The organism is Citrobacter amalonaticus Y19 (assembly GCF_000981805.1).
GTDB lineage: Bacteria > Pseudomonadota > Gammaproteobacteria > Enterobacterales > Enterobacteriaceae > Citrobacter_A > Citrobacter_A amalonaticus_C.
The window spans coordinates 115343-173013 of record NZ_CP011132.1; the positions used below are offsets into that span (position 1 = coordinate 115343).

A 57671-nucleotide genomic window follows, 5' to 3' on the forward strand; every position below is an offset into this window, starting at 1 on the left:
ATGCTGGAAACACTGAAATACGAAGTGATCAGTACGCTGAGCAAAGTTCAGGTACGCATGCCGGAAGAAGTCGAAGCGATGGAGCAACAGCGTCGTGAAGAAGCGGAGCGCTTAGCCCAGATGCAGCAACTGAGCCATCAGGACGACGACAGCGCCGCCGCGGCCGATCTGGCGGCGCAAACGGGCGAACGTAAAGTGGGTCGTAACGATCCGTGTCCGTGTGGTTCCGGTAAAAAATACAAACAATGCCACGGCCGTCTGAGCTAAGATCTAAATAATCACGACGAGGCGCAGGAAACTGCGCCTTTTTTATGGATACGACAATATGAAAAAACTCAATATCGCCGTCGGGATTATCCGTAATCCGTATAACGAAATTTTTATCACCCAGCGTGCGGCCGATGCGCACATGGCGAACAAACTGGAATTTCCTGGCGGCAAGATTGAAGCCGGAGAGACACCGGAGCAGGCGCTGAGTCGCGAGCTACAGGAAGAGGTGGGGATCACGCCGGTAGACGCCACGCTTTTCGAGAAACTGGAATATCAGTTTCCGGACAGGCATATCACGCTGTGGTTCTGGCTGGTCGAAAGCTGGAAAGGCGAGCCGTGGGGAAAAGAGGGGCAGCCTGGAAAATGGATTGCCGCCGGGGCGTTGCAGGCGGAGGATTTCCCTCCGGCGAATGAACCAGTCATCATGAAATTGGTTCAAACCGCTCAGGCCTGATAAGCCGACGCCGGGATCCGGCAAATCACGGTGGGGGCGCCGTTGTCCCCCACACCGTCTGTGCTTACTCTTTCGTTTCGCTCCAGTCGTCGCTATCGGACAAATCACTACTGCTGGCAATGCGTTTTTCTTCAGCGGCCCATTCGCCTAAATCGATCAACTGGCAACGTTTGCAACAAAATGGGCGGAATGGACTGACTTCACCCCATACAACCGTTTTGCCGCAGGTGGGGCAGTTTACGGTGAACGTCTCTGACATTTTAACTCCTTAACAGCAGGCCAGTTCGAAATCGAGGCGCTCTGGTACCACGCCATTGTCGCTATCGAGCGGCATAAAACGGATCGCAAAACGGCTTTTGTGGCCGGAAATTTGCGGATAAAGCTGTAAACCCAGCGGCAACTGCAGGCGCAGTAAATCCGCGTCCTCCCCGTTATCCTGATAAAACCCGTTCAGGCTGGTTTGTTTACGAAACGGTGCCGAGTTGCGAATGAGATCAAGGATCAGGGTCAGCGCCTGGTTCAGCGGGTTCAGACTGGCAAGCCAGCTATCAACCTGTGCATCGCGCTGCGCCTGCGGCATATGCAGCCAGATATGCAGCGTCGGTAAATCAAAGCTACAGCATCCGCCAGGAATGCTCAGACGCTGGCGAACCAGGGCAATCAGCCGGTCCTCACGCAAAAATTGCCCCATGCGTGGCGCGGAAATCAAAATACTGCCAGCCGTTTTTAACTGCTGGCGCAGTGCATCAATACGGCTCTGGTCGACGCCCGGCACTTCCATCCATGCCTGAAGTTTACGCTGCTGGCGCTCAAGCTCTTTCAGTAATTCTGTACGCACTTCACCACGTTCGAATACGTCCAACAAATCTCCGGCATTACGAAAGAAGTGCAGGGCATCTGAATGATCTGCGATCGGTAAGCGGGAAGAGAGCTGTTGAATCAGAAACTCAATGCGCAACCACGTGCGCATCTTCTCATTGAGTGGGTGTTCAAAAAGGACCTGGGTGTGCATTACGGTTTTTCCTGTGAGACAAACTGCGACGCAAGCTGGAGATAACGTGCGTGCAGGCGGGCGACATCCGACATGATGGAATCTGGTGCGCCATTATTATCAATAACATCGTCTGCCACGGCAAGGCGCGCTTCACGCGACGCCTGGGCAGCGAGAATCTGTTCAACGTGCGCGCGCGTAACGTCGTCGCGCTGCATGGTCCGGGAAAGCTGTGTCTCGACGGTAACATCGACCACGAGCACGCGATTTGCCTGACGATAAAGGCCATTTTCAACCAGTAATGGCACTACCCACAGCACATACGCAGACGTCGCCTGCTGAAACTGACGTCGGGTCTCCTGCTGGATGAGCGGATGAAGCAAGGCATTGAGCCAGGCTTTCTCTTGCGGACGGGCAAAAATCCGTTCGCGAAGCAGACGGCGATGCAGCGTACCGTCTGCGGTAATGAGCTCCGGGCCAAAATGTTCTGCAATCGCATCCAGCGCAGGCTTGCCCGGTTCAACGACCTGACGGGCAATAATATCTGCATCAATTATCTGAATTCCGAGGTCAGCAAAGGCATTCGCAACAGTGCTTTTACCACTGCCAATGCCGCCAGTTAAGGCTACTGTATACCTCATAAGCTCGCTTCCCGGGAATTCACTTTGATAATCAATTGGTTAAAGTTTGAACGTGCACTGGCGATGATGATTTCGGACATGCCTGTCATTCGCCAGGTAAATTTATGGGATTGTAGCGTAAAAAAAGAGAATTTCGCAGTCTTGCGCGGCATTGATTAGTGCGTATGATAACGTCACTGGAGTTGCGCTCTCATACTAATAGCCCTTAACCCCAGGAATCCGCACATGCGTATTGAAGAAGATCTGAAGTTAGGTTTTAAAGACGTTCTAATCCGCCCTAAGCGTTCTACCCTTAAAAGTCGTTCCGATGTTGAGCTGGAACGTCAATTCACCTTTAAACATTCAGGTCAGACCTGGTCCGGCGTTCCTGTTATTGCGGCAAACATGGATACCGTCGGAACATTCGCGATGGCAACGGCTCTCGCCTCTTTCGACGTTCTGACCGCCGTTCATAAGCATTATACCGTTGAAGACTGGGCGGCCTTTGTTGGCGCGGCGTCAGCTGATGTGCTCAAGCACGTCATGGTCTCTACCGGTACGTCTGATGCGGATTTCGAAAAGACCCAACAGATTCTGGCGCTGAATCCGGCACTGAATTTTGTCTGCATCGATGTCGCAAACGGCTACTCTGAACACTTCGTTCAGTTCGTGTCGAAAGCACGTGAAGCCTGGCCGACCAAGACCATTTGCGCCGGTAACGTGGTGACGGGCGAAATGTGTGAAGAACTGGTTCTGTCTGGCGCGGATATCGTTAAAGTCGGGATTGGTCCGGGTTCCGTCTGCACCACCCGTGTGAAAACCGGTGTCGGTTATCCGCAACTGTCTGCGGTGATTGAATGTGCTGATGCGGCGCATGGCCTGGGCGGGATGATTGTCAGTGATGGTGGTTGCACCATGCCTGGCGATGTGGCGAAAGCGTTCGGCGGCGGCGCAGATTTCGTGATGCTCGGCGGTATGCTGGCCGGTCACGAAGAGAGCGGCGGTAAAGTCGTTGAAGAAAACGGCGAAAAATTCATGCTGTTCTACGGCATGAGTTCCGAATCCGCTATGACCCGTCATGTCGGCGGCGTTGCGCAGTATCGTGCGGCGGAAGGGAAAACCGTCAAGCTGCCGCTGCGTGGTCCGGTGGAAAACACCGCGCGTGATATTCTTGGCGGCCTGCGTTCTGCCTGCACCTACGTCGGTGCCTCTCGTCTGAAAGAACTGACCAAACGTACGACGTTTATCCGGGTTCAGGAACAAGAAAACCGCGTTTTCAATAGCCTGTAACCTCCTGTACTGGCGCTGTATTCAGCGCCAGTTCTGCTTTCGACGTCCCTTCGTTATCCCACTCCACTCATCGCATCGCCCAGATGAAAAATTGGCAAATACATCGCCACGACCAGCGTGCCGATGATAAGCCCGGTAATTACCAGCAGCGCCGGTTCCAGTAACGCCGCCAGATTATCAGCCATTGCCTGAGTATGTTCATCATGATGTCGGGCGAGATTGCGCAGCATGGTATCCAGCGAGCCAGAGGCTTCGCCTGTTCTGACCAGTTGCAGACACAGCGGGCTAAATTCTTCCGCGTTTTTGAGTGCCTGCCAGACGGGAACGCCGGTACTGATATCGTGCTGTACCTGTGCCAGACGTCGTGCCCAGTAGGGACATTGAATGGTCTCTTTCACGCTCTCAAGCGCGGGTAAAAATGCGATCCCCGCCGTCTGCGTCAACGCGAGGATGGTAAAGATTTGCGTGAGCTTCTGGCCTCTGATCAGCTCTCCCATCACGGGCATGCGAAGTAAGCCGCGCTGGCGCAGAATTTGCCAGCCGGGCTTTCGGCTCAGCAGACTGTTGGCCGCAATCAGAATGATGGTCATCAGGACAATCAGCCCGCCCCAGCGTTGACTCCAGTCGGCAAACGTGATGATCCCCTGGGTGAGCGCAGGCAGCGGCGTGTTAAAGGTTCGGTAAATGGCGGCAAATTCTGGCAGAACAAAATGGAGCATTGCCAGCACCACCATCACCGCCATCGTTAAAATAATGATGGGGTAACGCAGCGCTTTTTTGACCTTATCGGTTAGCTGCTTTTGCGCCTTTTGCTGTCGGGCGAGTTCAAAGCAGCACTCATCCAGTTTCCCGGTCAGTTCACCGGTGCGTATCATCGCCTGGTACAGCGGCGGAAAAACGTCAGGCCACTGCGCCAGCGCGCTGGAAAGCGGCATACCGTGTTCCAGTTCGTGCGCAAGGCTCCCTAACAGTGCTTGCCACTGTTTACTGGGTTGCTGTCCGGCAAGCAGTTCCAGCGCTTCGGAGAGCGTTAGCCCCGCTTTTAGCAGCGTCGCGAGTTGGTGAATGACTTCCGTACATTGGTTACTGCGCCAGAGCGCACGCTTTACGCGTAGAGATTTCACGCGCAGAGGCGTTACCTGACGCTGTTCCAGTTCCCGCATCAGCAGGAGCCGATTTTCTGCCCAGCAGGTTCCTTCCCCGGCCAGTCCATCACGATGCATTCCCTGCCAGTACCACAGCTTTTTAGTGATCATCTGGCATACCCAGAATGCGCACCAGTTCTTCAAAGGTCGTCAGTCCTTGATCGACGGCGCGACACCCGCTTTCAAAGAGGGTGCTCATTCCTGCCCGTTTCGCATGGGTTTCTAAGGTTGCTGCTGAGGTGTCGTTGGCAATCTGATGACGCAGTTCGGCGGTGATCGCGAGCAGTTCAAACAGCGCTGCGCGACCGTAAAATCCGTGATAGCAGTGTTCGCAGCCAACCGCCTGCCAGCGGGGCAGTGGCGTTGGATACCATGCGGGCGGTAAGCGGATGGGATCGTCGCCAAGTCGGCGGCAGTGTGGACACAGTTTTCTGACCAGTCGCTGCGCGACCACTAAGGTCAACGCGGAAGAGAGCATCCAGCGCGCCACGCCCATCTGCTGCAAGCGCACCAGCGCTTCGCAGGTTGAGTTGGTATGCAGCGTGGAAAGCACCAGATGCCCGGTCTGTGCGGCTTTAATGGCAATTTCTGCGGTTTCGCCGTCGCGGATCTCGCCCACCATGATGACATCGGGATCCTGACGTAGCAGTGCCCGCAATACGCCCTGAAAGGTGAGCCCGGCACGCGGATGGATCTGCGTCTGATTGATACCGTCGAGGGGAATTTCCACGGGATCTTCAACGCTACACAGGTTCACCTCCGGCGCATTCCGTGTTTGTAATGCGCTATAAAGGGTTACGGTTTTACCGCTGCCCGTGGGACCGGTGACAAGGATCAGCCCTTGTGGCTGTTGCAGGGCGTTGATAAAGGCAGAGAGCTGCGTGTCGTGCATACCCAGCATGGAGACATCCAGTGCCTGATTCACCTGATGCAGCAACCGCAGCACTACTTTTTCGCCATAACGGCAGGGAAGCGTGGCGATACGAAACGAGACGGCAGCGCCGTTCAGCTCAACGGCGAATTGCCCATCCTGTGGTAGGCGATGCTCCGCAATATCCAGATGGCTTAACACTTTCAGGCGTGCTGTCAGGGCAATGCCGGTCTCTTTGGCGATATCGGGTAAGCTATGCAGCACGCCGTCCACCCGTAAGCGGAGGCGAACGTGATGCTCTGCGGGTTCTATGTGGATGTCTGAGGCCCGTTTCGCCAGCGCGCTCTGTAATGTTTTATCCAGCAAAACTGCGGCGCTGACGCTGCTTTCAGGAACCACGGACGGCAGCGTGGGTGAGGACTGATGCTGGTGTTGCTCCATTTGCTGACGCGTCCAGCAGGCAATCTCAATGCGGCGAGTCGTGGCGAAATGCAGGGCGTCCAGCAGTTCATGAGAAGGGGCATCTTCGACGGCAATGTGTACCGCATCGTTGTTGGCATCCAGTAATATCCCCTGGTAGCGCTGACATAGCGCGCTGAGTTGCGTCGTGTTCATGGCGCTTCCTTAGTGGCTATCAAAGCGAAAGACGTCTTCGCAGGCCTGTTTTAACGCGCTGTCATTTTGGGTATTGCAGTTACGCGTCCAGCCCGTAATGCCATCTGCTTTGTCCCACCCTGGCGTCATGATGACGCTAAGCCCGTTCAGACTTTCCTGGCCGGTAAGCGAAACTACCCCATTCTCAATGCTCATTTCCGAGACATAGCGTGTCGTCGTTGCCGAGGGAATGCCGTTGACGCCTGCGTCGCAGGTATCCGTACCGCCATGCTCCAGGGCGCAGAGTTCGACGGCGGTGCGGTAGGGGACAAAAGTTTGCAGCATGTCGGTCAGCGCCGCCTTGCGCAGATAGTTCTGATAGGCCGGAATGCCGATGGCGCTGAGGATAGCGATAATGCCGATTACGACCATCAGTTCAATAAGAGTAAATCCGCGTTGTTTATCCATTGTTCGCTCCTTGAGTGAGTGGATGTCACTTTGGCAAACGCGGGGGCGGCGGGCGAGCGGCAAAAAATGAATCGGGAAGGCGGGTTCAGAGGAATGTTATCGGTTTGCAGTGGTAAGCAATGAGATTGCGAGGCACGACGAGGATTTTAGCGATTGAAAAGGACAGGCTGGCCCGATAAACAGCTCATTATCGGGCCGTATAAAGATTACGCGTTAGCGAAGCGCATGGACAGGTCGAGCGCCCGGAGATGCTTGGTGAGTGCGCCAACTGAGATAAAGTCGACGCCGGTTTCAGCAAATTCACGCAGCGTTTCGTTGGTCACGTTGCCAGACACTTCCAGCCGCGCCTGGCCGTTGGTCCGTTTGACGGCTTCACGCATTTGCTCCGTTTCAAAGTTGTCCAGCATGATGATGTCGGCACCGGCTTTCAGCGCGTCATCCAGTTCATCCAGATTTTCAACTTCGACTTCCACAGGCACATCCGGATGCAGCCAGAAAGCTTTCTCAACAGCCTGACGCACTGAGCCGGAAGCAATAATGTGGTTCTCTTTGATCAGGAACGCATCGGAAAGACCCAGACGATGATTCGCGCCGCCGCCGCAGAGCACGGCATATTTCAGCGCGGTACGCAGCCCCGGCAGGGTTTTACGCGTGTCCAGCAGTTGGGTCTTTGTGCCCGCCAGGATATCAACGTACTTACGCACTTCGCTGGCGACACCTGACAGGGTCTGCACGAAGTTCAGCGCGGTGCGCTCGCCGGTCAGTAACACGCGAGAGGGACCGTCCAGCTCAAACAGTGGTTGATTCGCCTTGATGCTGTCGCCGTCTTCCACATGCCAGTGGATACTGACATCGTCGCCAGCCAGTTGAATAAAGACCTCTTCGACCCAGCGTTTGCCACAAAAAATGCCGTCTTCACGGGTGATGACGGTGGCATGAGAACGGGCGTTCTCCGGTAACAGTTGAGCCGTAATATCGTTGCTGGCATCCACTTCACCGCCTAAATCTTCACGCAGCGCCTGGGCGACAACGTTTGGGATATCCAGGTTAATACGTTCCAACAGCGCGTCACGTCGGTAGTCAGGGTTATAGCGGCGAGGCGGCATGAGAAAACTCCAAATTGCTAACGAATCATAAGGTAGAAACATGCTACTCTGAAGCGGCTATAAGCACCACTCAAAAGGAGATTCAGCATGTTGTTAGACAAGGGCTGGCTGGCAGAAGCGCGTCGCGTTCCTTCTCCGCATTACGATTGCCGCCCGGATGATGAAGTCCCTTCTTTGCTGGTGGTGCACAATATCAGCCTGCCGCCCGGCGAATTTGGCGGTCCGTGGATTGACGCACTATTCACCGGAACGATTGATCCCAACGCCCATCCTTTTTTTGCCGACATTGCGCACCTTCGCGTTTCCGCCCATTGTCTGATTCGCCGCGATGGCGAAATCGTTCAGTATGTTCCTTTCGATAAGCGTGCGTGGCATGCCGGTGTGTCGAGCTATCATGGGCGTGAACGCTGCAATGATTTTTCGATTGGCATTGAGCTGGAAGGGACCGATACGCTGGCCTACACCGATGCTCAGTACCAACAACTGGCAGCCGTCACGCGTGTTTTGATAAAGATTTACCCGGCCGTTGCCGACAACATAACCGGGCACTGCGATATTGCGCCTGAGCGTAAGACCGATCCCGGTCCGGCTTTTGACTGGGCAAGGTTTCGCGCACTGGTCACCGCCTCGTCAGATAAGGAGATGACATGACGCTATTTACGACATTACTGGTGCTGCTCGTCGAGCGCCTGTTTAAGCTGGGCGAACACTGGCAGTTCGATCACCGTTTAGACGCTTTTTTCCGCCGGGTCAAACGCTTCTCGGTGACGCGAACGCTGGGGATGATGATCATCGCGATGGTGGTCACGTTCCTGTTGCTACGCGCGCTGGAAGGTCTGTTATTTAATGTACCGACGGTCGTGGCGTGGATTCTGATCGGGCTACTGTGTATCGGCGCGGGTAAAGTGCGGATGCACTATCATGCCTATCTTAACGCGGCGGCGCGCGATGATGCGCATGCCCGAACGGCGATGGCCAGCGAACTGACGATGATTCATGGCGTCCCACCGGATTGCAATGAGCGTGAGTTTTTGCGTGAACTGCAAAACGCGCTGCTGTGGATCAACTTCCGTTTCTATATCGCACCGTTGTTCTGGCTGATCGTCGGCGGTCCGTGGGGGCCGGTACTGCTGGTGGGCTACGCCTTCCTGCGTTCGTGGCAGTCCTGGCTGGCGCGTTATCAGACGCCGCATGAGCGTTTACAGTCCGGTATCGATGCCATTCTTCATGTTCTGGACTGGATCCCGGTACGTCTGGCGGGCGTGGTGTATGCCCTGATCGGCCATGGCGAAAAAGCGTTGCCCGCGTGGTTTGCTTCGCTGGCGGATTTGCACACCTCGCAGTATCAGGTATTAACGCGCCTGGCGCAGTTCTCACTGGCGCGTGAGCCGCATACCGATAAGGTTGAAACGCCGAAAGCGGCGGTTTCTATGGCGAAGAAAACGTCGTTTGCCTTAGTGGTGGTGATTGCCGTGCTGACCATTTACGGCACGTTGATTTAACGTATCGGCAGGACGCCCGGTAAACAACAGGCTACCGGGCAATCTCTTAAAGCGTATCCGCGGGCGGGATGCCGAAGTCTGGCATCCCGTTTTCATCCCAACGAATCAGTTTAAGACGGGTATGGCGATTAGGATCGTAGAGCGGATCGCCTTCAATTTCAGTATAGTTGCGTGCGTGATACACCAGCACGTCATCGCCCTCCGGTGTTTGGGTAAAGCTGTTGTGCCCGGGCCCATACTGACGATTTTCCCTGCTGGTAGTAAACACTGGCTGTGGGGATTTGTGCCAGTTTGCCGGATTCAGCGGATCGGCGTGGATATCTATCCATAACAATCCCATGCAGTAGTTTTCGTCCGTGGCGCTTGCGGAGTAGCTGATGAACAGCCTGTCACCGTGAGTTAACACAGCTGGCCCCTCATTGACCCAAAAACCCCGACACTCCCAGTCGTACTCCGGTTTGCTGAGCATCACCGGCTGGCCTTTAATCGTCCAGGGATTGTCCAGTTCCGCCAGATAAATGTTGGAGTTACCGGTGATATCGGGCGATTTTTGCGCCCACAGATACCATTGCTTTCCCTGATGGCGGAACGTTGTGGCATCGAGCGCAAAGGTATCAAACGGTGTTTTCACCTGACCTTTTTCGACCCAGTGTCCGGTGAGTGGATCGGTATTCGTGCACTCCAGCGCGTACATCCGGTGCTGAAACATACCCAGTTTATCGAGCGCCTGAGTAGGGGCGGCGGCAAAGTAGATTATCCACCTGCCGTCGAGGTGATGAATTTCCGGTGCCCAGATCAGTTCGCTCATCGGACCCTGTTCGGGTTTGCGCCAGACAACAACGGGCGTTGCCGTGCGCAATCCTTCCAGTGAATCCGCCCGGCGGATTTCCAGCCGGTCATATTCCGGCACTGAGGCAATAAAATAGTAGTCACTGCCGTCGCGCAGGATAAACGGATCGGCGCGTTGTTCAATAAACGGGTTGGGCCAGTTTTGCATCAGGCTTTCCTTACGGTTTCAGTGGCTTTCAGATCCTGATAATCATTGAGTTCGCGGTAGTTGGTGCGGCGTTTTTCCAGATCGTCCTGAATCTGTTTCATCAGTTCGCGGTCAACTTTCAGCAGACGCACCACGCCGGCGGTAATCAGGTAGCCGACACCCGGAATCACGGTAAAGAGCAACACGATGCCGTTGATGGCGGAATCGCTTTGTGCTTTTGCCCCTGCATCGTAGCCGTACCACGAGAGCAGGAAACCGACCATCGCGCCGGCAATCGCCAGACCGAGCTTCAGGAAGAACAGGTTGCCCGAGAAGCTGATACCGGTAATACGCTTGCCCGTTTTCCATTCGCCGTAGTCGTCAACATCCGCCATCAGCGACCAGTGCAGCGGCGACGGGATCTGATGCAGAATATTGAGCAGGAAGTAGAGCGCCACAATCATCATCGTGGCTTTGGGATCGAAGAAGTAAAACGCGCTTGAGAAAAGGGCCAGCGCGATGTTGGTCCAGAAGAACACCTTCAGCTTACACCAGCGGTCAGTCAGCACTTTCGCCAGCACGCTGCCGATCATCATGCCAACAACGCCGAGGCTGATAAAAAGCGTGGCGAAGTGGGTGCTTTGCCCCATAACCCAGGTGACGTAGTACATGGTTGCCGCCATACGGATGAAGCCTGGACAGACGTTGCACAGCGTCAGCAGCAGAATGCGTACCCACTGATCGTTTTTCCACACGTCTTTGAAGTCATTCCTCATGTCGTCGTGGGTGGGAACGGCAGGGCGCACACGCTCGCGAACGGTGGCAAAACAAAACAGGAACATGCACATGCCGATAATGGCCAGCACGGTCATCGCCAGTTGATAGCCCTTCGCTTTGTTATCACCGCCAAACCAGTCAACCATGGGCAGCAGGGTGAGCGACAGCAGCAATGTTGCGATGCCGACCAACACAAAGCGGTAAGACTGACAGGCCACGCGCTCTTTCGGGTCGTTGGTGATCACGCCGCCCAGCGAGCAGTAAGGAATATTGATTGCCGTGTAGGTAATCGATAACAGGAAGTAAGTGACAAACGCATAGATAACCTTGCTGTTATAAGTCCACTCCGGGGTGGTGAACATCAGAATGCTGAACAGCGCGTAGGGGAAGGCAATCCACAATAGCCACGGACGAAAACGGCCATATTTACTTTGCGTCCGATCGGCAATGGCGCCCATGATGGGGTCGGTAACGGCATCAATAACGCGTACTGACAGTAATAATACGCCTACTAGCGCCGGGGCGAGACCAAAAATATCTGTGTAAAAATAGTTCACAAACAGCATGATAGCGCCAAAGATGATGTTGCATCCGGCATCGCCCATGCCATACCCAATCTTTTCTCTTACCGACAGTTTACCTGTATCCATTGCGATGTCTCTCCATCAAGGTGATGGAAATAATTATTCGTCTGCTATTGATTATTTGCGTTGCAGGATAGCGCCGCGAACATGGACGAAATGGCTACAGGGGGAAAAGTGTGAGGCAGGTAACAACCCTCACCCTGGACGGGTGAGGGTCAGAGGGATTAATGCGCTTTCGCCGTCTTTGCGGTTTTCTGTTTGCACAGGTAACCGATACCTAAAACAACCAGCCATACCGGGATCAGGTAGACCGAAATCGCCATACCCGGCGTTATCAGCATAATCACCAGTACGGCCGCCATGAAGAGCAGGCAGACCCAGTTACCCAACGGGTAGAACAGCGCCGGGAAGCGAGTCTTCACACCTTGTTGCTGTTTGGCGCGGCGGAACTTGATGTGCGCAAGACTGATCATCGCCCAGTTTATCACCAGTGCGGAGACCACCAGCGCCATCAGCAGACCGAAGGCGGATTCCGGCGCCATGTAGTTGATCAACACGCACAGTGCCGTCACCAGCGCCGAGACGATGATGGTATTCACCGGTACGCCGCGTTTGTCGATAGTGAGCAGGATTTTTGGGGCGTTACCCTGTTGCGCCAGACCAAACAGCATGCGGCTGTTACAGTAAACGCAGCTGTTGTACACCGACAGCGCCGCCGTCAGTACCACAACGTTCAGCGCGTTTGCCACAAAGGTATCGCCCAGTTCGTGGAAGATCAGGACAAACGGGCTGACGTCAGCGGTAACACGCGTCCATGGCATCAGAGAGAGCAGGACGGCCAGCGAACCCACATAGAAGATCAGAATACGGTAGATAACCTGGTTAGTGGCTTTGGGGATGCTTTGCTCCGGGTTATCCGCTTCGGCGGCGGTGATCCCGACTAATTCAAGGCCACCAAACGAGAACATGATGATGGCCATCATCATCACCAGACCGGTGAAGCCATGTGGCAGGAAGCCACCTTGAGTCCACAAGTTGCTGACGCTGGCCTGCGGGCCACCGTTGCCGCTAAACAGCAGCCAGCCGCCGAACAGGATCATCGCTACCACGGCGATAACTTTGATGATGGCAAACCAGAACTCCATCTCACCAAACACTTTTACGTTGGTCAGGTTGATGGCGTTGATAGCGATAAAGAAGACGGCTGCCGAAACCCAGGTGGGGATCTCCGGCCACCAGAACTGAATGTACTTACCGACGGCGGTCAGTTCCGCCATCGCGACCAGCACGTACAGCACCCAATAGTTCCAGCCCGACGCAAAGCCTGCAAAACTCCCCCAGTACTTATAGGCAAAGTGACTGAACGAACCGGCAACCGGCTCTTCAACCACCATCTCACCCAACTGACGCATAATAAGGAAGGCAATAAAACCCGCTATCGCATAACCCAGAATAATACCGGGGCCTGCGGACTGGATAACGGAGGCGCTTCCCAGGAACAGGCCTGTTCCTATCGCGCCGCCCAGCGCGATAAGCTGGATATGGCGGTTCTTAAGGCCGCGCTTTAGCTGCTCGCCGTGCTGCTGACTGTCCATCATGAAACCTCGTGTGTGGTTTTACTCTTCAGATTTCAGGTTGCCGCCAAAGACGACCCGAACTATTTGAGTAATTATTATTTGTACTACGCAGTGATGCGTGTGTAAGTTTGCAATTCCGTCTGTTGTATTATTATGTTTACAGTAATGATTTTTAAAATGTCGCCGAAACTCTTTTGTCCGGAACAGAATAATGGTATGCGGCAGGGAATGCACCTGCTTTGTGAATGGATGATGACGAGTTGAATAAAAAGAGAGCAGTTGTGTGTTCCTCCTCTTACCTCCTGATAACACTTCCGCCAAATAATAAATGACTATTTATGATGTATGCATGCATAAAAATGCATCTGAATCGGTTCAACCAGGATTTTTCTTCGTTTCAATAAGGTTAAAACTACCTCTCGGGTGGTAAATTTAACATTTGTGCATAGTTACATGTTTGAAACGTTATTTCTGTGATGTTGTTAAAATGTGCCTGGTTTACTGATTTCAATCAAAACCTGTATGGACATAAGGTGAATACTTTGTTACTTTAGCGTCACAGATATGAAATTGGTAAGACCAATTGACTTCGGGCAAATGGCTTAAGACAGGACATCATGGCCTACAGCAAAATCCGCCAACCAAAATTATCCGATGTGATTGAGCAACAGCTGGAGTTTTTGATCCTCGAGGGCACACTGCGCCCGGGCGAAAAGCTCCCACCGGAACGCGAACTGGCGAAACAGTTCGACGTCTCCCGTCCCTCCTTGCGTGAGGCGATTCAACGTCTCGAAGCGAAGGGATTGCTGCTTCGTCGCCAGGGCGGCGGCACTTTTGTTCAGAGCAGCCTGTGGCAGAGCTTTAGCGATCCACTGGTAGAACTGCTCTCCGACCATCCTGAATCCCAGTTTGACCTGCTTGAGACGCGCCATGCGCTGGAAGGCATTGCTGCATACTACGCAGCGCTGCGCAGCACGGATGAAGACAAAACACGCATTCGCGAACTGCACCATGCCATTGAACTGGCGCAAGAGTCCGGTGACCGCGATGCCGAGTCCGATGCCGTCCTCCAGTATCAAATTGCTGTCACCGAAGCGGCACACAATGTGGTTTTACTTCATCTGCTACGGTGTATGGAACCCATGCTGGCCCAGAACGTTCGTCAGAACTTCGAATTGCTCTATTCGCGTCGCGAGATGCTTCCGTTGGTGAGTAGTCACCGCACCCGTATTTTCGAAGCGATTATTGCCGGTAAGCCAGAAGAGGCGCGTGAAGCATCACATCGCCATCTGGCGTTTATCGAAGAAATTCTGCTCGACCGAAGCCGTGAGGAGAGCCGTCGTGAACGCGCCTTACGTCGTCTGGAACAGCGAAAGAATTAGTGATTTTTCTGGTGGCTCGTTAGCCAGAAGATGTTGTAAATCAAGCGCTAATCTAAAGCGCGGCAACTAAACGCAGAACCTGTCTTATTGCGTTCTCCGGCGAGAACTCAATGGGACAGGTTCCAGATAACTCAACGTATTAGATAGATAAGGAATACCCCCATGTCAGAACGTTTCCCAAATGACGTGGATCCGATCGAAACTCGCGACTGGCTACAGGCGATCGAATCGGTCATCCGTGAAGAAGGTGTTGAGCGCGCTCAGTATCTGATCGACCAGCTTCTTTCTGAAGCCCGCAAAGGCGGCGTGAAAGTAGCGGCAGGTACTGGGGCAAGCAATTACATCAACACTATTGCCGTTGAAGATGAGCCGGAATACCCGGGCAATCTGGAGCTGGAGCGTCGTATTCGTTCTGCTATCCGTTGGAACGCCATCATGACCGTGCTGCGTGCGTCTAAAAAAGACCTCGAGCTGGGCGGCCACATGGCATCCTTCCAGTCTTCTGCGACGGTGTATGACGTTTGCTTCAACCATTTCTTCCGCGCCCGCAATGAGCAGGATGGCGGCGACCTGGTTTACTTCCAGGGTCACATCTCTCCGGGCATTTACGCCCGTGCTTTCCTGGAAGGCCGTCTGACTGAAGAGCAGATGGACAATTTCCGTCAGGAAGTTCATGGCAATGGCCTGTCTTCCTACCCGCACCCGAAACTGATGCCTGAATTCTGGCAGTTCCCGACCGTTTCTATGGGGCTGGGCCCAATTGGCGCTATCTATCAGGCTAAATTCCTGAAATATCTGGAACACCGTGGCCTGAAAGACACCTCCAAACAGACCGTTTACGCTTTCCTGGGCGACGGTGAAATGGACGAGCCGGAATCCAAAGGGGCGATCACCATCGCGACCCGTGAAAAACTGGACAACCTGGTCTTCGTCATCAACTGTAACCTGCAGCGTCTGGACGGCCCGGTCACCGGTAACGGCAAAATCGTTAACGAACTGGAAGGCATCTTCGAGGGCGCTGGCTGGAACGTAATTAAAGTGATGTGGGGCGGTCGTTGGGATGAGCTGCTGCGTAAAGATACCAGCGGTAAACTGATCCAACTGATGAACGAAACCGTTGACGGCGACTACCAGACCTTCAAATCCAAAGATGGCGCGTACGTTCGTGAGCACTTCTTCGGTAAATACCCGGAAACCGCAGCACTGGTTGCAGACTGGACTGATGAGCAGATCTGGGCGCTGAACCGTGGCGGTCACGATCCGAAGAAAGTTTACGCGGCACTGAAAAAAGCGCAGGAAACCAAAGGCAAAGCAACAGTCATCCTGGCCCATACCATTAAAGGTTACGGCATGGGTGACACCGCCGAAGGTAAAAACATCGCGCACCAGGTGAAGAAAATGAACATGGACGGCGTGCGTCATATCCGCGACCGTTTCAATGTTCCTGTTACTGACGAGCAGGTTGAAAAACTGTCCTACATTACCTTCCCGGAAGGTTCTGAAGAACACAAGTATCTGCACGAACGTCGCCAGGCGCTGCACGGCTACCTGCCGAGCCGCCAGCCGAACTTCACTGAGAAGCTGGAACTGCCGACCCTGGAAGACTTCGGCGCGCTGCTGGAAGAGCAGAACAAAGAAATCTCTACCACTATCGCTTTCGTTCGTGCCCTGAACGTGATGCTGAAGAACAAATCGATCAAAGATCGTCTGGTTCCGATCATCGCCGACGAAGCGCGTACTTTCGGTATGGAAGGTCTGTTCCGTCAGATTGGTATTTACAGCCCGAACGGCCAGCAGTACACCCCGCAGGACCGTGAGCAGGTTGCGTACTACAAAGAAGACGAGAAAGGTCAGATTTTGCAGGAAGGGATCAACGAGCTGGGCGCAGGGTCTTCCTGGCTGGCTGCGGCGACCTCTTACAGCACCAATAACCTGCCGATGATTCCGTTCTACATCTACTACTCCATGTTCGGGTTCCAGCGTATCGGCGACCTGTGCTGGGCAGCAGGTGACCAGCAGGCGCGTGGCTTCCTGATTGGCGGGACGTCCGGTCGTACAACGCTGAACGGCGAAGGTTTGCAGCACGAAGATGGTCACAGCCATATTCAGTCTCTGACTATCCCGAACTGTATCTCTTACGATCCGTCTTACGCGTACGAAGTTGCGGTCATCATGCACGATGGTCTGGAGCGTATGTACGGTGAGAAACAAGAGAACGTTTACTACTACATCACCACGCTGAACGAAAACTACCACATGCCAGCCATGCCGGAAGGTGCTGAGGAAGGTATCCGTAAAGGTATCTACAAACTCGAAACCCTGGAAGGTAGCAAAGGTAAAGTTCAGCTGTTGGGCTCCGGTTCTATCCTGCGTCACGTTCGTGAAGCGGCACAGATCCTGGCGAAAGACTACGGCGTGGGCTCTGATGTGTACAGCGTCACTTCCTTTACTGAACTGGCCCGTGATGGTCAGGACTGTGAGCGCTGGAACATGCTGCACCCGCTGGAAACGCCACGCGTTCCGTACATCGCTCAGGTGATGAACGACGCGCCGGCTGTAGCCTCAACTGACTATATGAAACTGTTTGCCGAACAGGTTCGTACTTATGTACCGGCTGATGATTATCGTGTACTGGGTACCGACGGTTTCGGTCGCTCTGACAGCCGTGAAAACCTGCGTCACCACTTCGAAGTGGATGCTTCCTACGTGGTTGTAGCGGCACTGGGCGAACTGGCTAAACGTGGCGAAATCGATAAGAAAGTGGTTGCGGATGCAATTACCAAATTCAACATCGATGCAGAAAAAGTTAACCCGCGTCTGGCGTAAGAGGTAAAAGAATAATGGCTATCGAAATCAAAGTACCGGACATCGGGGCAGATGAAGTTGAAATCACCGAGATCCTGGTCAAAGTGGGCGACAAAGTTGAAGCAGAACAGTCGCTGATCACCGTAGAAGGCGATAAAGCCTCTATGGAAGTTCCGTCTCCGCAGGCTGGCGTTGTTAAAGAGATCAAAGTCTCTGTTGGCGACAAAACCGAGACCGGCGCACTTATCATGATATTCGATTCCGCTGACGGTGCAGCAGCCGCTGCACCTGCTCCGGCAGAAGAGAAGAAAGAAGCGGCTCCGACAGCAGCACCAGCCGCTGCGGCAGCGAAAGAAGTACACGTACCGGATATCGGCGGCGACGAAGTTGAAGTCACTGAAATCATGGTTAAAGTGGGCGACACCGTTGCGGCTGAACAGTCCCTTATCACCGTTGAAGGCGACAAAGCGTCGATGGAAGTGCCGGCGCCGTTCGCGGGCACCGTGAAAGAGATCAAAATCAACACCGGCGACAAAGTGTCCACCGGCTCGCTGATTATGGTCTTCGAAGTGGCGGGCGCTGCACCTGCTGCGGCTCCAGCGCAGGCGGCTGCTCCGGCAGCGGCGGCGGCACCTGCTGCCTCTGGCGCGAAAGACGTTAACGTTCCGGACATCGGCGGTGACGAAGTTGAAGTGACCGAAGTGATGGTGAAAGTGGGCGACAAAGTGGCCGCCGAGCAGTCACTGATCACCGTTGAAGGCGACAAAGCCTCAATGGAAGTCCCGGCGCCGTTCGCGGGTACGGTTAAAGAAATCAAAATCAGCACCGGCGATAAAGTAAAAACCGGTTCTCTGATTATGGTCTTCGAAGTGGAAGGCGCTGCGCCTGCTGCGGCTCCGGCTGCTGCACCAGCACCTGCTGCTGCCGCTCCGGCTCCAGCTGTTAAAGCTGCGGCACCGGCGGCGAAAGTGGAAGGCAAATCTGAGTTTGCTGAGAACGACGCTTACGTTCATGCGACCCCGCTGATTCGCCGTCTGGCGCGCGAGTTCGGTGTCAACCTGGCGAAAGTGAAGGGTTCAGGCCGTAAAGGTCGCATCCTGCGCGAAGACGTTCAGACCTACGTGAAAGACGCTATCAAGCGTGCGGAAGCCGCTCCGGCGGCCGCAGCAGGTGGCGGTATTCCGGGCATGCTGCCGTGGCCGAAAGTTGACTTCAGCAAGTTCGGCGAAATCGAAGAAGTGGAACTGGGCCGCATCCAGAAAATCTCGGGTGCGAACCTGAGCCGTAACTGGGTGATGATCCCGCACGTTACGCACTTCGACAAAACCGATATCACCGATCTGGAAGCGTTCCGTAAACAGCAGAACGCGGAAGCTGAGAAGCGCAAACTGGATGTGAAATTCACCCCGGTGGTCTTCATCATGAAAGCGGTTGCTGCGGCGCTTGAGCAGATGCCACGCTTTAACAGTTCGCTGTCTGAAGACGGTCAGCGTCTGACGCTGAAGAAATACATCAATATCGGTGTGGCGGTTGATACGCCAAATGGTCTGGTGGTTCCGGTCTTTAAAGACGTGAACAAGAAGAGCATTACCGAGTTGTCTCGCGAACTGACGGTGATCTCCAAAAAAGCGCGTGACGGTAAGCTGACAGCGGGCGAAATGCAGGGCGGTTGCTTCACCATCTCCAGCATCGGTGGCCTGGGTACTACCCACTTCGCACCGATTGTGAACGCACCGGAAGTGGCTATCCTCGGTGTCTCCAAGTCGGCGATGGAGCCGGTGTGGAACGGTAAAGAGTTTATCCCGCGTCTGATGATGCCTATCTCTCTGTCCTTCGACCACCGTGTGATTGACGGTGCTGATGGTGCGCGTTTCATTACCATCATCAACAATATGCTGTCTGACATTCGCCGCCTGGTGATGTAAGCAAAAAGCCGGCCCGACGGCCGGCTTTTTTCTGGTAATCTCATGATGGTTTTGGGGTTATTGGTGCTAAAGATAAATCGTTGCCGTTTTGTTGTTTCAAAATTGTTAACAATTTTGTAAAATACGGACGGATAGAACGACCCGGTGGACGATGGGCGACAAGACCAGGGATCGCCGGAAATAAATTAAGAGGTCATGATGAGTACTGAAATCAAAACTCAGGTCGTGGTACTTGGGGCAGGCCCCGCAGGTTACTCTGCAGCCTTCCGTTGCGCTGATTTAGGTCTGGAAACCGTAATCGTAGAACGTTACAGCACCCTCGGTGGTGTTTGTCTGAACGTCGGCTGTATCCCTTCTAAAGCACTGCTGCACGTTGCAAAAGTTATCGAAGAAGCCAAAGCGCTGGCTGAACACGGTATCGTCTTCGGCGAGCCGAAAACCGATATCGACAAGATTCGTACCTGGAAAGAAAAAGTAATCACTCAGCTGACCGGTGGTCTGGCGGGTATGGCGAAAGGCCGTAAAGTGAAAGTGGTTACCGGTCTGGGTAAATTCACCGGGGCGAACACCCTGGAAGTGGATGGTGACAACGGCAAAACCGTGATCAACTTCGACAACGCGATCATTGCGGCGGGTTCCCGTCCGATCCAGTTGCCGTTCATTCCGCATGAAGATCCGCGCGTATGGGATTCCACCGACGCCCTGGAACTGAAATCCGTACCGAAGCGTCTGCTGGTTATGGGTGGCGGTATCATCGGTCTGGAAATGGGTACCGTGTACCACGCACTGGGTTCAGAGATTGACGTGGTTGAAATGTTCGACCAGGTTATCCCGGCGGCTGACAAAGACATCGTTAAAGTCTTCACCAAACGCATCGGTAAGAAATTCAACCTGATGCTGGAAACCAAAGTGACTGCCGTTGAAGCGAAAAAAGACGGTATTTACGTTTCCATGGAAGGCAAGAAAGCCCCGGCTGAAGCACAGCGTTATGACGCGGTGCTGGTCGCTATCGGTCGTGTGCCGAACGGTAAAAACCTCGACGCGGGCAAAGCGGGCGTGGAAGTGGACGACCGTGGCTTCATCCGCGTTGACAAACAACTGCGCACCAACGTGCCGCACATCTTTGCTATCGGCGATATCGTCGGTCAGCCGATGCTGGCGCACAAAGGTGTTCACGAAGGTCACGTTGCCGCCGAAGTTATCGCCGGCATGAAACACTACTTCGATCCGAAAGTGATCCCATCCATTGCTTACACTGAACCAGAAGTGGCATGGGTAGGACTGACGGAGAAAGAAGCGAAAGAGAAAGGCATCAGCTATGAAACCGCCACCTTTCCGTGGGCTGCTTCTGGCCGTGCTATCGCTTCCGACTGCGCAGACGGTATGACCAAACTGATTTTCGACAAAGAAACTCACCGCGTGATTGGTGGTGCGATTGTCGGCACCAACGGCGGCGAGCTGCTGGGTGAGATCGGTCTGGCGATCGAAATGGGTTGTGACGCGGAAGATATCGCACTGACCATCCATGCGCACCCGACTCTGCACGAGTCCGTTGGTCTGGCGGCAGAAGTGTTCGAAGGTAGCATCACTGACCTGCCGAACGCGAAAGCGAAGAAGAAGAAGAAGTAATCTTCAGCCTTCCGGTAACAAAAAAAGCGGCGTAAATGCCGCTTTTTTTATGCCTGTTATTCCACCGGTTTCCACGGTTCGTGTGGCGTAAATTTTTCGATGGCGATGGCTTTTAGCCCGCTATCTTCCCCCAAATCCGCCTGATACACGCGGTCATCCTGGCTCACCATAAAGCTCATCACGCCTGTTTCACCCCAACTGACGGGCCAGGCGAGCAGCGCAAACCCTTTCTCGTTGTCGCTGGCAATAATGTGAAAATAGTACCCGTGATACCCTTCGCCGGGCGAGTCAGGACTGAAGGCTGGCCCTAACGGGCTCGGTGTTTCGCCGGGTTTTACGGGCCAGTACAAACCATCCTGTTGACCGCTATGACTGATAATCCGGGTGGCAAAAGCCTGTTTGCGCTGCCAGTAGTCGTATTGGGCGTCGACATAGGCGCGCATGGCCTGAATCGCCGAGAGTTCGTTGCGTCCCACCGTTCGCGTGAGGATCTCATCCTGCGCGGCAGACATATCAAAATGCCAGCCCTTGCTTGCCTTCACGATGGGGATGGGCAACTGCCAGTTCTCCTGACCGACGTTCAGATGGGCGACGTTACCTTGCTGCACTATCTGATGGCTGACCTTCCAGTCGCGGTTGAAGCGCGCGACGGCTTCCGGGTCCGCGCCTTCCGGGGGTAAAAACTGTCGCCAGTTATCACCTAGCAAGGCGGTCAGTTGTGCGTCGTTATTCCCGGCAATCGCACGGGAAAAGGCGTTGGCGGCGTCGTCTGGCGTGGCGAACATCTGCTGGGCGTAGCTCATTAACGGCAGCGAGAGCAGCAGGGTGCTTAACAGTATTTTTTTCATCATGGGCTCCCGTTAGCGATGGCGAAATTCATGGTGTGCTGAAGCGCGATCGCGCGTGGCGGCTCGTTGCCCGTTGCTGACATTACTCAGACGACGACTTTCCTGACCGCGCTGCTGCTGCGACTGCCAGGTCGGTGATCGACTGTCATTGCCGCTAAAGGCATTCGCCCGGTTTTGCTGGAATGCCTGCTGACGCTGTTGTGGTGATGAGGACTCGACGCGCTGGCGTGCCGTCTCCCGCTGCTGTTGTGAAACAGGGCGCTGCTGCGCTTTGGCCCTGAGCTCGTCACGATGCTGTTGTTGTTGCGGCGTGGTGGATTTTTTCACCGTCTGCTGCGCGGCCTGACGGCGCGTATTGCTACCATTGTCGTCGTAGCCGCGATAGTTATTGCGCTGGACAACCTGATTCAACTGTTGCGATGCGGCTTTACGCTGAGCATCACGGGTTGTCGCTGTTGGCTGTTGGGGGAGCGCTTTGGTGGCATCCGGATGACGTTGCTGTAGTTGTGCCACCGCCGCCTGACGCTGACTGTCGCGGGTGGCCGTCCCGACAGGTTGCTGTGTAGTACTGAGACCGCCGCTGACGTTGGTCGGATGGAAACGCTGCGCCGTTGAGGCATTTTGATACGGCACACCGCCGCGATAGGCCGGGTTGTGCTGCCAGGTCATGTTCTGCGTTTTCAGATTCTGCCCGGAGATGCGGTTGAAGTTATTAACGTTGATATTGATGTTATCGCCATTGTGCTGATAGCCGTTACCGCCATGACGATCGTCATCATGATGGTGATCGTCATCGTGGTGATGATCATCGTCATCCCAGTCGATATTACTGAACAGCGCATAGGTGGTGGCGACGCCCAGGCTGTAGCCAAAGCCTTGAACAAAACTACCGGCAAATTGTTCACCCGGCGTCGGCGGTAGATACACTGGCGGATACGCGGTGTTGGGCCAGGTACCATAAACCGTGGAAGGGTTATAGCTGGGGACGTACACCACCTGCGGATCGGCAGGCTCAATTTTGATTACCGTGGAGGCCGGGGCAGCCTGTGTTGTGGAGGTCGTGCTGGTGGTTGAGGGCGCTGCTGCGACGCTCTTTTTCGCCGTACTGGTCACCGTTTGCTGCGGGGTGGATTTCAGCGAGCCGGTTTGTTGGGCCAGTAAGCGCAGGCGCTGAACGGAATCCATAACATCCTGTGGTTGCGCCAGAAACGCATCACCGAGGTTTTGTACCCACTCCGGGTTTTCCCCCATCAGCGCCATGAGTTGCGGAAAAGCGACCAGCGACTTTACGCTGGGGTCCCATGGCTGGTTTGCGACGGCCTGAATGGCGGTATCGCCTTGCAGTGTCGGATTATCACGCGACCATTGCACCGCCTGAACGACGTTAGCCGGATAGGTCGCCGCCATCAGAACCTGAGAAAGCAGCGGATCCGGATAGAGGGCAATCGGCGCAACCCATTGATCGATTTGCGCCGTGGTGAAGCTCGCTTTTGCAACCGGGGCCGGAGGGGCTTCGGCTGGCGCGGGCAGTTGCACCGCGACGGGCGTCGGGGCTTCCGGTGTGCGGCTTTTGACATACAGCACGCCTGAAGCAGCAAGTAGCCCGGCGCTACAGATCAGCGCAAGCACGTGGGGTTTAAAGGGCAACGTCATATTCTTACTCCCGATTTACCTTGAAATCGCAATAGTCGACATGCTGTCACCCGCAGGTGCAGTGTTGCGTGAGTATAAAGAGACGATAGTTTATTTTTTGACTAATCTTGGGATCAGTACAGCAGAGTGATTATAAGAATGCGAAATAGTGTGACGATTCGTAACAGCGATTAATTCCCCACTTCTGAAATCGAAAAGGGCATTAGACCATCCTTAACGATTCAGCCACTTTTTTATGTTGCTTTTTTGTAAACAGATTAACACCTCACTAAAATCCTGTTATTCTGCCCATTGCGGTACCGGGCATTTACCCTACAAACTGCTGTCTCACAGGAGCGTGAAGAGAATCGCCCATCGATAAAGCGCCGCACTATGACAATGAGAGCGAGGAGAACCGTCGTGCTAGAAGAATACCGTAAGCACGTAGCAGAACGTGCCGCCGAGGGGATTGTGCCCAAACCCCTAGATGCAACCCAAATGGCCGCGCTCGTCGAGCTGCTGAAAGCACCGCCTGCGGGCGAAGAAGAATTCCTGTTAGACCTGTTGATCAACCGTGTTCCCCCAGGCGTCGATGAAGCCGCCTATGTCAAAGCGGGTTTCCTCGCTGCCGTCGCGAAAGGCGAAACGACTTCCCCACTGATTACGCCTGAAAAAGCGATTGAACTGCTCGGCACCATGCAGGGTGGTTACAACATTCATCCGCTAATCGACGCCCTGGACGATGCAAAGCTGGCGCCGATTGCCGCCAAAGCGCTCTCCCATACGCTGCTGATGTTCGATAACTTCTACGACGTAGAAGAAAAAGCCAAAGCGGGTAACGAATTTGCGAAGCAGGTGATGCAATCCTGGGCTGATGCCGAATGGTTCCTGAGCCGTCCGCCGCTGGCTGAAAAAATGACGGTCACCGTCTTCAAAGTCACCGGTGAAACCAACACCGATGACCTGTCTCCGGCACCGGATGCCTGGTCTCGTCCGGATATCCCACTTCACGCGTTAGCGATGCTGAAAAACGCCCGCGAAGGCATTGAGCCAGATCAGCCGGGCAGCGTTGGCCCGATCAAGCAGATTGAAGCGCTGGCGAGCAAAGGTTATCCGCTGGCCTACGTCGGTGACGTCGTCGGGACAGGTTCTTCGCGTAAATCCGCCACCAACTCTGTGTTGTGGTTCATGGGCGATGACATTCCGCACGTGCCGAACAAGCGCGGCGGCGGTCTGTGCCTCGGCGGTAAAATCGCGCCTATCTTCTTCAACACGATGGAAGATGCGGGCGCGCTGCCAATCGAAGTTGACGTCAGTAACCTGAACATGGGTGATGTGATTGACGTTTACCCGTTCAAAGGTGAAGTGCGTAACCATGAAACCGGTGAACTGTTGGCGAGCTTTGAACTGAAAACCGACGTGCTGGTTGACGAAGTCCGTGCGGGTGGTCGTATTCCACTGATCATCGGTCGCGGTCTGACCACCAAAGCGCGTGAAGCGCTGGGTCTGCCGCACAGCGACGTGTTCCGTCAGGCGAAAGACGTGGCGGAAAGCAGCCGTGGTTACTCGCTGGCACAGAAAATGGTCGGCCGTGCATGCGGCGTAGCCGGTGTTCGTCCGGGCGCGTACTGCGAACCGAAGATGACCTCCGTGGGCTCCCAGGATACCACTGGCCCAATGACCCGTGACGAACTGAAGGACCTGGCGTGCCTGGGCTTCTCTTCTGACCTGGTGATGCAGTCTTTCTGTCATACCGCAGCGTATCCGAAGCCGGTTGACGTCACCACGCACCACACCCTGCCAGACTTCATTATGAACCGTGGCGGTGTTTCGCTGCGTCCGGGCGATGGCGTGATCCACTCCTGGCTGAACCGTATGCTGCTGCCGGATACCGTCGGTACCGGTGGTGACTCCCACACCCGCTTCCCGATCGGGGTTTCCTTCCCGGCGGGCTCGGGCCTGGTAGCGTTTGCTGCGGCGACCGGCGTTATGCCGCTGGATATGCCGGAATCCGTTCTGGTGCGCTTTAAAGGCAAAATGCAGCCGGGTATCACCCTGCGCGATCTGGTTCACGCCATTCCGCTGTATGCGATCAAACAGGGTCTGCTGACCGTTGAGAAGAAAGGCAAGAAGAACATCTTCTCTGGCCGCATTCTCGAGATTGAAGGTCTGCCGGATCTGAAAGTCGAGCAGGCGTTTGAGCTGACCGATGCATCCGCCGAGCGTTCTGCGGCAGGCTGTACCATCAAGCTGAACAAAGAGCCGATCATTGAATACCTGACCTCCAACATCGTCCTGCTGAAGTGGATGATCGCGGAAGGCTACGGCGATCGTCGTACACTGGAGCGTCGTGTGCAGGGCATGGAAAAATGGCTGGCGAACCCTGAACTGCTGGAAGGTGACGCGGATGCCGAGTACGCCGCAGTGATCGACATCGATCTGGCTGATATCAAAGAGCCGATTCTGTGCGCGCCGAACGATCCGGACGACGCGCGTCTGCTCTCAGACGTTCAGGGCGAGAAGATCGACGAAGTGTTTATCGGTTCCTGCATGACCAACATCGGTCACTTCCGTGCAGCCGGTAAGCTGCTGGATGCGCATAAAGGTCAGTTGCCGACGCGCCTGTGGGTGGCGCCGCCAACCCGTATGGATGCGGCACAGCTGACGGAAGAGGGCTACTACAGCGTCTTTGGTAAGAGCGGTGCGCGTATTGAAATCCCGGGCTGTTCACTGTGCATGGGTAACCAGGCGCGCGTCGCAGACGGCGCGACGGTGGTATCAACCTCCACGCGTAACTTCCCGAACCGTTTAGGCACCGGTGCGAACGTCTATCTGGCGTCTGCGGAGCTGGCGGCGGTTGCGGCACTGATCGGCAAACTGCCGACGCCGGAAGAGTACCAGACCTATGTGGCGCAGGTCGATAAAACGGCAGTCGATACCTATCGTTATCTGAACTTCGACCAGCTCTCTCAGTACACTGAGAAAGCCGACGGTGTGATTTTCCAGACAGCGGTGTAATGCGCTAACGCATTTCGCGTAAAAATGCATCAATGCCCGGTGAAGCGTGCTTCTCCGGGCATTTTTATTTCCATTCCTTATGCGCGATCCGCTTTTTTTCTGCGTCCAGGCTGCGATAATTAAAACAAGGCGCGATGCGGTAATGGCGCATTGCCGGGAGCAGAGGACTACATTATGGATTACGAATTTCTGCGCGATGTTACCGGGCGGGTTTTGGTGCGCATGTCCATGGGTCACGAAGTGGTCGGGCACTGGTTTAATGAAGAAGTGAAAGAAAACCTGGCCCTGCTGGACGAAGTGGAACAGGCGGCACACGCGGTGAAAGGCAGCGAACGTTCCTGGCAACGGGCGGGGCACGAATATACGCTCTGGATGGATGGCGAGGAGGTGATGATCCGCGCCAATCAGCTGGAGTTTACCGGCGACGAAATGGAGGAGGGGATGAGTTACTACGATGAAGAGAGCCTGTCGCTGTGTGGCGTCGAGGATTTTCTTCAGGTGGTAAACGCCTACCGGGAATTTCTGCGTCAATCCTGAATGATTTCAATCATCATTGAAGCCGGGCGTCTGCGTCCGGCTTTTTTTTATCGAAAAATGATTGTTTGATTTTTATTAATCATTTTAAAACTGTGATCTGACCCATTTGTGATCTAAAATTGATTAAATATAATCGTTGTGATTTTATTTAATCACAACATAACAACAGGCGGGAAGACCATGAACATCAAGAAGGCAATAGAACGTGTACCCGGCGGCATGATGGTCGTGCCATTGGTTATCGGTGCCATTATTAATACCTTTGCCCCGCAGGCGCTGGAGATCGGCGGATTTACCACCGCTCTGTTTAAAAACGGCGCGGCGCCGCTGATCGGGGCATTCCTGCTGTGTATGGGGGCTGGGATCAGCGTAAAAGCAGCACCTCAGGCTTTGCTGCAAGGGGGCACGATCACCCTGACTAAATTGCTGGTAGCCATTGCGATCGGCCTCGGTGTAGAGCACCTGTTCGGGGCCGAAGGGATCTTTGGCTTAAGCGGACTGGCCATTATTGCTGCCATGAGTAACTCGAACGGGGGGCTGTACGCGGCGTTAGTCGGCGAGTTCGGCAACGAGCGTGACGTCGGCGCAATCTCTATTTTGTCTCTTAATGACGGTCCGTTCTTTACGATGATCGCGCTGGGTGCCGCGGGGATGGCCAACATTCCGATCATGGCGCTGGTGGCGGTACTGGTCCCGCTGGTCGTCGGCATGATCCTCGGCAACCTCGACCACAACATGCGTGACTTCCTGACTAAAGGCGGACCGCTGTTGATTCCGTTCTTTGCTTTTGCGCTTGGCGCTGGCATCAACCTCGAAATGCTGTTACAGGGCGGCCTGGCGGGCATTCTGCTTGGTGTGTTGACCACCTTCATTGGCGGCTTCTTTAACATCCGCGCAGACCGTCTGGTAGGCGGAAGCGGAATTGCCGGAGCGGCAGCCTCCAGTACCGCCGGTAACGCCGTCGCAACGCCACTGGCGATTGCCCAGGCCGATCCGTCGCTGGCGGAAGTCGCCGCTGCTGCCGCGCCGCTGATTGCCGCCTCCGTGATCACCACGGCGATCCTGACTCCGATCCTCACCTCGTGGGTTGCCAAAAAGCAGGCGCGTCAGGTTGCTCAGGAGAATAAAGCATGAAAATGATCGTTATCGCCGATGACTTTACGGGCTCTAACGATACCGGCGTGCAACTGGCGAAAAAAGGTGCACGTACGGAAGTGATGCTCACCCCGGCGCAGAAGCCTTCGCGGCGTGCCGATGTGTTGGTTATCAACACGGAGAGCCGGGCAATCCCGGCGGCGCAAGCCGCACAGGCGGTTCAACAGGCGTTGGCCCCCTGGTGTGAGGGGACAACCACGCCGCTGGTGTATAAAAAAATCGATTCTACGTTTCGTGGCAACGTCGGGGCCGAGGTGACTGCGGCGATGCGCGCCGCCAACCGGAAACTGGCTGTGATTGCCGCAGCCATTCCCGCCGCAGGGCGCACGACGCGTGACGGACTGTGCCTGGTCAATGGAACCCCATTACTGGAGACCGAATTTGCCAGCGATCCTAAAACGCCGATTATCTCTTCGCGCATTGCGGAACTGGTCACGCTGCAAAGTGACATTCCGGTGCATGAAGTGTCGCTCGAGGATGTCCGTCGCGGACAACTGAGCGCACTGTTAGTCGCTTTCGCGGCAGAAGGCGAGTGCATGGTGGTGGTGGATGCGGTTGAAGACCGCGATTTGTCGCTGATTGCGCATGCCATCTGCGAGCAGGAGACTCTGCCATTACTGGTCGGCGCCGCCGGGCTCGCCAATGCCCTGCCGGTCAGCCTGTTTATGCAGGAAAAGCAGGAGCTGCCGGTGCTGGTCGTCGCGGGGTCGATGAGTGAAGCCACGCGGCGTCAGGTAGACAACGCGCTGTGTCAGGACAGGGCAAAGGTTGTCGATATCGATGCCGCACGGTTGGCTTCTGCCCATTTTGAACAGGAGATCGCGTCGGTAGTAGAGCAGGCCTGCGCGTTACTGAGCCGTCAGCACCATACGATTTTACGTACCAGTCGCAGCGTGGAAGACCGACAGATGATCGACACGCTGTGTGCCAGCGTGGGGATGAGTCGTCAGGCGCTTGGCGAACGGTTGAGCCAGCGTCTTGGGACAATTACGTTGCTCATTATTGAGCAGGCGCGCATTGGCGGCCTGTTCCTGACCGGGGGGGATATCGCGACCGCCGTTGCCAGCGCGTTGGGGGCGGAAGGCTATCGCATTCAAAGCGAGGTGGCGCCGTGCATTCCGTGTGGAACCTTTGTGAACAGCGAGATTGACGATCTGCCGGTGATCACCAAAGCGGGCGGATTCGGCTCCGACAGTACCCTTTGTGATGCGCTTTATTTTATTGAGGAGATGTACAGTGGTAACTAAAACAGTCGCGATTACGATGGGCGACCCTGCGGGGATCGGTCCGGAAATTATTGTTAAAGCGCTCAGTGAAGATGAACTTAACGGCGCGCCGCTGGTGGTGGTGGGATGTCTGCAAACGTTGAAGCGGTTGCAGGCCAACGGTCTGGCTGAGGGCGTGACGTTTCGCGCCATTACGCAGGTTGCGGATGCCCGATTCGCGCCTGGCGTTATTCATGTGATTGATGAACCTCTGGCGCAACCGGAGGCGCTGGAACCGGGCAAAGTGCAGGCGCAGGCAGGCGATCTGGCCTATCGCTGTGTAAAACGGGCGACGGAACTGGCGATGAAGGGCGACGTCCACGCCATCGCCACCGCGCCGTTGAACAAAGAAGCGCTGCATCTTGGCGGGCACAATTTCCCTGGACACACCGAGCTGCTGGCGACGCTGACGGAAAGCCGCGATTACGCAATGGTGCTTTATACCGATAAGCTGAAAGTTATTCATGTTTCCACTCACATCGCCCTGCGTAAGTTCCTCGATACCCTGAACGGTCAGCGTGTGGAGACCGTGATTGGCATCGCCGATACCTTCCTCAAACGCGTGGGTTATGCCCATCCGCGGATTGCGGTGGCGGGGGTGAACCCGCATGCCGGTGAGAACGGATTGTTTGGCGATGAGGAGATTCGCATCGTCGGACCGGCGATTGAGAACATGAAGGCGAAGGGGATGCAGGTTTATGGCCCATGCCCGCCGGATACCGTGTTTTTACAGGCGTATGAAGGTCAATATGACATGGTGGTGGCGATGTACCACGACCAGGGCCATATCCCGCTGAAGTTGCTGGGTTTTTATGATGGCGTCAACATCACGGCGGGTTTGCCATTTATCCGCACTTCTGCCGATCACGGGACGGCATTTGATATCGCCTGGACGGGAAAAGCAAAATCTGAGAGCATGGCCGTATCGATTAAACTGGCAATGCAACTGGCGTAATTTCCTGTTATGAAAGGACAACACCGTCTGGATAAGATTGTGGCGTATTTGAAAAATCATACGCTGGTTACCGTGGAACAACTGGTGGATGCCGTTGACGCCTCTCCGGCAACGATCCGCCGCGATCTGATCAAACTGGATGAACAGGGGGTGATCAGTCGCAGCCACGGCGGTGTTGCGTTACGGCGCTTTGAACCGGCACAACCGACCACCAACGAGAAGCAACTGCGATCGCCCGCTGAAAAAAGGGCGATTGCGCGTTATGCGGCCTCAATGGTACACGCGGGTGATGCCGTGGTGCTCGATGCCGGGACCACCATGCTGGAACTGGCAAAATGTTTAACCCATCTTCCTCTCAGAGTGATCACAGTTGATCTGCATATCGCCCTGTTTTTATCCGAGTTTCGCCAGATTGAAGTAACGATTGTCGGCGGGCGAATTGATGACAGCAGCCAGTCCTGCATTGGCGAGTTTGGCCGCAAAATGCTGCGCAGCGTCTACCCGGATATCGCCTTTATGAGCTGTAACACCTGGAGTATGGAAAAGGGGGTGACCACGCCGACAGAGGACAAAGCGGGGCTGAAGCAGGAAATTATCGCCAACGCCCAGCGTAAGGTGTTACTCGCCGATAGCAGCAAATATGGCGCGCATTCATTGTTTAATGTCGCTTCTCTCAGTCGCTTTACCGACGTCGTGACCGATGTTAATTTACCGCAAGCCGTGCAGGCCGAACTGAAGGCGCAATCCGTCGCCCTGACGCTGGTACAGCCTGAGTAACACCGTAACCGACGTTGGGATAACCCCAGGAGATGAGTGATGGGTAATGAAATACCGCTGAAATATTATGACATTGTGGATGAGTATTCGACGGAGTGTGCGAAGCCCGTAGACGATTCAGAACGTGAGCCCCTGGCGCACTATTTTCAGTTACTGATTACGCGTTTGATGAATAACGAAGAGATCAGCGAAGACGCGCAGCAAGAGATGGCCAGTGAAGCCGGCATTGATGCGCAACGCATTGATGAGATCGCGGAATTCCTCAATCGATGGGGGAATGAGTAGTCCCGTTGAGGTCTATTTGGATAAGGGCACGCAATGATGTTCGTCGTGTCCGCGCTTCTTAAGTGTATTAGCTCAAATTTGACCTGACACCGCTATGGCACAGATCTAAACCTAATCTGACAGGCGGCTCTGTGCCAGGAGCAGACCTATGCCATGCAGCAACCTGCTTACTCTACAGCCCTAGATTCTAAAACATGTTTCGACGCAAAAAAGCTGCATGCATGAGAACGTCTGACGGGCTAAAACATGATTCACCTTGTCATATCTTTTTGTTTTTATTGAATTTATTTTTTTCATAAAAAAGTTGAAACTGACGAATATCAGCGTTAATTTGTTTATATGAATATATTGGTGAAATGAACTAAATTTCATCTTAAAAGTTCATTTGTGCCACAAGTTTTTTAGTTATATTTCATTCACTTAGGTAGCGAAATTTAAATATGACAATAAGAGTTTTTATTAGTTATAGTTGGGATGATTCAGTTCATCAAAAATGGGTTGTGGGTTTAGCCAATAGTTTAAGAGAAAGTGGGATTGATGCGAATGTGGATGTTTTTAATGCTCACCAAGAAACCACTAATTTAAACAAAATGATGGTGAAGGAAATATCTATTAGTGACAATGTTATAGTTGTTTTAACAGAAAAATATAAGCAAAAGGCTACAAGTTGGGAAGGGGGGTAGGTTTTGAAAGTGAATTATTATTATCAGCATTAACGGATCAAGAAGCTAAAGATAAGCTTATTTTCATCATGAAAAACCCTAGTGGCTATTCAAAGGCATTTCCACCGCAGTATAAAAATTATTATGCTATCGATTTTTCTGATGAAAGTATGTTTAAGCATAAATTTAAAGAGTTACTCCACCGTATTTACCGTGTACCCCTCTATAGGAAAAGTGACATTGGAGTCAAGCCTGTCCTTGAACCGTTAAATCCATCTATTGAAAAAATAGACATCAACGATGATATTAAATTTTTACAATCAATAGATGAAGACTATATTGAAATTGATAATGTAATCTCATTATTGGAAAGCATTGGCTCTGATAAAAAAATTTTTCTAAAACAAGGTGTTTATAACATATCGAAAGGATTAGCAATTAGCAATGACTACATATCATGGAAAGAAGAGTATGATGGGAAATATCCAATCCTGAGAAATATCAAAAATTTAAGTATTAATGCAGAACTTGGAACGTATATTCTTATTGAACCAAGATATGCTTTTGTATTTGAATTTATGGGTTGTGCTAATATAAGCCTATCTAATTTAACACTCGGCCATACTGAATCAGGTTATTGTGTTGGCGGAGTGTTAAGATTCGACACGACAACAGATATCGTATTATCCGACTGTGTATTATTTGGGTGTGGCACTATAGGTATTGATTTAAATAATGTTGAAAGATTTAATATGACGAAATCTGTAATAAAAGAATGCACATATTCCCTTATGCATATACGGCACAGCAAAAGTATAAAGTTCACAGAGTCAACATTCAAAGACACACAAGAATTCGATTTGATTGAAATTGAAAATAGCAATTCCATTGAAATATGCAATAGTATTATATCATCCAATGCAACAGGTGAGTTTCTACCACATCTTTTCAGAGTTATAGGGGATTGCCATAATCTAAAAGTAATTGGCACAGAGATAAAAAATAACGAGATCAAATACTTGATTAACGATAGATCATTGATTGAATTTATTGACTGTAAATTCAAAAACAATGAATTTAGAGATTTCCCATATGAGTCAACATTAAATGTTTTAGCTGAAGAACCTAGCTTACCCATTAATGAGAATGTCATAGATGACCACGAACACTTGCTAGTTAACGCCAATTATAGCTCAATAGATTCACGAGGAAACGTTGTGTTTGATTACTCCAATAACAACGGCCACTACATTATCGGAAAGGATGAGTTTCTTTTTGAGCTATGTTTTTCAAAGTCAAGTGACAATGATATCCAATTATTAAATGATCCTGAAAGCATACATTCAGTATCGATTGTTAAAGGAATAAATAACATTAATGAAATAGATGATGCAAGAATTTATAATGACTCCTCGAGGATCAGACGCCCTAAAACAGGAGGGATAGCCATTTTAAAAAATGTTAACGGGTATTATGCTGCTATCAAAATCGTCTCTATAAAAGATGATACACGAGATGCTGACTTCGATGAAGTAACTTTCGATTATGTTATCCAAACCAATAGAAGCCCAGATTTCACCTCTTATTAATTTGGGCTTTTAAAAAAGCACATTAATTGGCGGCTACAAGTGTTTTATGTCTGTTCTTCGCTCACTGCGGACCCTTGGTTCAGATAGTTTGTCCGCTCTGTGCCAGGAGCGGACGTCAAGCACGTCTAAGTATGTTAATAGATGGCGAACATATCATATTTCAAAAATTGAATGGAGCAATTTTTCTGATATTATATGAACTTGTTAGGGCTGCTACAGTAGCCCTATTTTATAAGTAGAAATAGACAAGATCCCAAATATACTAATCGGCATGGTTCTAGTCAATGCTAAGATTTACTGTAAAAAATCGCGCAAATTCATTGAAGGAAATATTTTTGCCAGCATTTTGATGGCTATTACTTGGCCCGGTGTAGTGAGCGTGAGTTGGTGCAAGTCTTTTTGATCATAGAAATTTAAAGCTTGATACATTCTCGGATATTTCAATTCTGCATCAATCCCTTGTAGGTAATTATTTTTTTCCTTCATATCTTCAAAGGTATTGCTTCTCATAATGTTGACGTAACTTCCCACCCCAATAGAGGCCATTGTCTTGAGTTTCGAACGTGACATATCTTCACCTCGCGACAAAAAATGATCATAGATTAAGCCATAAACATTATCAATTTCAGCAGGGTTATCCAAAGTAAGTGATTGAATAAAATGCAATGCTGGCAAGATTGCTAGCATATCACTTGTTAATTTTGGTACCATCTCGACTGCAGCTTCAATGCAATTATCAATGTAGTCAGTACTGTCTTTTTCGATTCTGGATTCCAATAATTCAGCCAATAAATCGATGTCTATTTTAGTGCCTTTTCTTGCAGCACCTTGAACTGCGTTGTTAAATGTACTTTGTACATCAGGCTGAGCAAGCTTTTCCACTCTGATTTGATCAATCTTTGAATCAATTTTTTCGAACGTCGCTTTTACTAATGCGTCAACATTTTCCTTGGCCTTTGAGGCAGCAATAGCTTCGAGTCTGGGGAAATTCTCTGTTAGCAACAAATTAAATAATCTTTCACAATCAGCAAAGCTGATTCCTTGAGTTAAATTTCCTGCAATCTGTATTACAGTTGAATTTTCATTTGCTTGAGCTTTTTGATTCATTATCCTTTCCTCCTTTAAAATCACCTCCGACCTGAATAACCATACCGCCATTGACTTTGGCCTTTTGGGTGATTGACTTATTTTTTAGCACCTTTTTCCCTCCCCAAATTAATGAAAGAACCGCTAGAAGTAGACCGATATATGTAGCCCAGTCTGTACCTACGTGGATATTTAACCATTCAAGCATAGTTACGCTCCTTTTTTTGATAATTTACTATTTAAATCAATTTGTTATGTATGTTTGCTATTGAAGCTAGCGGTATCAGGCGATAGTGTAGTTGAGTCATGATAGGAAGCTGGTCATTGATATAGCGACATTAACACATGGTGAAGGTGAAGATCATCCTACTCAGGTAATTTCTGGGTTACATCGGGTCTGTGACTAACTCCTTGTTGATTAACATACTGCATTGTCAGTCATGACAATGCTTGTTTTGAGAGCAATAGCGAACTTCCGCTCAGACCTTCAGTGTCACGTGCTTGTCTGCTGTGTGCCACAAGCGGAAGTTGGAGTGTCAGAGGCCTTCTAAAATGATGGTTTGTTTAGCAGGGATACTTACGCAACGCCTACGCTGTTTCTATGATTTTTTAATTGGATTAATGTATGACGGTAATGCCCTCATTTCGTCAGTTCTTGCTGTTGCATGGATAGACGAATGATAAGAATTGTTTATATACTTGCCCATATCTACAGATTTTTCAGGTAATCACATGAAAATGACACGCTTAGAAGCTATTAAGGCATGGGGTATAGCAAACCGTGAAGGTAAGCCTATTCCCGATGATGTTAGAAAGGTTTTGATCAGCACTCAAAATAATAGCCGTCATGATTTCGGTGTAGAGACTCCTACAGCTAAAGTTAGAGTTAGCAAAGAGCAAGTAAAAAGGAATATGAACGATAAGAAATCGTTAGCAAAATCTGGTACTATCCGTAGTACGGGAGGTGCTTTAACTGCTGAACAAATGGAAATATACAACCAAAAACGCAAGTTAGATAACCAAAAGCGTAAAAATAACCTTCAAATTTATTCAAAGCTAATGCAAGATTTTATTGCATCTGGTTTATCAAAAAAACAAGCCATTAAGAAAGTTAGAGCAATTATTTTAAGTGCAAATCAAGATAAATTCAATAACGATAAAAAACCTCCTGCTGTCAGAATAAACCGAGTTATTAAATCCAATACTTTACTTAATGAGGAGAAGATTAAATCTGATCCCTGGCACATAGCAAAAGTTAAGCAAGATGCGATCAATTTATCTGAAGTCGAACAAAGACGGATCGACAAAGTACTTTTAAGACGTCCTATTTCATGTATTGAATGCAAAATTGACTTTAAATCATTTGGTGGATTTGTAGATCATACTAAAGATGTTCATCATGCTAGCGTAAGTACACCTAAGTTAATTGTAGAAAATGAAGCACCTATTGAAATTGTTGATATTGTCATTGAGTCGCCTGTATTACCATCTAACGAGCCAGTAGAGCCAACTGTTTCTATTCCTGTTGCCAAAACGCCAGAATCATTTAGTGATAAGTGGATCAGGTTGTTTGCAGGGAAAGGTTACAGTGCTGCAATGGTTGAAGCGTTTAAACGTGATGCAATTAGAGAGAATATGACGGCATTACAGATACATGATTTTCTTAATGTCTGTAAGCCCTATAAAGCCCCTGTAGAAACACCTGTTCGTCCTCTGGAAGCGATTATTATCCCTGAACAAGCTAGCACCATTGCAGAGGCCGTAGAAACGCTTGTAGAAGCACCTGTAGCATCTGTTGCTAATGATTCCTCTCACGCTGTTACCCTCGCTGATTCTATTGAGCAAGCTTTGTTTGCTGATCGCATTATTCGTACCCGTACCAATCAGAACGATTTTAAAGAACGTGTAGCCGCTAACTTTGGTCATCGTTGTGCCATTACGAATAGCGGAGAAGCGTTAGAAGCAGCTCACATTGAGCCAGTAGGAATGGGGAACAATAACACTTCTGACCTGCCCCCACGATTAGATACAACACTCAGTTAGTAACGTCGGAATCTTCATTCTCAGAATGACCCTTTCTCCAGCCCGCTGCAAATTCAGACGGTGTCTGATAATTCAGCGTGGAGTGCGGGCGGCATTCGTTATAATCCTGCCGCCAGTCATTAATAATTTTCCTGGCATGAACGATATCGCTGAACCAGTGCTCATTCAAACATTCATCGCGAAATCGTCCGTTAAAGCTCTCAATAAATCCGTTCTGCGTTGGCTTGCCCGGCTGGATTAAGCGCAACTCAACACCATGCTCAAAGGCCCATTGATCCAGTGCACGGCAAGTGAACTCCGGCCCCTGGTCAGTTCTTATCGTCGCCGGATAGCCTCGAAACAGTGCAATGCTGTCCAGAATACGCGTGACCTGAACGCCTGAAATCCCAAAGGCAACAGTGACCGTCAGGCATTCCTTTGTGAAATCATCGACGCAGGTAAGACACTTGATCCTGCGACCGGTGGAAAGTGCGTCCATGACGAAATCCATCGACCAGGTCAGATTGGGCGCCGCCGGACGGAGCAGCGGCAGACGTTCTGTTGCCAGCCCTTTACGACGTCTTCTGCGTTTTACGCCCAGGCCACTGAGGTGATAAAGCCGGTACACGCGCTTATGATTAACATGAAGCCCTTCACGGCGCAGCAACTGCCAAATACGACGGTAGCCAAAACGCCTGCGCTCCAGTGCCAGCTCAGTGATGCGCCCTGATAAATGCGCATCAGCAGCCGGACGGTGAGCCTCATAGCGGCAGGTCGACAGGGATAAACCTGTAAGCCTGCAGGCACGACGTTGCGACAGACCGGTCGCATCACACATCAACATCACGGCTTCCCGCTTCTGGTCTGTCGTCAGTACTTTCGCCCAAGAGCCACCTGAAGCGCCTCTTTATCCAGCATGGCTTCGGCAAGCAGCTTCTTGAGTCTGGCGTTCTCTTCCTCAAGCGACTTCAGGCGCTTAACTTCAGGCACCTCCATACCGCCATACTTCTTACGCCAGATGTAAAACGTGGCATCGGAAATGGCATGCTTGCGGCAGAGTTCACGGGCGGGTACCCCAGCTTCGGCTTCGCGGAGAATACTGATGATCTGTTCGTCGGAAAAACGCTTCTTCATGGGGATGTCCTCATGTGGCTTATGAAGACATTACTAACATCGGGGTGTACTAATCAACGGGGAGCAGGTCACTTCTAATGGGGTGCTTATGCTTGCTTGTTTGCATCGTCTTTTTGACGCTGGATTGATGGCTATCAAGCCTGATTCTCTTACAGTGCATTTCAAGGCTGATTGTACATACTTTGCTAAAAGTACGTTGGAAGGTAAAAAACTAAATGATCACTCAGTTCCTTTGAACAAATCAGGATTGTTAGAACGCTGGCTTAGCTTTAATGTTGATAGAATTTAGAGCAATTAAAACACTATATTATCTAATGGGGATAATTATCCCTAACATGCAATGAATATTCATAATCAAACCTTTCATTGTCTCCTAAAATGCTAATTATAAATATTAATAGTTCAATTCAGCATAAAGGTTGATATTCACTAATCCTTACCGCCCTCGTGGTTACTTAATGCAAATACCGCCCCTTGAATTGCAACTGTTTCTGTAATCACTATTGTGGGTACTGGACTGACCCCACAAAAGTGCCAACTTCCGCTCCTCGCTCAAAGTAGACTGTCAGATTTGATTGTGTGCTGCCAGTGAAAACCGTCAGATCAAGTTTGAGCTAATACTTCTCAAGCACCTCGATGATTAACTCGCGAGGGAATACGGTCTCTTTTGTTTCCCTGAGTTCCTCTATCGACCACCAGTGCTGCCCACGAATCACTTTTTGTTCATTGCCACTCCATCCGGAGTCATCGGTCTCTTGACGTTCTACACGGATAATGAAGAAACGTTCATCAGCCAGTACGGTTTCCCCGTTGGGTAGCATCATGGTGAAGGTTTGGGAGGCAATTTGCGGCCCAGCGGATCCTCTTATCAACCCTGTTTCTTCACGTAGCTCCCGTAATGCGGCGTGTTCAAACGTTTCCATTTCCTCGACGCCGCCACCCGGTGTTGCCCAGTAGGTACGTCCGCTCAGCGCATCATCTTCATGATGAAAACGAAAAAGCAGAACTCTGTTCTCTGCAGAGAGAATAATAAGTCGTGATGATGGACGCGTACGCATTATGTTTCCTTTATTTATTCTTAATTGATGCCTTAAAGCGTACCTGGGCAGATGCAAATCCACATCACCATTCTATTCTGCTCGTTCAGGTAACATCTATTCTATTCGACAAAATTAAAAAGGAATGCCGGATGCAGAGTTTGTTTTCATCAACTGCGGGTGCTTGTGTACGTTGGCATGATTTGCCTGGTCAGGGTATTCCGATTGTCTTCATTCATGGGCTCGGGTGCGCTTCTTCTTATGAATATCCGCGAGTCGTGATGGATCCCGAATTTGGCCAGCAACGTACCATCCTGATTGATCTTCCCGGATATGGTTTTAGTGATAAACCTCGTGATTATGACTACAGCATTACTCATCAGGCGGACGTCGTTATTGAAGTGATTAATGACTTACAACTCTCCTTATGTCATCTCTATGGTCACAGTATGGGGGGCAGCATTGCAATAGAAGTCGCGGAGCGACTGGGTGAAAGAGTTGGGAAACTGGTGGTTTCGGAACCCAACTTTCATGCCGGTGGTGGCATGTACAGCCGCCTGCTTGTAGAAAAGCCAGAAGCCGAATTTATCTCGCGAGTCTATGACGAGATACTGACAAACCACACATCGCCGTGGAAGGGGTCAGCCCAAAATGCCGCGCCTTGGGCACTGTGGCGGGGAGCGAAAAGTTTGATTGATGGCGCTTCTCCGTCGTGGATGGAAACGTTCCTGAGTTTGTCCTGTTCACGTGCGTTGATTTTTGGCGAACAATCCTTACCAGACAGTGACTTTCAGTATGTCAGCGATAGGGGGATATCTGTTGCCATCGTGCCAGAGGCCGGGCATTCAATGTCCTGGGAAAATCCATCGGCACTGGCAAGGGAGTTATACGTGTTATTGAGTGAATAAAGGATTTTGTTTATATCATAACCCGTTGTATTCAATGCCTTTACTGCACAGGGGTGCTTCGGCACTCTTGATTTCTTTGTGAACACCCGTAAAAAAGGCGCAACCTCATCGCTAACAATGACCGTTGATGCACGGTCATGATTTCAGCAATAGTGACGGGAGGTTATTTGACGTAAGCCAGCAGGCTCAGGGAATCGCGCGCCAGCGCTTTGCATTTTTTGGCGACAGGAATACCGATACCGCTTAAATCGCGATAGCTGTCTTCGCCGAGGGATTTCATATCGAAGGTGTCGTAGTTGCTGAGATCCCACTGGTTTTGCTGAGCAAAAAAGACCAGTGCGCGACGAATCTGCCCGTTGGGTAAATTCTGGTAGCCGCAGTCATTTTTCAGAAAGACAAAAACGGCCGTCAAATCGGCCATATCTTCGGCTTCAGATTCACTAAGCGCATAGCTGTTTGCGCATACGGCCATCAGGCTGCCGAACAACACGGTTCTGAAAAACGTCTTCATTGCTTCTACCACTGCATCACGGAATGTCAACGTTAGCATACTGGAGGCGAAGCGACGACTTTTATTATGAATTAAGTCATATCGCTGGCTTGACCTTGCCGTAAGGGGAGGGTCTATGCTCAGAGATTAGCGTTATTTCGCCTGCAACAAGATAAGGAAATGACCATGCAACGTCGTGATTTCTTAAAATATTCAGTAGCTCTGGGGGTGTCGTCAGCCTTACCGCTCTGGAGCCGCACCGTCTTCGCCGCCGAACGCCCCGCGCTACCGATTCCCGAACTGCTTACCACCGATGCGCGTAACTCTATCTCGCTGGTGGCGAAAGCCGGCCAGTCGACTTTCTTTGGAAAAACGGCAACCACTTGGGGCTATAACGGCAATCTGCTTGGGCCAGCGCTGAAGCTGCAAAAAGGCAAAGCGGTAACGGTGGATATTTCTAACCAGCTTAATGAAGAGACCACGCTGCACTGGCATGGGCTGGAGGTGCCGGGCGAGGTGGATGGCGGGCCGCAGGGGATTATCCCGGCGGGAGGGAAGCGTACCGTCACGTTTACGCCACAACAGCGGGCGGCGACCTGCTGGTTTCACCCCCATCAGCACGGGAAAACCGGGCGTCAGGTGGCAATGGGCCTCGCGGGTCTGGTTCTGATTGAGGATGAAGAGATTCAAAAGCTACTGCTCCCGAAGCAGTGGGGGATCGACGATGTGCCGGTCATCGTGCAGGACAAACGGTTTGATGCTGCCGGGCAGATTGATTATCAGCTTGATATGATGACGGCTGCCGTCGGCTGGTTTGGCGACACGCTGCTGACCAACGGCGTCATTTATCCTCAACATGCTGCGCCGCGCGGCTGGTTGCGCTTGCGTCTACTCAACGGCTGTAACGCCCGTTCACTCAATTTTGCGGCCAGTGATAAGCGTCCATTGTACGTCATCGCCAGTGACGGGGGACTGCTGGCGGAACCGGTAAAAGTCAACGAACTGCCTGTGCTGATGGGCGAACGTTTTGAAGTACTGGTGGACATCAGCGACGGTAAACCGTTTGATCTGCTGACTCTGCCGGTCAGCCAGATGGGGATGGCGATTGCGCCGTTTGATAAGCCGCATCCGGTCATGCGTATTCAGCCGGTTGCCATAAACGCCTCTGGTACATTGCCGGACACGCTCAGCGTCATGTCTGCGTTACCTTCCGTTGATGGGCTAACGGTGCGTAATCTGCAACTGTCGATGGACCCGATGCTCGACATGATGGGAATGCAGGCGCTGATGAATAAGTACGGCGACCAGGCGATGAGCGGGATGGCGCACGGGCAGATGCAGGGGCATATGGGCAACATGCAGCACGGTGACATGGGCCATATGAACCACGGCGGTCAATTTGATTTTCACAACGCCAATAAGATTAACGGTATCGCTTTTGATATGAACAAACCGATGTTTGCGGCGAGCAGAGGAAAGGTTGAACGCTGGGTGATTTCCGGGGTGGGCGACATGATGCTGCATCCGTTCCATATCCACGGCACCCAGTTCCGTATTTTGTCTGAGAATGGTCAGACACCAGCAGCCCATCGTGCAGGCTGGAAAGATACTGTTCGGGTGGAAGGCGGTATTAGCGAGGTGTTAGTGAAATTTGATCACGCCGCACCGAAAGAACATGCCTATATGGCGCATTGCCACCTGCTGGAACACGAAGATACCGGAATGATGTTAGGCTTTACGGTATAAGCGCTATGGAGGGCGACGCTGGCTTTCCCGGATATCGCTCTCCTTCTGAGATAGGAATAATACCATTCCCATCTGTAATTTCTGAAAATAGAGTGGGGCAGTATCTTTATTTATGTCACCGGATATACTCGCGCAATCTAACCGTTAAATCTGAGGTGAAAAATGGATATTTTCCGTAAAATCGTGGCGGCATCTTTTGCTCTGTTAGTGGCGATATCTGCTCATGCCGGAATGGACATGGAGCGTAAAAACTTCCCTGAGCTGAAGTTAAGCATCGAAATTCCACAAACGCTGACGCCAATGTCGGCAGAAATGGCGAAAATTAAGTACCCGTCGGAGAATCGCCCACAGATCATTTATGGTGATGAAAGAGGTAAAGTCTCACTGGGTGTGACCGCAGGTCGCAGCGCGCTGCCAGCCGCACAGGTGGATATGATGAAAGATGCGTTGCTGAAAATGTTAGCTAACTACAAACCGGAGGCGGAATCCGTTACGGTCGACGGACATAAAGCATGGTTACTGACTTTCCGCTCCCAGGCCGCAGACAGCGAAATTCTGAATCTGATGCTGATTACCAGCGAAAACAATAAAGCCGTCCAGGTGGCCTTTAATATGACCAAGGATTTAGTTGACCAGTATCAGGACGTTGCAAAAGCGTCACTAATGTCGCTGAAGTTTGACTAATCATCGTTGCTGAATATCAATAAGCGCCCGTAATTATTGCGGGCGTTTTGTTTTGCCCTGAATATTCCTTTCTGATAATCCTCTCTTTCTTATTATTCATCGTATTTATCATTAACCTGCATAAGAAAACGAGCCCCAGTATAAATGGTGACTTTTCTCATTATTTGATCTATCTCTATCTGTTAAATCGGGGATAAATGCGGGAAAGGGACGCGACACTGAATAAATTCAGTGGCATTAGCCCATCACGCCATGAGAGAGAAGGATTGAATTCATGTCCGTACAACTTGATGTCAAAGATTTTGGGGCGACTGGGGATGGTCTCGTCAAAGACACCCTGGCGCTACAAAGCGCCATCGATAGCGGGGCGGCGCAGGGTATTCCGGTCGTTATTTCTCCGGGGACATACCTGGTCGGTTCGTTATTCCTGAAAGAAGGCAGTCAACTCCATTTCGCGCAGGGAGCGACGCTACTGGGGTCGACGGATATTGCCGACTATCCGGAGATCCCGACGCGTGTGGCGGGCGTTGAAATGATGTGGCCTGCGGCGATAGTGAATGCCATCGAGGTGAACAACATTGCTATTTCAGGACATGGCAGGATCGATGGTCAGGGCGCGCACTGGTGGGATCTCTACTACGGCCCGGATAAAGCGAGCGGTCTGCGCGTTGATTATGACAGCAAAGGGCTGCGCTGGATTGCGGACTATCTCATTAAGCGACCGCGCGCCTGCCTGATTTACAAAGCAGAAAACGTCTCGATTACCGATTTAACCTTTGAGCGTGCCGGATTCTGGAATTTACAGATAACCTATGCCAGTAACGTGGTCGTCAGCGGAGTCACTATTCGTGATAACCACGGGCCAAGCACGGACGGCATTGACATTGACTCTTCCAGCAACGTCCGCGTCACGCAATGCGATGTGTCGTGCGGCGACGATTGCATCGTGATCAAGTCGGGTCGCGATGGGGACGGATATCGGGTTGGGCTAATTGCCGAAAACATTGAAATTGACCACTGCGTGATTCGCTCGGGCTACGGCGTGACGCTAGGCAGTGAAGTCAGCGGCGGCATACGTAACGTCTACGTGCACGATATTACCTTCGAAAACTCTGACTGCGGGCTGCGCATGAAGTCGTCGAAGGAGCGGGGCGGGTTTGTTGAAGATGTGGTCGTGGAAAACCTGCGAATGCGTAATGTGCAATTCCCTTTCTCCTGGATTATGGACTGGCACAACGCCTATAACCGCAAACGGTTCGACAATATTGCTGAGTTGCCCGAAGCCTGGCAGGCGGTGGCGAGGCAGATCCCGGAAAATTTACAGATGACCAAAGTGCGTAATATCCGTATCAGCCATGTTGATGCCACGCTGGAGGCAGATTATCGCTTACCGGCGCGCGCGTTTGATCTGGTGGCCTTTGCGGAGAAACCAATGGAGGACATTCGGTTTAGCCACTGCCGGATCGAGGCCAAAGAGTTTGGGCGTATTGTGGCGGTCAATCATTTGCGCTTTGATGACGTTGTCGTCTCTGCGGCGGGTGAAAATGACGGCGTGAATGATACGTTTGATAATCGCTAACATAAAAAAGACAGCGAGGGGTCTCCACGCTGTCTCTGCTGCCAAATAGACTGCGTTACTTCGCGTCGTCAGGCAGCGCGTAAGCCACGATATAGTCGCCCATCTTCGTACCAAACGAGCCATGGCCCCCGGCCGAAATCACGACATACTGTTTGCCGTTCACCTCATAGGTCATCGGTGTGGCTTGTCCACCGGCGGGCAGACGTCCCTGCCACAGTTTCTCACCATTACTCATGTTGTAGGCGCGCAGGTAGTTGTCCGCCGTGGCGGCAATAAACAGCACGTTGCCTGCCGTGGAGATAGGACCGCCCAGCATTGGCATCCCCATATTGAACGGCACCGGAACCGGCATCGGGAACGGCATACTGTCCTGTGGCGTACCAATGCGTTTTTTCCAGACCACTTCATTGGTTTTCAGATCTAGCGCGGAGATATACCCCCAGGCCGGTTGCTTACACGGCAGACCAAACGGCGACAGGAACGGGTTCAGCGTGACGCCAAACGGCACGCCGTACTGTGGCTGAATACCGGATTCGCTACCCGTGCCTTGCGCATCTTTCGGCGGTTCCATTGGATTACCCGGACCCCGTGGGATCAGCTTAGAAACGAACGGCAGCGCCATCGGGTTCGCTATCGCTACCTGACGGTTAGGATCGACCGAAATACCGCCCCATTCGAACATCCCGAGGTTGCCTGGGAACACCAGCGTGCCCTGTTCAGACGGCGGGGTAAAGATGCCCTCATAGCGCATCTGGTGGAACATCACGCGGCACACCAGTTGGTCGAACATGGTGGCACCCCACATATCCGCCCCGGTAAGATCTTTTTTCGGGCGGAAACTCAGTTCAGAGAACGGCTGCGTTTTGCTGACGTAATCCCCTTTCGCAGCACCCTGCGGAACTGGTTTTTCGGGGGCCGGAACGACCAGTTCGCCGTTACGGCGATCGAGGACAAAGATGTTACCGGTTTTCGCTGGCGCGTAGATGACCGGGACTTTCTCACCTTTGACGGTGATATCCGCCAGCGTCGGCTGGGACGGCATGTCCATATCCCACAGGTCGTGGTGTACGGTCTGGTAGCTCCAGGCAAGCTTACCGGTGGTGGCGTTCAGCGCCACAATCGAACTGGCATAACGTTCCTGCTCCGGCGTACGGTTACCGCCCCAGATATCCGGGGTGGTCACGCCCATCGGCAGATAGACCAGATCCAGCTTCGCGTCGTAAGCCGCCGGGGCCCAGGAGTTGGGGGAGTTAAAGGTAAACGCGTGTTCGTCGGACGGGATGGCATTCGGGTCTTTGGCACCCGGATCGAAGGCCCACAGCAGCTTGCCGCTATTGACGTCAAAACCGCGGATCACGCCCGAGGTTTCGCGGGTGGAGAAGTTATCGGTAACCGAACCGGCAATCACGATGGTTTTATCGGTGATGATGGGCGGCGACGTAGGCTCATACAGCCCCGGCGTCGTGTCCGGCATACTGGTTTGCAGATTGAGAATACCTTTGTTGGCAAAGGTTTCGCACAGCTTGCCGGTTTCCGCATTCACTGCAAACAGACGACCATCGTTCACCGGCAGGATGATGCGGCGCGGACAGTCGGCAACCACTTCCGGCGAGGCGCTATCAGCTTTCGCTTCATGGTACGACACGCCACGGCAGGTGACGTGCTGGAAGCTGGTGTTGGTATTCAGTTGCGGATCGAAATGCCACTTCTCTTTCCCGGTGGCCGCATCAAGTGCGAACAGACGCTGGTGGGCGGTACAGAGATACAGCGTATCGCCGACTTTAATCGGCGTCACTTCATTGGTTATCTCACCTGGATCGTTAGGCTGCTTCAGGTCGCCGGTGCGGAACACCCACGCTTCCTTCAGGTTGTGGACGTTGTCGGCGTTGATCTGCTTGAGCGGCGAGAAGCGTTGGCCTTCCTGATTACGCCCATACGCTGGCCAGTCGTTGTCAGAGATCGTGGAGATAGCTTCGGCCGGAGTGGCGTCAGCGCTCAGGGTGCCGTTGATTTCTTGTGGGTCATGGAAACCTGCCCAGGTCAGGATCCCTGCGCTAATCAGCAGAGCCACCACCAGTGCCGCTACGGCACCACGAGAAGGAACAATCAGGCGATGCCAGACAAACGGTAAAATCAGCCAGATGCCGAAGAAGACCAGAATGTCACTGCGCGGCGTTAGCGCCCAAAAGTCGAAGCCGACTTCCCAGACGCCCCAGATCAGGGTCGCGAGGAGCAGGGCGGCGTAGAGCCACAGTGCGGAACGCTGACTGCGCCAGAGCATAACGGCGACACCCAGCATGACAAGACCGGCGATCGGATAGTACCAGGAGCCGCCAATGGCGACCAGCCAGCCTCCGCCGATCAGAAGATACAGCCCGCAAAGTGCTGCAAAGAGGGCCGTTAACACCACGAGGCGTCGTAGTGAACGTGCGTTGTTATCTGCCATAAAAATACACCATCTCAATTTGTTAATTTTTTAGTAGCAATTAATTATAGGATTTAACAAGTGTGATCGTCATCACAAAATGAGCTTTATTAAGAGATGCCGCGGATAAATACTTTTACTGGTATACTGCATACCTTGCACTTCGATGCTGTTCCGGTAGAAGCAGACATTGAGTGATTTGTTTTTAAATCATATGGTTAGAGTTATGAAACATACTGTAGAAGTAATGATCCCCGAAGCGGAGATCAAAGCGCGGATTGCCGAACTGGGTCGTCAGATTACTGAACGTTACAAAGACAGCGGCAGTGACATGGTGCTGGTTGGTCTGCTGCGTGGCTCATTTATGTTTATGGCGGATCTGTGCCGTGAAGTGCAGGTATCTCATGAAGTCGATTTTATGACCGCCTCCAGCTACGGTAGCGGCATGTCCACCACCCGTGACGTCAAGATCCTTAAAGATCTCGATGAAGACATTCGCGGCAAAGACGTGCTGATTGTGGAAGACATTATCGACTCCGGCAACACGCTGTCGAAAGTGCGTGAAATCCTGAGCCTGCGTGAACCGAAATCTCTGGCGATTTGCACTCTGCTGGATAAACCCTCCCGCCGTGAAGTAAACGTTCCGGTCGAGTTCATCGGTTTCTCCATTCCGGATGAGTTTGTGGTGGGCTACGGTATTGACTACGCTCAACGTTATCGCCATCTGCCGTATGTCGGCAAAGTGGTGCTGCTGGACGAGTAAGCGTAAAAAAGCCGGGAAAATCCCGGCGTTGACTGGCTACGTCCCCGGTGCATGACCGGGGATTTTTATTTGTGGTTAATGTGTTTCTGGCTGAGGTTAGAAACACCCTGGCGATAACGCTGTTCCAGAGTGGCGCGACTGGTCGCGGTCACTTCCAGATCGCGCAACAGGCCATCGTGAATACCGTATGCCCAGCCGTGGATGGTCACTTTCTGACCCCGTTTCCAGGCTGACTGCATGATGGTGGAGTGACCCAGGTTATACACCTGCTCCATCACGTTCAGTTCACATAGCGTGTCCATACGGCGTTCTTGCGGCATTTCGCCAAGCAATGAGCTATGTTTGAACCAGATATCACGAATATGCAGCAACCAGTTGTCGATGAGACCCAGTTCCGGGTTCTCGACAGCAGCCTGAACGCCGCCACACCCGTAGTGACCACAGATAATAATGTGTTCAACTTCGAGGACATCAACGGCATACTGAACAACGGAGAGGCAGTTGAGGTCGGTATGGATGACCAGGTTAGCCACATTACGGTGGACAAATAATTCGCCCGGTTCAAGGCCGGTTAAACGTTCTGCGGGAACGCGACTGTCGGAACATCCAATCCATAGAAAGCGTGGTTTCTGCGCTTGCGCCAGTTTCTCAAAAAATCCGGAATCCTCTTCCACCAGCATTTTTGACCATAGTGCATTGTTGCTGATGAGTGTATCTATGTCTTTCATGGAGGTTAACGACCTGTAACCAAATAAGTGCGTTGGGCTAATATAGGGCAACTCCGGGATTATTTAAACCACATATAAAGTGTAAGAACGTAAGGTAAGTAAAAATTTATGACCATTGCACTGGAACTTCAACAACTTAAAAAAACTTATCCCGGCGGCGTTCAGGCGCTGCGCGGGATAGATTTACAGGTCGAGGCGGGGGATTTTTACGCGCTTCTGGGACCGAACGGGGCAGGAAAGTCGACCACTATCGGTATCATCAGCTCGCTGGTGAATAAATCTTCCGGGCGCGTCAGCGTCTTTGGCTACGATCTCGAAAAAGATGTCGTCAACGCCAAACGCCAACTGGGGCTGGTGCCGCAGGAATTTAACTTCAACCCGTTTGAGACCGTGCAGCAGATTGTGGTCAATCAGGCGGGCTACTACGGCGTGGAGCGTAAAGAAGCCATTGAGCGCAGCGAAAAGTATTTAAAACAGCTCGATCTGTGGGAAAAACGCAACGAACGTGCGCGAATGCTATCCGGTGGGATGAAGCGCCGTCTGATGATTGCCCGTGCGCTGATGCATGAGCCGAAGCTGCTGATTCTCGATGAACCGACGGCGGGCGTCGATATCGAACTTCGCCGCTCAATGTGGGGCTTTTTGAAGGATTTGAACGACAAAGGCACCACGATCATTCTGACCACCCACTACCTGGAAGAAGCGGAAATGCTCTGCCGCAACATTGGGATTATTCAGCACGGTGAACTGGTCGAAAACACCTCGATGAAAAACCTGCTCTCTAAGCTCAAATCTGAAACCTTTATTCTCGATCTGGCGGCGAAAAGTCCGCTGCCGCAGCTGGAGGGCTATCACTATCGGCTGGTGGATACCTCAACGCTGGAAGTCGAAGTGCTGCGTGAGCAGGGAATTAACAGCGTGTTCAGCCAACTCAGCGCGCAGGGCATCCAGGTACTGAGTATGCGTAACAAAGCGAACCGTCTTGAAGAGCTGTTTGTGTCACTGGTTCATGAAAAACAAGGAGATCGCGCATGATGCAGCTTTACTGGGTCGCGCTGAAAAGCATCTGGGCGAAAGAGATCAACCGCTTTATGCGGATCTGGATCCAGACGCTGGTGCCGCCCGTCATCACCATGACGCTCTATTTTATTATCTTCGGTAACCTGATTGGCTCCCGTATTGGCGAGATGCACGGTTTCAGTTACATGCAGTTTATCGTGCCGGGTCTGATCATGATGGCGGTGATCACCAACGCCTATGCGAACGTCGCGTCGTCGTTCTTTAGCGCCAAGTTCCAGCGCAACATCGAAGAGCTGCTGGTCGCACCGGTGCCCACGCACGTGATCATCGCTGGTTTTGTCGGCGGTGGCGTCGCGCGCGGACTGTGCGTCGGGGTTCTGGTGACGGCGATTTCGCTGTTCTTTGTTCCGTTCCAGGTGCATTCGTGGCTGTTTGTTGCGCTGACGCTGGTTCTGACGGCGATTCTGTTTTCGCTGGCGGGCCTGTTGAACGCCGTGTTCGCAAAAACCTTTGACGATATCAGCCTGATCCCGACCTTTGTGCTGACGCCGCTGACTTATCTTGGCGGGGTGTTCTATTCCCTCACGCTGCTGCCGCCGTTCTGGCAGGGCTTATCGCAGTTGAACCCGATCGTCTACATGATCAGCGGCTTCCGCTACGGCTTCCTCGGTATTCACGACGTACCGCTGGTGACCACGTTTGGCGTGCTGGTGGTCTTTATTGTGGCGTTTTATCTGCTGTGCTGGTCCTTAATCCAGCGCGGACGCGGGTTGCGTAGCTGACTGTTTTCACCCTCTCCTCCGGGTGAGGAGAGGGTGATTTTTGACCATTGTCATCATTCTCCATTTGTCACACTGATAAACTACTTGTCTGCTAACGAGGTGATAAATGCTAGGTTGGGTCATTACCTGTCATGACGATAAGGCTGAGGAACTCCTGAGCCTTCTGGAAAAAAAACACGGCCCGCTGACGCAATGCCGGGCGGTAAATTTTTGGCGTGGGTTGAGCGCGAACATGCTGAGTCGGATGATGTGCGACGCCTTACATGCCACAGATTCCGGTGATGGCGTCATCTTTCTGACCGATCTCCCCGGTGCGGCGCCGTATCGCGTGGCGTCATTGATGAGCCATAAACATCCGCAGTGTGAAGTGATCTCCGGCATTAATGAGACGCTGCTGGGGAGCATGGTTTCATCACGAAAATCAATGAGTAGTCCGGCGTTTCGCGACCAGATTGTTGCTCTCGGCGGACCAGAAGTGACCAGTCTTTGGCATCAGCAACAGAAAAATCCCCCCTTTGTTCTGCTGCACGATTTGTATGAGTATTAATCATTCTTATAAATGAAGTGAATTGGTACAATCGTTGCGTTGTTTCTTGCCCCGGTTATCGTTAATGATGAAATATCTGTTCCTCTTGCTGCTGTCCCTCTCTACAGCCGTCAGTGCGGCGTTACCTGCTCGTTATATGCAAACCACTGAAGATGCGGCTATTTGGGCGCAAATTGGCGATAACATGATGACCGTGGGAAATATTCGCGCCGGGCAGATTATTTCTGTCATTCCGGTCGCTGCGGATTACTACGAATTCAAATTTGGCTTCGGCACCGGGTTTATCGACAAGGGCCATCTGGAACCCGTGCAGGGTAAACAACGTGTTGAAGACAGCCTCGGTGACCTCAACAAGCCGCTCAGCAACCAGAATCTGATCACCTGGCAGGCCACCCCCGTCTATAACGCGCCAAATGTTGGCAGCGCGCCGTTTGGCGTACTGGCAGATAACCTGCGTTATCCCATCATCAGTAAGCTTAAAGATCGGCTGAATCAAACCTGGTATCAGATCCGCATTGGTGACCGACTGGCCTGGATAAGCGCCCTCGACGCCCAGGAAGATCGCGGGCTGCCGGTGCTGACCTATCACCATATTCTGCGTGATGAAGAGAACACGCGCTTTCGTCATACCTCCACCACTACGTCAGTCCGCGCTTTCAGCAACCAGATGACCTGGCTGCGCGATCGCGGTTACAGCACGCTGACAATGGCTCAACTGGAAGGCTATGTGCAAAACCAATTGAACCTGCCCGCGCGGGCGGTGGTGATTACCTTTGATGACGGCCTGAAGTCGGTGAGCCGCTATGCGTATCCGGTACTGAAGCAGTATGGAATGAAGGCCACGGCCTTTATTATCTCGTCAAGAATTAAAGTTCGTCCGCAAAAGTGGGATCCCAAATCGCTGCAGTTTATGAGCATTTCAGAACTTAACGGTATCCGCGATGTGTTTGATTTTCAGTCCCATACGCACTTTTTGCATCGGGTAGACGGCCATCGTCGCCCGATTCTGCTCAGCCGCAGCCAGCATAATATTCTGTATGATTTTGAACGTTCCCGGCGCGCGCTGGCCCCGTTTAATCCGCACGTGCTCTATCTTTCCTACCCGTTTGGCAGTTATAACGCGACGGCTGTGAAAGCGGCACAAGAGGCTGGATTTCACCTGGCGGTGACAACGGTGAAAGGAAAGGTGAAGCCGGGGGATAATCCGTTCTTACTCAAACGCTTATACATCTTAAGAACGGATTCGCTGGAGACCATGTCGCGGCTGATCAGCAATCAGCCGCAGGGGTAGTTCACTTACGCAACCTGAACCGGAATGGCTTTTGCGGTGCGTTTCATTTCGTTGTCGCCTTCGAAGTAAGCGACCTTCGGCTGCCAGCGGCGCGCTTCTTCGTCAGACATGGTGACGAAGCTGGCGATGATCACAATATCGCCCACGCTGGCACAGTGTGCCGCCGCGCCGTTAACGGAGATGATTCTGGAGCCGCGTTCGGCGGCAATTGCATAGGTGGAGAAGCGCTTGCCGTTGCTCACATTCCAGATATCAATGGCTTCATTTTCGAGGATCCCGGCGGCATCCAGGAAATCCTGATCGATGGCGCAGGAACCTTCATAGTGCAGGTCCGCCTGAGTCACTTTCACGCGGTGGAGTTTGCCCTGCAGCATAGTGCGAATCATAACGTCTACCTTAAACTCGTATCGATAACGAAGCAGGTCGAAACCTGCTTTGAGAATTTTCTCAGGCAGTATTGCCTGATTTTTAACCCCTGTCTACTGGGTTAATGCAACCGTCTGATTGTCGATTAACCGTGCCTGACCGAGCCATGCGGCAACCAGAATCACGGCACGCTGGCTGCTCTCGGTCAGCTCAAGCAGCGTGTCAGCATCGCGGATCTGAATATCATCGGGACGGAAGCCTTTTTCCGTCAGCTCCTGCTCCGCGATGGCAACAATCTCTTCCAGTTCACGCTCGCCGGCCTGCAGTTTTTCGCCGATGCGGCTCATTACTTTGTACAAACCAGGGGCGATTTTACGTTGTTCGGCCGTCAGATAACCGTTACGCGAACTCAGGGCTAAACCGTCTTTGGCGCGAATAATCGGCACGCCGACGATATCGATGTCGTAGCCCATATCGGCAACCATTTTGCGGATCAGCGCCAGTTGCTGGAAGTCCTTCTCGCCAAAGCAGGCGACGTCCGGCTGTACCAGATTGAACAGCTTGCTGACGATGGTTGAAACACCACGGAAATGACCCGGGCGGCTGGCGCCTTCCAGCATCGTCGAGAGGCCGGGGACATCCACGTACGTCTGCCCGTCGGTGCCCTGGGGATAGATTTGGTCCGGCGCGGGGGCAAAGACGAAATCCACTTTACGCTTGTTCAGCTTTTCGCAGTCTTCCTGCAATGTGCGCGGGTAGCGCACCAGATCGTCCGGGCGGTCAAACTGCATCGGGTTAACGAAAATACTCACCACCACGATGTCCGCACGGGCTTTGGCTTCATCAACCAGCTTCATGTGACCATCATGCAGGTTGCCCATCGTCGGCACCAGCGCAATGCGCTTACCTTCCTGACGGGCTCTGCGGATATGCTGACGCAGCAGTGGCAGGGTTTCAATAATCAGCACAACAAGACTCCTTAATGGAAACTGTGTTCTTCGCCCGGATAGACGCCGGACTCAACCTCGGCAATATACTGCCGTACCGCGGCGCGCATGTCGCCTGCTTGCGTAAGGAAATTTTTGGCAAATTTCGGAATATGGCCGCCGGTGATGCCAAAGGCGTCGTGCATCACTAAGATTTGTCCGTCGGTGACGTTACCGGCACCGATGCCGATAACCGGAATAGAGAGCGCGTCAGTCACACGTTTGGCCAACTCAACCGGGACGCATTCCAGCACAATCAGCTGCGCGCCCGCGGCTTCCAGCGCCAGAGCATCGTCGAGCAAAACCTGTCCGGCATCGCCACGGCCCTGAATTTTATAGCCACCAAAGATATTGACCGACTGTGGCGTCAATCCTAAGTGTCCGCAAACGGGCACCGCGCGCTCTGTGAGCATTTTCACGGTCTCTACCAGCCAGGCGCCGCCTTCAATCTTGACCATGTTCGCGCCCGCACGCATGACGATGGCCGAATTTTCAAAGGCCTGTTCCGGCGTCGCGTAAGCCATAAACGGCAGATCGGCGAGTAGCAGGCAATTCGGCGCGCCGCGACGTACCGCACGCGTGTGGTAAGCGATATCTTCAACGGTCACCGGCAGGGTGGATTCATGCCCTTGCATCGTCATCCCCAGGGAGTCCCCGACCAGCATCACATTGATCCCTTCGTCGGCAAACAGTCTGGCGAAGCTGTAGTCATAGGCAGTAATGGTGGCGAAGCGTTTTTTCTCTTGTTTGCACTTCTGCAACAGCGAGATGGTGGTCGGTTTCATAACATTTCCTGATGGTGAACGTCATATTTACCGGCATTTTAACAGTCACATTCAGTGGGGCAATTGATTTAAGCAACCGTCGGACGTGAAAAGAACAAACGTGAGGAAAGTAGAGGGAGATTACCAGCGCGCGGGTTTTTCTGCGCCAAGGTGAGTGAGTACCTGTTGCAGCGAGATACCGTCAGGGAAGTGCAGGTCAGGGGCGATTTCAAACAGTGGCCAGAGCATAAAACCACGATTTTTCATGTCGTAGTGTGGCACGGTTAACCGTTCGTTGTGGATGACGCGATCGCCAAACAGCATGATGTCCAGATCTAACGTGCGGGGTCCCCAGCGTTCAGCCTTACGTACCCGGCCTTGTTGAAGTTCAATGCGCTGGGTGTGATCGAGCAATGTTTCTGGCTCGAGCGTTGTTTCCAGCGCCACGGCGGCGTTCAGGTAATCGGGCTGATCCTGCGGACCCAGCGGCGGGGTTCGATAAAAGGAAGAAACGGCCACAACCCGACTTTCAGGGATCTCACGTATCGCGTTGACGGCAGCATTGACCTGCTCCAGAGGAGAAGCCAGATTGCTGCCCAGTGCGATATAAACGAGGGTCATGCCGTTCCTTCACGACGCGGCGCGCGCTTACGCGGACGACGGTGACGACGGCGTGGTGACGGATCTTCATCCAGCTCGTTCAGCATGCCTTTCTGCTCTGGCGGCGCTGAAACCTGGAATTCGCCCCACCACTGCGTCAGGCGCTGCAGTTCGGTATTATTTTCCACTTCGGCACGCAGGGCGAGTAAATCATACGCGGCGCGGAATTTCGGATGCTCCATCAGCTTCCACGCGCGCTTACCCTGACGACGGGACATACGCAGTTGTAACTGCCAGATGTCGCGGGTCAGCGAGGTGAGACGTTTCGGGATCGCCAGCGAACGGCAGGCTTCATCCAGCACTTCATTCATTGCCAGCGCGAACGCGTCATAGTAAGCCAGACCGCTTTCCTGGGCGATTTTCTGCGCCATTTCCAGCAGCGGATACCAGAACATCGCGGCAAACAGGAAGGCCGGGTTAACGCGCATATCGTTATGAATGCGGTTATCGGTATTTTTCAGCACCTGCGCGATGATGCGTTCCATTGCACTGTCGCCATTCTCGGTGAAATAGCGAGTGATGGTCGGGAACAGTGGCTGGAACAGGCTGTATTCGCGCAGCTTTTTATAGGTTTCATAGCCGTAGCCCGCCTGCAACAGCTTCAGCGTCTCTTCAAACAGGCGCGCGGGCGGGATATCGTTGAGCAGCGTTGCCAGGCGCGGAATCGGCTCTGCCGTTTCCGGGCTTATCTTCATGTCGAGCTTCGCCGCGAAACGCACGGCGCGCAGCATCCGCACCGGATCTTCGCGGTAGCGGGTTTCCGGATTGCCGATCAGGCGGATTACGCCATCTTCCAGATCCTGCATGCCGCCAACATAGTCGCGAACGGTAAAATCAGCGACGCTGTAATAAAGGCTGTTAATGGTGAAGTCACGGCGCTGGGCGTCTTCTTCGATGGAGCCGAAAATGTTGTCGCGCAGCAGCATACCGTTTTGTCCGCGCTGGGACGTGGTACGGTCGCTTTCGCTGCCTTCGTGATGACCACGAAAGGTGGCGACTTCAATAATTTCCGGGCCAAACATGACGTGTGCCAGACGGAAACGGCGGCCTACAAGGCGGCAGTTACGGAACAGCTTGCGCACCTGGTCTGGCGTCGCATTGGTCGTGACGTCAAAATCTTTCGGTTTTTTGCCAAGCAGAAGGTCGCGGACGCCTCCGCCAACCAGCCAGGCTTCGTATCCCGCTTTATTCAGCCTGTACATTACCTTCAGGGCATTTTCACTGATATCTTTGCGTGAAATAGCGTGCTGCTCGCGCGGGATGACCGTCATACGCGGACGGGCGACGGCAATTTCAGCCTCGCTCTCTTCGCGGCTTAGCACCTTGCGGCAAAAATTAGCGACTCGGGTAAAAATAGTGCACCTCGGTAGTGTCAAACAATATTCAGATTTCAGTTCAAATCATTAGCTGTGTAAAAATAGCGGCTAATCATAGCTCAGCACGACGTATTTGAGAATGCCGGATTTACAATCGCTGATTCAGGGACTGTCGAAAGCGTCCAGTTTGCCACGGCACAGGCGAGGATCTCATCGACGCGCATCTCCCGCCACGGCCAATCACTCTGTTGCCCAAGAAAGCGCAGCGCGTCCATAAGAACAGGACGCGGATCGCCGTGCGGCAAGGCAGGGGCATGATTCTGTTTGGAAAGTTTAGCGCCTTGCGCATTGAGCGCCAGCGGCAGATGAATATAGTCCGGAGGCGTCCAGCCAAACTGTTGGTACAGCGAGAGTTGTCGCACCGTCGGTTCGATCAAATCGGCACCGCGCACGATTTCGCTGACCCCCTGAAAGTGATCATCCACCACCACCGCCAGGTTATAGGCAAACAGTCCATCACGGCGATGGATAATAAAATCTTCTCTCGCCAGGCGTTCGTCGGCCTGGATATCACCGCGAAGTCGATCGTGAAAATGGGTGACGGGATGCTGCTGTTTAATGCGCACTGCCGCTTGCGCTGGCCCGTTATGCAACGCGCGGCAGTGACCATCATAAATTCCACCAATGCTCTGGACGCGTGCGCGGGTACAGGTGCAGTAGTAACTCAGCCCCCGGTCATATAACCAGGCGAGCGCGTCGCGGTAGGCGTCATGGCGCTGTGACTGCCATAAAATGTCGCCATCCCAGTGCAGGCCGTAATGTTCCAGTTGACGCAGAATCGTGTCTGCGGCACCGGGAACTTCACGAGGAGGATCAATATCTTCTATACGTACTCGCCATATTCCCTGACGGGCGCGAGCCTGTAAGTAACTGCCCAGCGCAGCAATGAGGGAGCCAAAGTGCAGTTCACCGGAAGGTGACGGGGCGAATCGGCCAATATAGTGTGAGTCAGTCATCTTTGCATAAAAATGAACAGGCGGGGAAAGCCCCGCCTGTTGTAAACGTTTCAAACGCCAGGCCTTAGCCTGCCATTTGTTTTTCGCGAATTTCAGCCAGCGTTTTGCAGTCGATGCACAGATCGGCTGTTGGACGCGCTTCCAGGCGACGAATACCAATTTCTACACCGCAGGATTCGCAGTAGCCGAAATCTTCGTCTTCAACCTTCTTCAGCGTTTTCTCGATCTTTTTGATCAGTTTGCGCTCACGGTCACGGTTACGCAGTTCGAGGCTGAACTCTTCTTCCTGTGCGGCACGGTCTACCGGGTCCGGGAAGTTGGCTGCTTCATCCTGCATATGAGTAACGGTGCGATCGACTTCATCCCTAAGTTGATTACGCCATGCTTCAAGAATACGCCTGAAGTGCGACAGCTGGGCTTCGTTCATATACTCTTCGCCCGGTTTCTCCTGGTACGGCTCCACCCCAGCGATGGCGAGAATACTCAGGGACGATGTTTTACGGTTTTGCCCTTCTTGCATGTTGCTTCTCCTTAACACGCACTATCGATCCCCATGTTCGGGGGAAAAATCAGGTCGCTATAAATAGCAGATGCTTTTCAGGATAGCAATTAACTAAACGTAACACTTGACA

Annotated in this window: 55 protein-coding genes (1 of these 55 cut by a window edge); 29 read left to right on the forward strand and 26 right to left on the reverse strand. The window is 52.4% G+C overall.

What is annotated here, in order from left to right:
- Both secA and mutT read left to right on the forward strand, forming a co-directional pair.
- Nucleotides 1-267: the 3' end of a preprotein translocase subunit SecA gene (gene secA / locus F384_RS00495; protein WP_046475497.1), read on the forward strand. 2439 nt of this gene lie to the left of the window's left edge; the window shows 267 of its 2706 coding nt (coding positions 2440-2706); its start codon lies beyond the left edge, outside the window; the stop codon is at nt 265-267.
- Between the two features lie 58 nt (nt 268-325).
- Entirely contained in the window at nt 326-724 is a 399-nt protein-coding gene (gene mutT, locus F384_RS00500) for an 8-oxo-dGTP diphosphatase MutT (RefSeq protein WP_046475500.1), read from the forward strand.
- A gap of 64 nt (nt 725-788) precedes the next feature.
- On the opposite strand, the gene yacG is transcribed toward mutT, so the two are convergent.
- The 3 genes from yacG to coaE are packed head-to-tail and all read right to left on the reverse strand — an operon-like array spanning nt 789 to nt 2356.
- Entirely contained in the window at nt 789-983 is a 195-nt protein-coding gene (gene yacG, locus F384_RS00505) for a DNA gyrase inhibitor YacG (protein ID WP_046475503.1), read from the reverse strand.
- A gap of 9 nt (nt 984-992) precedes the next feature.
- Nucleotides 993-1736: a cell division protein ZapD gene (gene zapD / locus F384_RS00510; protein ID WP_046475505.1), complete on the reverse strand. Its 744-nt coding sequence runs from the start codon at nt 1734-1736 to the stop codon at nt 993-995.
- Nucleotides 1736-2356, reverse strand: a complete 621-nt coding sequence (gene coaE, locus F384_RS00515; RefSeq protein WP_046475508.1) for a dephospho-CoA kinase — start codon at nt 2354-2356, stop codon at nt 1736-1738. Before coaE ends, zapD begins: the two co-directional genes overlap by 1 nt.
- 225 nt (nt 2357-2581) lie before the next feature.
- Between coaE and F384_RS00520 the strand changes: the two genes are divergently transcribed.
- Nucleotides 2582-3625, forward strand: a complete 1044-nt coding sequence (locus tag F384_RS00520; RefSeq protein WP_046475511.1) for a GMP reductase — start codon at nt 2582-2584, stop codon at nt 3623-3625.
- Between the two features lie 53 nt (nt 3626-3678).
- Here the strand turns inward: F384_RS00520 and hofC are convergent, their stop codons facing one another.
- From hofC to nadC, 4 genes are all read right to left on the reverse strand, one after another.
- Nucleotides 3679-4881: a protein transport protein HofC gene (gene hofC, locus F384_RS00525; protein ID WP_046475514.1), complete on the reverse strand. Its 1203-nt coding sequence runs from the start codon at nt 4879-4881 to the stop codon at nt 3679-3681.
- Nucleotides 4871-6256, reverse strand: a complete 1386-nt coding sequence (gspE, locus tag F384_RS00530) for a type II secretion system protein GspE (protein ID WP_046475516.1) — start codon at nt 6254-6256, stop codon at nt 4871-4873. The genes hofC and gspE overlap by 11 nt, the downstream gene beginning before the upstream one ends.
- A gap of 9 nt (nt 6257-6265) precedes the next feature.
- The gene (gene ppdD, locus F384_RS00535) at nt 6266-6703 is read right to left on the reverse strand and encodes a prepilin peptidase-dependent pilin (RefSeq protein ID WP_046475519.1); all 438 of its coding nucleotides are present in this window, start codon (nt 6701-6703) and stop codon (nt 6266-6268) included.
- A gap of 206 nt (nt 6704-6909) precedes the next feature.
- A complete protein-coding gene (nadC, locus tag F384_RS00540) occupies nt 6910-7809 on the reverse strand; it encodes a carboxylating nicotinate-nucleotide diphosphorylase (RefSeq protein WP_046475522.1) in 900 nt (299 codons plus the stop codon).
- A gap of 87 nt (nt 7810-7896) precedes the next feature.
- Here nadC and ampD point away from each other — a divergent pair, with 87 nt between their 5' ends.
- Both ampD and ampE read left to right on the forward strand, forming a co-directional pair.
- Complete coding sequence (gene ampD, locus F384_RS00545) at nt 7897-8460, forward strand: 1,6-anhydro-N-acetylmuramyl-L-alanine amidase AmpD (protein WP_046475524.1); 564 nt, start codon at nt 7897-7899, stop codon at nt 8458-8460.
- Complete coding sequence (ampE, locus tag F384_RS00550) at nt 8457-9311, forward strand: beta-lactamase regulator AmpE (RefSeq protein WP_046475527.1); 855 nt, start codon at nt 8457-8459, stop codon at nt 9309-9311. The genes ampD and ampE overlap by 4 nt, the downstream gene beginning before the upstream one ends.
- Nucleotides 9312-9357: 46 nt before the next feature.
- On the opposite strand, the gene F384_RS00555 is transcribed toward ampE, so the two are convergent.
- From F384_RS00555 to aroP, 3 genes are all read right to left on the reverse strand, one after another.
- A complete protein-coding gene (locus F384_RS00555) occupies nt 9358-10308 on the reverse strand; it encodes a family 43 glycosylhydrolase (RefSeq protein ID WP_046475530.1) in 951 nt (316 codons plus the stop codon).
- On the reverse strand, nt 10308-11714 hold the full coding sequence (locus F384_RS00560; protein WP_046475531.1) for a glycoside-pentoside-hexuronide (GPH):cation symporter: 1407 nt from the start codon (nt 11712-11714) through the stop codon (nt 10308-10310). The genes F384_RS00555 and F384_RS00560 overlap by 1 nt, the downstream gene beginning before the upstream one ends.
- 158 nt (nt 11715-11872) lie before the next feature.
- The gene (gene aroP / locus F384_RS00565; protein WP_162200226.1) at nt 11873-13246 is read right to left on the reverse strand and encodes an aromatic amino acid transporter AroP; all 1374 of its coding nucleotides are present in this window, start codon (nt 13244-13246) and stop codon (nt 11873-11875) included.
- Between the two features lie 596 nt (nt 13247-13842).
- On the opposite strand from aroP, the gene pdhR reads away from it, so the two are divergent.
- From pdhR to lpdA, 4 genes are all read left to right on the forward strand, one after another.
- Nucleotides 13843-14607 carry a pyruvate dehydrogenase complex transcriptional repressor PdhR gene (gene pdhR / locus F384_RS00570; RefSeq protein WP_046475536.1) on the forward strand — a complete coding sequence of 255 codons (765 nt, stop codon included), beginning with the start codon at nt 13843-13845 and terminating at the stop codon, nt 14605-14607.
- Nucleotides 14608-14769: 162 nt separating this feature from the next.
- On the forward strand, nt 14770-17433 hold the full coding sequence (aceE, locus tag F384_RS00575; protein WP_046475539.1) for a pyruvate dehydrogenase (acetyl-transferring), homodimeric type: 2664 nt from the start codon (nt 14770-14772) through the stop codon (nt 17431-17433).
- Nucleotides 17434-17447: 14 nt separating this feature from the next.
- Entirely contained in the window at nt 17448-19337 is a 1890-nt protein-coding gene (aceF, locus tag F384_RS00580) for a pyruvate dehydrogenase complex dihydrolipoyllysine-residue acetyltransferase (RefSeq protein ID WP_046475541.1), read from the forward strand.
- A gap of 198 nt (nt 19338-19535) precedes the next feature.
- The gene (lpdA, locus tag F384_RS00585; protein WP_046475544.1) at nt 19536-20966 is read left to right on the forward strand and encodes a dihydrolipoyl dehydrogenase; all 1431 of its coding nucleotides are present in this window, start codon (nt 19536-19538) and stop codon (nt 20964-20966) included.
- Between the two features lie 56 nt (nt 20967-21022).
- Here lpdA and F384_RS00590 read toward each other — a convergent pair whose 3' ends face one another.
- Together F384_RS00590 and F384_RS00595 are read right to left on the reverse strand one after the other, a co-directional pair.
- A complete protein-coding gene (locus F384_RS00590) occupies nt 21023-21814 on the reverse strand; it encodes a DUF2950 family protein (protein WP_046475547.1) in 792 nt (263 codons plus the stop codon).
- 12 nt (nt 21815-21826) lie between these two features.
- Nucleotides 21827-23467, reverse strand: coding sequence for a DUF3300 domain-containing protein (locus F384_RS00595; RefSeq protein WP_046475549.1), 1641 nt, complete (start codon nt 23465-23467; stop codon nt 21827-21829).
- 399 nt (nt 23468-23866) lie between these two features.
- Here F384_RS00595 and acnB point away from each other — a divergent pair, with 399 nt between their 5' ends.
- From acnB to F384_RS27770, 9 genes are all read left to right on the forward strand, one after another.
- Complete coding sequence (gene acnB, locus F384_RS00600) at nt 23867-26464, forward strand: bifunctional aconitate hydratase 2/2-methylisocitrate dehydratase (protein ID WP_052746865.1); 2598 nt, start codon at nt 23867-23869, stop codon at nt 26462-26464.
- 174 nt (nt 26465-26638) lie between these two features.
- The gene (gene yacL / locus F384_RS00605; protein WP_046475554.1) at nt 26639-27001 is read left to right on the forward strand and encodes a protein YacL; all 363 of its coding nucleotides are present in this window, start codon (nt 26639-26641) and stop codon (nt 26999-27001) included.
- A 180-nt stretch (nt 27002-27181) separates the two neighbouring features.
- Nucleotides 27182-28135, forward strand: coding sequence for a 2-keto-3-deoxygluconate permease 1 (locus F384_RS00610; protein ID WP_046475557.1), 954 nt, complete (start codon nt 27182-27184; stop codon nt 28133-28135).
- Nucleotides 28132-29403 carry a D-threonate kinase gene (dtnK, locus tag F384_RS00615; RefSeq protein WP_046475560.1) on the forward strand — a complete coding sequence of 424 codons (1272 nt, stop codon included), beginning with the start codon at nt 28132-28134 and terminating at the stop codon, nt 29401-29403. Before F384_RS00610 ends, dtnK begins: the two co-directional genes overlap by 4 nt.
- Nucleotides 29393-30376 carry a D-threonate 4-phosphate dehydrogenase gene (locus F384_RS00620; protein WP_080949845.1) on the forward strand — a complete coding sequence of 328 codons (984 nt, stop codon included), beginning with the start codon at nt 29393-29395 and terminating at the stop codon, nt 30374-30376. Before dtnK ends, F384_RS00620 begins: the two co-directional genes overlap by 11 nt.
- A 9-nt stretch (nt 30377-30385) precedes the next feature.
- The gene (locus tag F384_RS00625; RefSeq protein WP_046475565.1) at nt 30386-31153 is read left to right on the forward strand and encodes a DeoR/GlpR family DNA-binding transcription regulator; all 768 of its coding nucleotides are present in this window, start codon (nt 30386-30388) and stop codon (nt 31151-31153) included.
- Nucleotides 31154-31192: 39 nt separating this feature from the next.
- A complete protein-coding gene (locus F384_RS00630; RefSeq protein ID WP_046475568.1) occupies nt 31193-31438 on the forward strand; it encodes a YmjA family protein in 246 nt (81 codons plus the stop codon).
- Between the two features lie 440 nt (nt 31439-31878).
- Nucleotides 31879-32121 (forward strand): toll/interleukin-1 receptor domain-containing protein, encoded by a 243-nt coding sequence (locus tag F384_RS27765; protein WP_052746866.1) that lies wholly within the window; start codon nt 31879-31881, stop codon nt 32119-32121.
- Nucleotides 32106-33689, forward strand: a complete 1584-nt coding sequence (locus tag F384_RS27770) for a right-handed parallel beta-helix repeat-containing protein (protein WP_052746867.1) — start codon at nt 32106-32108, stop codon at nt 33687-33689. Before F384_RS27765 ends, F384_RS27770 begins: the two co-directional genes overlap by 16 nt.
- A gap of 294 nt (nt 33690-33983) precedes the next feature.
- On the opposite strand, the gene F384_RS00650 is transcribed toward F384_RS27770, so the two are convergent.
- Both F384_RS00650 and F384_RS00655 read right to left on the reverse strand, forming a co-directional pair.
- Nucleotides 33984-34796: an LPO_1073/Vpar_1526 family protein gene (locus F384_RS00650; protein WP_046475570.1), complete on the reverse strand. Its 813-nt coding sequence runs from the start codon at nt 34794-34796 to the stop codon at nt 33984-33986.
- A complete protein-coding gene (locus F384_RS00655) occupies nt 34771-34983 on the reverse strand; it encodes a hypothetical protein (protein ID WP_046475573.1) in 213 nt (70 codons plus the stop codon). The genes F384_RS00650 and F384_RS00655 overlap by 26 nt, the downstream gene beginning before the upstream one ends.
- 524 nt (nt 34984-35507) lie before the next feature.
- Here F384_RS00655 and F384_RS00660 point away from each other — a divergent pair.
- Nucleotides 35508-36818 (forward strand): hypothetical protein, encoded by a 1311-nt coding sequence (locus F384_RS00660; protein ID WP_052746868.1) that lies wholly within the window; start codon nt 35508-35510, stop codon nt 36816-36818.
- Here F384_RS00660 and F384_RS00665 read toward each other — a convergent pair.
- A protein-coding gene (locus F384_RS00665) for an IS3-like element ISSen4 family transposase (protein WP_096147877.1) occupies nt 36811-37931 on the reverse strand; the annotation gives its coding sequence in 2 pieces (ribosomal slippage) (nt 36811-37673 and nt 37673-37931; 1122 coding nt in all). The genes F384_RS00660 and F384_RS00665 overlap by 8 nt on opposite strands.
- A 52-nt stretch (nt 37932-37983) precedes the next feature.
- Here F384_RS00665 and F384_RS29730 point away from each other — a divergent pair.
- Entirely contained in the window at nt 37984-38220 is a 237-nt protein-coding gene (locus F384_RS29730; RefSeq protein WP_413541467.1) for an HNH endonuclease, read from the forward strand.
- A 325-nt stretch (nt 38221-38545) separates the two neighbouring features.
- On the opposite strand, the gene F384_RS00675 is transcribed toward F384_RS29730, so the two are convergent.
- Nucleotides 38546-38989: an NUDIX hydrolase gene (locus F384_RS00675; protein ID WP_046475682.1), complete on the reverse strand. Its 444-nt coding sequence runs from the start codon at nt 38987-38989 to the stop codon at nt 38546-38548.
- Between the two features lie 131 nt (nt 38990-39120).
- Here F384_RS00675 and F384_RS00680 point away from each other — a divergent pair, with 131 nt between their 5' ends.
- Complete coding sequence (locus F384_RS00680) at nt 39121-39876, forward strand: alpha/beta fold hydrolase (protein WP_046475683.1); 756 nt, start codon at nt 39121-39123, stop codon at nt 39874-39876.
- A 163-nt stretch (nt 39877-40039) separates the two neighbouring features.
- Here F384_RS00680 and F384_RS00685 read toward each other — a convergent pair whose 3' ends face one another.
- Nucleotides 40040-40387 carry a YacC family pilotin-like protein gene (locus F384_RS00685; protein WP_000846617.1) on the reverse strand — a complete coding sequence of 116 codons (348 nt, stop codon included), beginning with the start codon at nt 40385-40387 and terminating at the stop codon, nt 40040-40042.
- 165 nt (nt 40388-40552) lie between these two features.
- On the opposite strand from F384_RS00685, the gene cueO reads away from it, so the two are divergent.
- The 3 genes from cueO to F384_RS00700 all read left to right on the forward strand — a co-directional run bounded on the left by cueO (nt 40553) and on the right by F384_RS00700 (nt 44375).
- Nucleotides 40553-42112: a multicopper oxidase CueO gene (gene cueO, locus F384_RS00690; protein WP_046475693.1), complete on the forward strand. Its 1560-nt coding sequence runs from the start codon at nt 40553-40555 to the stop codon at nt 42110-42112.
- Nucleotides 42113-42274: 162 nt separating this feature from the next.
- On the forward strand, nt 42275-42796 hold the full coding sequence (locus F384_RS00695) for a hypothetical protein (protein WP_046475696.1): 522 nt from the start codon (nt 42275-42277) through the stop codon (nt 42794-42796).
- Between the two features lie 274 nt (nt 42797-43070).
- Nucleotides 43071-44375, forward strand: a complete 1305-nt coding sequence (locus F384_RS00700) for a glycoside hydrolase family 28 protein (protein WP_046475698.1) — start codon at nt 43071-43073, stop codon at nt 44373-44375.
- Nucleotides 44376-44430: 55 nt separating this feature from the next.
- On the opposite strand, the gene F384_RS00705 is transcribed toward F384_RS00700, so the two are convergent.
- Complete coding sequence (locus F384_RS00705; RefSeq protein WP_046475701.1) at nt 44431-46821, reverse strand: glucose/quinate/shikimate family membrane-bound PQQ-dependent dehydrogenase; 2391 nt, start codon at nt 46819-46821, stop codon at nt 44431-44433.
- Nucleotides 46822-47026: 205 nt separating this feature from the next.
- Between F384_RS00705 and hpt the strand changes: the two genes are divergently transcribed.
- Nucleotides 47027-47563, forward strand: coding sequence for a hypoxanthine phosphoribosyltransferase (gene hpt, locus F384_RS00710; RefSeq protein ID WP_042997896.1), 537 nt, complete (start codon nt 47027-47029; stop codon nt 47561-47563).
- Nucleotides 47564-47628: 65 nt separating this feature from the next.
- On the opposite strand, the gene can is transcribed toward hpt, so the two are convergent.
- On the reverse strand, nt 47629-48291 hold the full coding sequence (gene can, locus F384_RS00715; RefSeq protein ID WP_046475706.1) for a carbonate dehydratase: 663 nt from the start codon (nt 48289-48291) through the stop codon (nt 47629-47631).
- Between the two features lie 108 nt (nt 48292-48399).
- On the opposite strand from can, the gene F384_RS00720 reads away from it, so the two are divergent.
- The 4 genes from F384_RS00720 (at nt 48400) to F384_RS00735 (ending at nt 51931) form a co-directional block, all read left to right on the forward strand.
- The gene (locus tag F384_RS00720; protein WP_046475709.1) at nt 48400-49326 is read left to right on the forward strand and encodes an ABC transporter ATP-binding protein; all 927 of its coding nucleotides are present in this window, start codon (nt 48400-48402) and stop codon (nt 49324-49326) included.
- The gene (locus F384_RS00725; RefSeq protein WP_046475711.1) at nt 49323-50093 is read left to right on the forward strand and encodes an ABC transporter permease; all 771 of its coding nucleotides are present in this window, start codon (nt 49323-49325) and stop codon (nt 50091-50093) included. Before F384_RS00720 ends, F384_RS00725 begins: the two co-directional genes overlap by 4 nt.
- A 106-nt stretch (nt 50094-50199) precedes the next feature.
- On the forward strand, nt 50200-50640 hold the full coding sequence (locus F384_RS00730; RefSeq protein WP_046475714.1) for a PTS sugar transporter subunit IIA: 441 nt from the start codon (nt 50200-50202) through the stop codon (nt 50638-50640).
- A gap of 64 nt (nt 50641-50704) precedes the next feature.
- Nucleotides 50705-51931 carry a polysaccharide deacetylase family protein gene (locus F384_RS00735; RefSeq protein ID WP_046475717.1) on the forward strand — a complete coding sequence of 409 codons (1227 nt, stop codon included), beginning with the start codon at nt 50705-50707 and terminating at the stop codon, nt 51929-51931.
- Between the two features lie 5 nt (nt 51932-51936).
- On the opposite strand, the gene panD is transcribed toward F384_RS00735, so the two are convergent.
- The 7 genes from panD to dksA form a co-directional block, all read right to left on the reverse strand.
- Nucleotides 51937-52317 (reverse strand): aspartate 1-decarboxylase, encoded by a 381-nt coding sequence (panD, locus tag F384_RS00740; protein WP_042323756.1) that lies wholly within the window; start codon nt 52315-52317, stop codon nt 51937-51939.
- Nucleotides 52318-52410: 93 nt separating this feature from the next.
- Nucleotides 52411-53265 (reverse strand): pantoate--beta-alanine ligase, encoded by an 855-nt coding sequence (panC, locus tag F384_RS00745; protein WP_046475720.1) that lies wholly within the window; start codon nt 53263-53265, stop codon nt 52411-52413.
- Nucleotides 53266-53276: 11 nt separating this feature from the next.
- The gene (panB, locus tag F384_RS00750) at nt 53277-54068 is read right to left on the reverse strand and encodes a 3-methyl-2-oxobutanoate hydroxymethyltransferase (protein WP_046475723.1); all 792 of its coding nucleotides are present in this window, start codon (nt 54066-54068) and stop codon (nt 53277-53279) included.
- Nucleotides 54069-54188: 120 nt separating this feature from the next.
- On the reverse strand, nt 54189-54668 hold the full coding sequence (folK, locus tag F384_RS00755) for a 2-amino-4-hydroxy-6-hydroxymethyldihydropteridine diphosphokinase (protein WP_046475726.1): 480 nt from the start codon (nt 54666-54668) through the stop codon (nt 54189-54191).
- A complete protein-coding gene (gene pcnB / locus F384_RS00760; protein WP_226991651.1) occupies nt 54665-56062 on the reverse strand; it encodes a polynucleotide adenylyltransferase PcnB in 1398 nt (465 codons plus the stop codon). Before pcnB ends, folK begins: the two co-directional genes overlap by 4 nt.
- Nucleotides 56063-56142: 80 nt before the next feature.
- A complete protein-coding gene (gluQRS, locus tag F384_RS00765; RefSeq protein WP_046475734.1) occupies nt 56143-57039 on the reverse strand; it encodes a tRNA glutamyl-Q(34) synthetase GluQRS in 897 nt (298 codons plus the stop codon).
- Between the two features lie 64 nt (nt 57040-57103).
- Nucleotides 57104-57559 (reverse strand): RNA polymerase-binding protein DksA, encoded by a 456-nt coding sequence (gene dksA / locus F384_RS00770; RefSeq protein WP_003829221.1) that lies wholly within the window; start codon nt 57557-57559, stop codon nt 57104-57106.
- Nucleotides 57560-57671: the final 112 nt, after the last annotated feature.

Bases quoted from the DNA above. Each gene is read 5' to 3' on its own strand.
- mutT (WP_046475500.1), top strand. From the start codon at position 326: ATGAAAAAACTCAATATCGCCGTCGGGATTATCCGTAATCCGTATAAC.
- yacG (WP_046475503.1), bottom strand. From the start codon at position 983: ATGTCAGAGACGTTCACCGTAAACTGCCCCACCTGCGGCAAAACGGTT.
- zapD (WP_046475505.1), bottom strand. From the start codon at position 1,736: ATGCACACCCAGGTCCTTTTTGAACACCCACTCAATGAGAAGATGCGC.
- coaE (WP_046475508.1), bottom strand. From the start codon at position 2,356: ATGAGGTATACAGTAGCCTTAACTGGCGGCATTGGCAGTGGTAAAAGC.
- F384_RS00520 (WP_046475511.1), top strand. From the start codon at position 2,582: ATGCGTATTGAAGAAGATCTGAAGTTAGGTTTTAAAGACGTTCTAATC.
- hofC (WP_046475514.1), bottom strand. From the start codon at position 4,881: ATGATCACTAAAAAGCTGTGGTACTGGCAGGGAATGCATCGTGATGGA.
- gspE (WP_046475516.1), bottom strand. From the start codon at position 6,256: ATGAACACGACGCAACTCAGCGCGCTATGTCAGCGCTACCAGGGGATA.
- ppdD (WP_046475519.1), bottom strand. From the start codon at position 6,703: ATGGATAAACAACGCGGATTTACTCTTATTGAACTGATGGTCGTAATC.
- nadC (WP_046475522.1), bottom strand. From the start codon at position 7,809: ATGCCGCCTCGCCGCTATAACCCTGACTACCGACGTGACGCGCTGTTG.
- ampD (WP_046475524.1), top strand. From the start codon at position 7,897: ATGTTGTTAGACAAGGGCTGGCTGGCAGAAGCGCGTCGCGTTCCTTCT.
- ampE (WP_046475527.1), top strand. From the start codon at position 8,457: ATGACGCTATTTACGACATTACTGGTGCTGCTCGTCGAGCGCCTGTTT.
- F384_RS00555 (WP_046475530.1), bottom strand. From the start codon at position 10,308: ATGCAAAACTGGCCCAACCCGTTTATTGAACAACGCGCCGATCCGTTT.
- F384_RS00560 (WP_046475531.1), bottom strand. From the start codon at position 11,714: ATGGATACAGGTAAACTGTCGGTAAGAGAAAAGATTGGGTATGGCATG.
- aroP (WP_162200226.1), bottom strand. From the start codon at position 13,246: ATGATGGACAGTCAGCAGCACGGCGAGCAGCTAAAGCGCGGCCTTAAG.
- pdhR (WP_046475536.1), top strand. From the start codon at position 13,843: ATGGCCTACAGCAAAATCCGCCAACCAAAATTATCCGATGTGATTGAG.
- aceE (WP_046475539.1), top strand. From the start codon at position 14,770: ATGTCAGAACGTTTCCCAAATGACGTGGATCCGATCGAAACTCGCGAC.
- aceF (WP_046475541.1), top strand. From the start codon at position 17,448: ATGGCTATCGAAATCAAAGTACCGGACATCGGGGCAGATGAAGTTGAA.
- lpdA (WP_046475544.1), top strand. From the start codon at position 19,536: ATGAGTACTGAAATCAAAACTCAGGTCGTGGTACTTGGGGCAGGCCCC.
- F384_RS00590 (WP_046475547.1), bottom strand. From the start codon at position 21,814: ATGAAAAAAATACTGTTAAGCACCCTGCTGCTCTCGCTGCCGTTAATG.
- F384_RS00595 (WP_046475549.1), bottom strand. From the start codon at position 23,467: ATGACGTTGCCCTTTAAACCCCACGTGCTTGCGCTGATCTGTAGCGCC.
- yacL (WP_046475554.1), top strand. From the start codon at position 26,639: ATGGATTACGAATTTCTGCGCGATGTTACCGGGCGGGTTTTGGTGCGC.
- F384_RS00610 (WP_046475557.1), top strand. From the start codon at position 27,182: ATGAACATCAAGAAGGCAATAGAACGTGTACCCGGCGGCATGATGGTC.
- dtnK (WP_046475560.1), top strand. From the start codon at position 28,132: ATGAAAATGATCGTTATCGCCGATGACTTTACGGGCTCTAACGATACC.
- F384_RS00625 (WP_046475565.1), top strand. From the start codon at position 30,386: ATGAAAGGACAACACCGTCTGGATAAGATTGTGGCGTATTTGAAAAAT.
- F384_RS00630 (WP_046475568.1), top strand. From the start codon at position 31,193: ATGGGTAATGAAATACCGCTGAAATATTATGACATTGTGGATGAGTAT.
- F384_RS27765 (WP_052746866.1), top strand. From the start codon at position 31,879: ATGACAATAAGAGTTTTTATTAGTTATAGTTGGGATGATTCAGTTCAT.
- F384_RS00650 (WP_046475570.1), bottom strand. From the start codon at position 34,796: ATGAATCAAAAAGCTCAAGCAAATGAAAATTCAACTGTAATACAGATT.
- F384_RS00655 (WP_046475573.1), bottom strand. From the start codon at position 34,983: ATGCTTGAATGGTTAAATATCCACGTAGGTACAGACTGGGCTACATAT.
- F384_RS00660 (WP_052746868.1), top strand. From the start codon at position 35,508: ATGAAAATGACACGCTTAGAAGCTATTAAGGCATGGGGTATAGCAAAC.
- F384_RS00675 (WP_046475682.1), bottom strand. From the start codon at position 38,989: ATGCGTACGCGTCCATCATCACGACTTATTATTCTCTCTGCAGAGAAC.
- F384_RS00680 (WP_046475683.1), top strand. From the start codon at position 39,121: ATGCAGAGTTTGTTTTCATCAACTGCGGGTGCTTGTGTACGTTGGCAT.
- F384_RS00685 (WP_000846617.1), bottom strand. From the start codon at position 40,387: ATGAAGACGTTTTTCAGAACCGTGTTGTTCGGCAGCCTGATGGCCGTA.
- cueO (WP_046475693.1), top strand. From the start codon at position 40,553: ATGCAACGTCGTGATTTCTTAAAATATTCAGTAGCTCTGGGGGTGTCG.
- F384_RS00695 (WP_046475696.1), top strand. From the start codon at position 42,275: ATGGATATTTTCCGTAAAATCGTGGCGGCATCTTTTGCTCTGTTAGTG.
- F384_RS00700 (WP_046475698.1), top strand. From the start codon at position 43,071: ATGTCCGTACAACTTGATGTCAAAGATTTTGGGGCGACTGGGGATGGT.
- F384_RS00705 (WP_046475701.1), bottom strand. From the start codon at position 46,821: ATGGCAGATAACAACGCACGTTCACTACGACGCCTCGTGGTGTTAACG.
- hpt (WP_042997896.1), top strand. From the start codon at position 47,027: ATGAAACATACTGTAGAAGTAATGATCCCCGAAGCGGAGATCAAAGCG.
- can (WP_046475706.1), bottom strand. From the start codon at position 48,291: ATGAAAGACATAGATACACTCATCAGCAACAATGCACTATGGTCAAAA.
- F384_RS00720 (WP_046475709.1), top strand. From the start codon at position 48,400: ATGACCATTGCACTGGAACTTCAACAACTTAAAAAAACTTATCCCGGC.
- F384_RS00725 (WP_046475711.1), top strand. From the start codon at position 49,323: ATGATGCAGCTTTACTGGGTCGCGCTGAAAAGCATCTGGGCGAAAGAG.
- F384_RS00730 (WP_046475714.1), top strand. From the start codon at position 50,200: ATGCTAGGTTGGGTCATTACCTGTCATGACGATAAGGCTGAGGAACTC.
- F384_RS00735 (WP_046475717.1), top strand. From the start codon at position 50,705: ATGATGAAATATCTGTTCCTCTTGCTGCTGTCCCTCTCTACAGCCGTC.
- panD (WP_042323756.1), bottom strand. From the start codon at position 52,317: ATGATTCGCACTATGCTGCAGGGCAAACTCCACCGCGTGAAAGTGACT.
- panB (WP_046475723.1), bottom strand. From the start codon at position 54,068: ATGAAACCGACCACCATCTCGCTGTTGCAGAAGTGCAAACAAGAGAAA.
- folK (WP_046475726.1), bottom strand. From the start codon at position 54,668: ATGACCCTCGTTTATATCGCACTGGGCAGCAATCTGGCTTCTCCTCTG.
- gluQRS (WP_046475734.1), bottom strand. From the start codon at position 57,039: ATGACTGACTCACACTATATTGGCCGATTCGCCCCGTCACCTTCCGGT.
- dksA (WP_003829221.1), bottom strand. From the start codon at position 57,559: ATGCAAGAAGGGCAAAACCGTAAAACATCGTCCCTGAGTATTCTCGCC.